We start from the raw sequence: 57,671 nt of genomic DNA, 5'->3' as shown, positions 1-57,671 counted from the left end.
GATCATGGCACATCTATCCCAAGATGCGGGTCTGCTCAAAGCCTTCGCCGAGGGTAAAGACATTCACAGAGCCACCGCTGCCGAAGTATTTGGAACTGACTTTGATGCTGTAACAACAGAACAGCGACGCCGCGCTAAAGCCGTAAACTTCGGCCTTATTTATGGTATGTCAGCCTTTGGTTTAGCTCGTCAACTGGATATTCCTCGTAACGAAGCTCAAACCTATATTGATACTTACTTCGCCCGCTACCCGGGAGTGTTAAGGTATATGGAAGAAACGCGCGCAGGAGCAGCAGAATTAGGATATGTTTCAACACTATTTGGTCGTCGCCTCTACTTGCCCGAAATCCGGGATCGTAATGCAATGCGCCGCCAAGGCGCAGAACGTGCTGCGATTAACGCACCGATGCAAGGCACGGCTGCCGATATCATCAAAAAAGCCATGATCAATATTGCCCAGTGGATCAAGACAGAAACCCAAGGCGAAATCGCCATGATTATGCAAGTCCACGACGAATTAGTATTCGAAGTCGATGCCGATAAAGCAGAGACGCTCAAACAAAAAGTATGTGAACTCATGGCGAAGGCTGCAATCCTCGATGTAGCATTACTCGCAGAAGCTGGCATTGGTGATAATTGGGATGAAGCCCACTAACCCAATCTGAGCGACATCTTTTACAAAAAACTTAAAATCAACACAATGAAAACAAAGATAAATCTGAATCTACTATAGCAATAGCATTCAGATTTATCTTCTTGTTAATCAACACCTTTAAGTGTCGTCATCAAATAATAAGTAAGAATGTGTGCTCATTCTTACTTTTGACTGCTAAAGCCGAGCCAATATTTTAGAGTAAAAACATTAAATTTGATGCTGTGATCGTTTTTGTATAAAAATTTCTATTCATTCATTAAAAACAGCGTGTTAAGTTCTTTAAATGAAATTTTTAGATCAAAACAAGATGTTTTTTCACACATAACTTGAGATCAAACGCACATAATTACCTCTTTTTTGAAAAAACTGTTTTCCATTTAAAGATAAATGCCGTATTATTCTCTGCGTAGGGTACAGAGGTTAAGATGTTCTATCTTTCAGACCTTTATTTCACTTATAGTGATGAGCCAAATTCTGGCGCCTCAGCAACTTGTTTGCTGAGGCTTTTTTTTTGCGTATTTTTTAAAAAATTCATCACAAAATTTAGAGCATTTACTTTAATAAACAGTAAATCCCATGTATGCTGTCTTCATTGAGAACCATTGAAGCTAATTTTTAATGGTGCTTGAGTCTTGTTGAATTTAGCTTCTCCCCAAAAGAGCTAATATTATTTAGGCCGATAACACTGTTATCGGCTATTTTTTTACCTGAAATCTGAAAAGTGGCGGGAAGTACTGCCAGAAGATAGAAAGAAGGCACAAAGCAAACTACACAGCTTAAGTTAGGCTGCGTAGTCTTTGTTAATAAAAAGATTAGTTAGATTGTTCTGCGGTATCTAACTCATCCCTCAACCACTGGGGATGACACCATTCATTTAAGATACTTAAGACTTTAGGCTTACCAGTTCCCTTCAAAGCAGAGAAAGGCTCTACCAGAACCCAATCACCAAAATCTGCCAGAGCTTTACGCACTTCATTCACCGTTTTCATTTTGGCACTTTGAGCTAACTTGTCAGACTTTGTCAGTAGAGCCAGAACAGGGATCTCACTCGCAACTGCCCACTGGATCATCTGCATATCTAAATCTTTTAAAGGATGACGGATATCCATTAACACCACTACGCCACTTAAACAGGCACGCTTTTGCAAATATTCACCCAAGGCTTGCTGCCATTTGTTTTTCATTGCCAGTGGTACTTGTGCAAAACCATAACCAGGCAAATCCACCAAACGTCGCTGAGAATCGAGTTCAAAGACGTTAATTAGCTGAGTCCGTCCAGGTGTTTTACTGGTTCTCGCCAAACTCTTTTGCTCAGTTAAAGCATTGAGTGCGCTAGACTTTCCAGCATTAGAGCGGCCAGCAAAAGCAATCTCAACACCAACATCGCCGGGCAGATATTGATCCAAGTGTGCAATGTCTGGTGCACTAATTAAAAACTTCGCCCTGCGAAAATCTATATGAGATTCAGTCACTATTTACTCCAAAATATTTGCTGCGCAATACCATAATTAATGAAGAATTGCTTACTTTTCCACGTTTTCGTGTAAAATATTACTCCGATCACATTAAATACATTTTACCACGCTTGCGGGTCACCCTAGTAAGCTCAGGATAATAATCTTAACCAGAAGTTGGAACGCCATGAAAAAGTTAGCTCTTGCGCTGTCTGTTGTAGTTGCCGCCATATCTTCACCTGCGATTGCTGAAGGTAATGCTGAAGCGGGAAAAACTAAAATTATCGTTTGCTCAGCCTGCCATGGCATGGACGGTAACAGCATGATCGATATGCACCCTAAGCTTGCTGGCCAACACGGCACTTATCTCCAGAAGCAACTACACGATTTCCGTAGCGCAGCGCAAACTGGTGGTAAAAACGGTCGTATGGATCCTATCATGGGTGGTATGTCTATAGCTCTAAGCGATCAAGATATTCTCGACATTAGCGCATATTTTGCGAGTCAAACAGTTCAAGTTGGTGAAGTAAAAGATATCCCAGAGCTCGGCGCTCAACTCTACAAAGGCGGTGACGTTTCCCGTGGTATTACCGCCTGCATGGCATGTCATGGTCCTGATGCAAAAGGTGCTGAATTAGCAGGTTTTCCAACGCTTGCAGGCCAACATGCAAACTATATCAAAATTCAACTCACCAAATTTCGTGATGCTGGACGCAATAATGACTTGAATGGCATGATGCAAGATGTAGCTAAAAAGTTAAATGATAACGATATTGATGCGTTATCCAAATATCTATCAAATTTAAAATAAGTTCACAGTATTAAAAAGGGTGTTTTGTCACCCTTTTTTTACACCCGAAGTTTACGTTCACGTAAACTGCAAAAGATTCAGGCTTGACATAGATCACGTATTTAGGTTTAATTAGCCCCGTACCGAGATAAACCCATCTGCTTGTACAAATAAATTAATCATAACTTGCAGATTTCGGTATAATTAACATTAAAGATATAAGAATAAAAAGACTCAATAACAATAATATAATTAAGACTACTCTCTAATAATAACAAGAGTCGTGGTTTCGCTTTGAAATCCAAGTCAGTACATTTTTGTAAGGGATGGCCGATAACGCCAATTTGCGCTAAGCAAAACGCCTTACACTCAGGGTAACTTGCCCCATCAGGACACAGTTTGAATGATTCAAATTGTAGCAAAGGAAGCTAATTAGCTTAGGATGCACTGGCTGGAAGCTTGTTATCACTGGAAGGTACTTTAAGCAACATGGATGGTTAACTGAACGTCAATGATGACGCTGCTATACAAGATGTGTCTTGAGACCATCTACAGAAACTGTGGTCAGGATGGCGACAGAAAATGAATTAAGTGTCTGGAAGACCGATAACGAAAATGTTGCAGGGAAAGCAGTAAAAAAAAGAAGGATACCGACCGGGAAAGTCGCATAGCAAGTATGGATACTTGGAATCAGGATAAGGTGCTAAATGCACCCTTTGTAAGGCGGCAGTTAAACTGCCGCCTTTTTTCTTTTGTAACACACCATCAGTGTCTAAAATGTGCACTCAACCAATATAATTGGTACAATCAAAGCCTTAATAACCACTTCAGCAGACTCAATGCCCAGATGCCCTCTTTGTCATAACAGTCAGACACAACTCCTTCATCAAGATAAAAAGCGGAGTTTTTATGTTTGCAAGACATGTGAGTTAACCTTTGCGGATGCGAATAGCCATTTACCCCCCGCGGCAGAGAAGCAAAGATACGGTCGTTCACGCATAGCGTCGAAGCAAAAGCAGTTATCGCAATTTATTTTGCCGCTGTTAGCGCAATTAGAGCAGCAACAAGCTGGCAGTTTATTAGGATTGAATTTTGGTCGCATACTCGATGATGAGAGCCTGACGACCATAGAAAATGCGGGCCACAAATTAAACCAATATGATCCCTTCTTTGCACCAGACCATGAAACACTCAAGCAGGAGTATGATTTTATTTGCTGCTATCGTGTCTTTGAACATTTTAAAAACCCCATAAAAGAATGGAGTCTGCTCTCACGCTTATTACGTTTAAGAGGATGGTTAGCAATTAGTACTCCATTACTAATTGATTTAGATGGTTTTGCTAAGTGGCATCATAAAAATAATCTCACTCATGTAAGCTTTTACCAACGACAGACCTTTGAGTTCCTAGCAAACAATAGCGATTTTGAACTATTATTTGCCGCGAAAGACCTCGTTTTGATGCAAAAAACATCATAATCTGGTATAACACCCGGCCTAATTTAGCACCTTATAGATAGCATTATTTAGTATCTGTAAGGCCACACGTTTTAAATAATTGAGAAAACCATGTCTCGTAGCAAGAAAACACGCAAGGGCGGCGAGAACAGCCCTAAGTTGCAGCCAAGAGTGAAAAAGCAAGACCGTGCTGTAGCAACTGGCAAACGTAAAGAAAGCGGTAATAAGTCAGGTAGTCGTCATAATGAAGGATTGATCCTTGCTCAGGCTCCGCAGCAAACTGCAACGCAAAAGAAAGATCCACGCCATGGCAGTAAAAAGCCCGTGGCTTTAGCCATTCCAGCGGCAACAGAGACAACGCAAACAGCAAAAGCTAAACAACCTAAACTAACTGATGAACAAAAGCTGTTGAAACTGGAAGAAGATCCAAGACTAAACCAATTACTCGATATGCTAGAAGAAGGTCGCAACCTTAATGACGCAGATCAAAAATGGTTAGATCAACAGTTAAATAAGATTGAAGCTCTGATGATCAAACTTGGAATAAGTGATGAACTAGATGAGGATGTGCCTGCCTCAGCTAAAGCGCTCTCCGATGATGAGTTGTTCGATAAATTTGAGTCAGGCGCAGATTTACTTAAAGATTATCAAGATAAATTCTAATTTCTAATAATGCATAAAAGCAAAGGCATAATTTCCTTTGTTTTTATGCCTGTTACATAAGGAATATTTGTGTCTACGGCTCTCATTGTCCTCGGTTTTATCATCATAGTGGCACTCAGTAGCTACGCAACCTTTTTACTCTTAAAACTCAAGCAGCAAAAACAGCGTCAACAGGTAGCACATGCCGAACGAGAAGTTGCTGCAAATGCGAAAAGAGCTCAAATTTTAGGAGATATTCGCTATATAGCGACAGCAATGATTGAAGATCGGTGCGAAATATCTGAAGGCGTGGTGAGAATTGGCCGTTTATTCGAGATTTTATCCCTCAGTGAACGGGTGGCTCCAGAGTTTCCTTCATTATTCCAACACTTTGAGCTAATTAAAGGTCATCCCATAATGGAGGCTCGCCAAGCATTGCCTAAGCAGGAAAGGATGAAGTTAGACTTAATCAGAATGAAGTCAGAAGCTGAACTAGCTGAGGGCATCAATGATGATGCAAAAAAATTATCCGACTACCAACTCAAAGCAACACACTAAAAAGACCCCGAAACCATAAATGGTGACTTTTGAGGTCATCTACATCACATTATTTTGTACCGCCCAAAACATCTTCCCGTGAACCTGTGCACAAAACCTCCAAAAAATGACAGACATTGAAACCTTTTTCATAGATATTGCGTAACTTCTAAAAATGCAGACTTCATTTTTACAACCTAGATCAAGGTTATTTACTATAGAACCTTGCATACTTCGCTTGTTGCTAATTTACCCTCGGAGGACACGCCTTGAAGCAGCCCACTCAGATTAGTTGGGATCAGTCGATGATCGAAAAATATAACTACAGCGGTCCCCGTTATACCTCTTACCCAACGGCATTAGAGTTCGATGATACATTCACCGAACAAAATCTGCTGACGGCCATTGAAAATAGCAAAAGCGATAAACTGTCGCTGTATATTCATATCCCGTTCTGCGCCAAGCTTTGTTATTACTGCGGCTGTAATAAAGTCATCACCCGCCACCAACACAAAGCCGATCAGTACATTGAATATTTAAGCCAAGAAATTATTAAACGTGCCCCCCTGTTCAAACATTACAGTGTGACCCAAATGCATTGGGGCGGCGGTACACCCACTTTCTTAAATCCAGAGCAAATTTTAAAGCTGACATCATTGATTAAAGCCAACTTTAACTTTGCGGATGAAGGTGAGTTTTCAATTGAAGTCGATCCCCGCGAGATTGAGCTTTCAATGCTCGACACGTTGAAAGAAGCGGGTTTTAACCGAATCTCTATCGGCGTACAAGATTTCAATAAAGAAGTGCAAATTGCCGTTAATCGCGAGCAAGACGAGCAATTTATTTTCGACTTAATGGCTAAAGCGAAAGCAATGGGGTTTGTGTCAACCAACATAGATTTAATCTATGGCTTGCCACACCAAACACCAGAAACATTTGCCGCAACAATGCAGCGCGTTTTAGATTTATCGCCTGATCGTTTATCGGTATTTAACTATGCTCACTTACCTGCACGCTTTGCCGCTCAGCGTAAGATCAAAGACGAACATTTACCTTCGCCAAAACAAAAACTCGAAATGCTGCACCAAACTATCGAGACCTTAACTGGCGCGGGCTACCAATATATTGGTATGGACCACTTTGCTAAGCCCGATGACGAGTTAGCCAAGTTACAGCGTGAAGGCAGACTACACCGCAACTTCCAGGGTTATACCACCCAAGAAGAATGCGATTTGTTAGGTCTTGGCGTATCGTCCATCAGTCAGATTGGCGATTGCTATGCACAAAACCAGAAAGATATCCGTCCTTACTATGAAGCCATAGATAAAGACGGCCATGCCCTGTGGAAAGGTTGCAGCCTAAACCGTGACGACGAAATCCGCCGCGTAGTGATTAAACAGCTGATTTGCCACTTCGATTTAGATATGGCCAAAATGGATGAAAAACTGGGGATCCAGTTTGAAGAATACTTCGCCGAAGACTTAAAACTACTGCAAACTTTTATCGACGATAAATTAGTTGAAGTGGTCGACAGAAAAATCACTATCAGCCCAACAGGCCGTTTATTGATCCGCAATATCTGTATGTGCTTCGACCTTTACTACCGTCAAAAAGCGCGTCAGCAACAGTTCTCGCGCGTGATCTAAAGGCTCTTTGCCGTACTCACAAGTGCTGCACAAAAAATCCGACTCTAAGTCGGATTTTTTATTGATGGCAATTTTTATTAACGACTCAGAATCGACTTATACCTTAGCGGCATAGAGTGCTTTGCGCTCACTATCGGATAAAAATGCCATTTCAACCCCGTTGCGTTGCACCTGCGCTAACTCAGCATCGGTTAACTTGAGTTCAGATTTAGCGATACGATACTCATGCTTAATATCGATAGCACTCACACCAGGATCATCGGTATTTAGGCTTATCAACACGCCTGCATCCATAAAGGTTCTGAATGGATGCTCAGCGTAAGAAACCACTGTAGAAGTATGCAAGTTACTGGTCGGGCAAGATTCGATGCCAATACGGTGCTTAGCGAGATATTCCATCAGCCTAGGATCGTGAATCGCGTTCACCCCGTGGCCAATTCGCGTAGCGCCTAGTTCTTGAATCGCTTGCCACATACTTTGTGAGCCCGCAGCTTCACCGGCGTGAGCCGTAATCGCAAGGCCAGCATCACGAACACGTTTAAAGTGATCGTTAAATAACTCACCTGGGAAACCCAATTCATCACCTGCCAAGTCCATCGCCACGAGATGTTGTTTATGGGCAAGTAAGCCTTCAAGTTCTTGAGTACAAGCTGCTTGACCAAATGAACGTGACATAATGCCAATTAAATTGATCTTCACGTTATAGTCTTTTAAACCCGCTTTAACGCCGTCAACTACCGCCTCAACTACGCCTTCAATCGGTAACTTATGGTTCATCGCCATATAGTAAGGACTAAAACGTAACTCAGCGTAATCTAAGCCAGATAACGCCGCATCGGCAACGTTTTCATAGGCGACGCGTTTCACCGCATCCAAATCAGCGAGTACGGCAACCATCCAATCGAGTTTCTTTAAGAAGGCGACTAAGCTAGTTTCTTTCCCCTGAATTTGCACAAAAGGTGCGAGCGTCTCTAAAGAATCGGCAGGTAGCGCAATGCCGTGTTGGTGTCCTAGTTCCCAAATGGTATTTACCCGCACATTACCGTCTAGGTGACGATGCAGATCCACCAATGGAATAGATGTATCAATCATATTTAACCCCTATTTGAACTACCCAGCCAATGCTTTTGTTATTTGGTCGCGGGCGGACACTAAGTTTAACACGCATTTTCAGGGGCATTTATGGACCAGATGCATTTAAATTCACATTTAGTCACAATTCTGCTTAATATCCGTACAAGGAACTGCCGTATTCATCAGGCATAATGACTTCAATAACAACGAAAATATCAGAGATCTAACATGCATAAACTCTTAACCCCCAGTTTATTGATATTCGCATTAGCCGCCTGCAGTGCCACTCAAACCACAAAAAATATTCAAACCCCATCGTCACAGACAATATCAGCAGCACAGTCGCAAGTTGAGCCAATCGCTCCCGCGCTGCAAGCGATTATCGACCAAAGCTGGCAATTACAGCTCAGCGCGAGTCCTGAAATGGCTTACAGCATGGGCGATACCAGTGCCGCAGGAAAATTAGCAGATCTCTCGCCAGCCGCGCTCGCTAAGCTTAATCAAGGTCAAATCGCAGTATTAGCGCAGCTCAAAGCACTCGACCGCAGCAGCTTGAGTAAAGAAGATAAGATTAACGCTCAAATACTGGAAGATCAGATCCAAAACGATGTCGACCTATATCGCTTCAAGGATTATTACCTGCCCATTACGGCGGAAAGTGGCTTTCACGCGTATATCACATCAATTGCACAGGGTAGATTTAACACCTTAGAGGATTACCGCAACTATATTGCCAAACTCAATGCACTCCCGACCTATTTCGCCCAGCAAACCCACTGGCTAAAACAAGGATTAGCCGAGGGAATAACGCCGCCAAAAGTGACACTCTATGGCTTTGAAGACAGTATCAGTGCTTATATTGTCCCTGTTGAAAAGAGCGGTTATTTCAAACCTTTTACGCAATATCCCAGCTATTTCACTGAGGCACAAAAAACTCAGCTGACCCAAGAAGGCCGCACTTTAGTTGAGCAAAAAGTTCTACCTCTGTACCAAAACTTTTATGATTTTATGACTAAAGAGTACATTCCCAATGCACGGGAAAATATCGCAGCGAGTAGCTTACCTAACGGCGCAGAATTTTATGAGAATAGAGTACGTTACTATACGACCTTGAATATGACGTCGATGCAAGTGCATGAACTGGGCTTAAAAGAAGTACAGCGTATCCGCCAAGAAATGGAACAAATCATCGCGTCGGTAGGCTTTAAAGGCAACTTTGCCGACTTCTTACATTTTTTGCGGACCGATCCCAAGTTTTACACCACCAGTGCCGATCAGTTACTCAAAGAAGCGGCATTTATTGCCAAAAAAGCCGATGCCATGCTGCCTAAGTACTTCGGCAAACTCCCCCGTAAACCCTATGGCATTGCACCAGTACCCGCCGAAATTGCACCGAAATACACCACGGGGCGATATTCAGGATCTAACAGCGATGACGAGCCTGGTTACTACTGGGTCAACACTTATGCATTGGATAAGCGCCCACTCTACGAGTTAGAAGCCTTAACCTTGCATGAAGCCGTACCCGGTCATCATCTGCAAATTTCATTGAACTCTGAACTAACTTCACTCCCCGACTTTCGTCGTTATAGCTATATCTCTGCCTTTGGTGAAGGATGGGGCTTGTATAGCGAATACTTAGGCTTAGAGGCCGGTTTCTACCAAGATCCATACAGTAACTTTGGTCGCTTAACCTATGAAATGTGGCGTGCTGCACGTTTAGTTGTAGACACAGGCATGCATGCCCAAGGATGGAGTCGTCAACAAGCCATCGACTTTATGGCTAGCAATACCGCACTATCACTGCACAATGTCACTACTGAAATTGACCGCTATATTTCGTGGCCAGGACAAGCCTTGTCCTACAAGATTGGTGAGTTAACAATCAAACGATTACGTGCCAAAGCAGAACAGGAACTCGGCGACAAATTTGATATTCGTGCCTTCCACGATGCTGTGCTCGAAAATGGCTCAGTGCCTATGTCGATCCTCGAACAGCAAATCAATGATTTTATTGAAGCGAAAAAAGTGACACGCTAAGTTAATCAAGTCCATGGGAGTCGGTATTTTCAGACTCCCATGGTTGTCTGTTACACTCTAGCAAACCATTCAAGCCAAATGATTTGCGACTGAGTATGAGCCAAGCCAAAGCGACATTTTCAACTGAACACGATTTAAATACCTCAGAGCAGCAAGCCTTCTGGCAAACCGTTGTCCAAGATACGCTGGCCACTGCCGACGGCGTCATGCTGGCCTATATGATGGTAAAACATCCCCAAGCGCATACCGCAATTGTTCTCAGCAGTGGTCGAGTCGAGTCCTATTTAAAGTATCAAGAATTGATCTTCGACTTATACCAACAGGGTTACTCTGTTTATGCCATAGATCATCGTGGCCAAGGGCTATCGGATCGAATGACAATCAACCCACATATGGGACACGTGCGAAGATTTAATGATTATATCGATGACTTTGCTCTATTTATGCAGAAGATAGTGTTACCACAAAACGACAAACAACTCATGCTACTCGGCCATTCAATGGGTGGCGCGATTGGCACTTTGTATCTCAAACAGCATCCCGATATTTTTACTGCGGCGGCATTTTCGGCGCCCATGTATGGCATTAAATTACCTATGCCCAAAGGGTTCGTGCGTTGGTTAGCCAGTAAACTCGATACCACACTCAATGGCGGCGAGCCTAATTATGTGCTTGCAGGACAAAACTATAAACCTGTTCCATTCAAAGGGAATGAGCTAACTCACAGCCAAACCCGATACCAAGCCTACCGAGAATTGTATGATGCCGCGCCTAAGTTACAACTCGGTTCACCCACTAACCGTTGGTTGACTGAATCTTTAGATGCCGCAGATACTTGCGTACTGGCAACGGCACAAATTCGCACTCCGATACTGATACTGCAAGCGAGTGAAGATAAGATTGTTGATAATGCGGCCCAGAATCTCGCCGTGAGTACCCATTGCCAATTGAAAGTAATCGCTGGGGCTGCCCATGAGATTTTTATGGAAAAAGACGCCTGCCGAAACCAAGCCTTAAACTATGCACTCGATTTTTTTAAACGCTACGCAACAAAGAATTCGAATGGAAAAGTTGTTTAAAATCAGCAAAATTTAGTGCTCGGCTATAATAATAGCCTTGATAAGCATGGCAACCTAATGCCGTAAATATCTGTTGTTGCTGTGCTGACTCTATACCTTTAGCCACTAAGCATAGGTCGAATGGTAATACTGATTGAATTAATGCTTTTTGCCATATCTGCGTCGAGGTAATAGAAGCGACACAACTCAGATCTAACTTTACTTCGCTTATCGGATACTGATTTAAGCAGCTTAACGCAGCGTGACCTGAACCAAAGTTATCTAGAATGACTGGCACCCCAATCTCCACTAACTGGGTAATACGTTCATTCACAAAAGCATCTTGTAAGAGTAGTGCAGATTCATTTAATTCAATGCCAAGTTGATTAGTACGAATTGAATACGTACGAATCAAAGCAATTAAATGCTCAATAAAATCAATCTGACAAAATGATAACGCGCTAATATTGATCGTTATACGAGGAAGAGATAAACCCTGCTCATCTGCTTGCTGTAATAATATACATATTCGTTTAGCAACGCTTAAATCTAACCCTGCAATCAAACCACAACGTTCAGCAAGAGCAATAAACTCAGAAGGAGGAACAACATCACCATTAGCTAAATACCAACGTGATAACACTTCTGCAGAGAGAATTTCGCCCGCTACATTCACAATCGGTTGAAACATTAATGATAGCTTTTCATGTTCTATCGCTAACTTAAGCTCATGTTGTAACAGCTCATCACGGCTCTGACGTACATCTAACTCCGAATGATAAAAAGCGCAACCGCATTGCCCTAACAGTTTTGCATGTTTTTGGGCTAGCTCGGCGCGGCGTATCACAAGTAGGGGCTCTAATGTTTCTACTGGATCGAGCAGATAAATACCGACATTGGCATTTAATTCAAAGTGATGATCTCTGTAATGAAATGGTCTTGCAATGATTTGCCTCAACTCAGTCGCTAGGGCTAGAGTTCGACGTGCAGCCACTTCTGCATCAATCGACAATTCTTTAGCAAGCAAGGTGAAACGCCCTAACCCCAAATGTCCAACAATAATATTGTCTGTGAAGTAGCTCGAGAGTCTCGCGCCAATCTGTGTAAATAAACGCTCAGCTTCATGTGAAGTTAGCGAGTTCATTACCCCTAAACTCTCAACCTCAATAAAAAATAATCCTCCCCAATGACCAGAATTATCTTCTTGAGTCAGAAATTGGGACAAACGTTCCATGAATACTGCTGGTAACATTCGATGCCCTGCAACTGAATGTTCAACTAACTCTGCAATTGCTGCATGGTTTTTCTCACTTTCAGATACATCAACATGGATACCTATCATCCGCATTGGACGGCCTAAATGATCCCAATCAACAAGCATGCCACGATCGAGCACCCATATATAATGACCATCACGATGCCGCAGTCGATGGACACTCTCAAACTCTTTACTTTTACCGCTAATATATTCCTGCAAACAATCTAAAACAGTCTCTCGGTCTTCCGGATGCAGCCGCGACTCCCAAGTCTTAAAAACACACTCTAATTCATCAGGGGCATAACCAATCATCTCTTTCCAACGATCGGAAAGAAATACTTCACCAGTGCTAATATCCCAATCCCAAATACCATTACGAGATCCCTCAACGGCAAATAGCCAACGCTGCTCACTGTCATTTAGCTGTTTTACTGCACGTCCCAAACGGGCATGTACCTCCTGTAAACTGCTTTGCAGTGACAAAACCTCTGAAGAACTCCAAGGGATCTGAGTTGAAAATTCAGGTGTACCTATATGCTTTGCACTTTCACTTAAAATCCGAAATGGCTTAATTAATAAAAAATATAAAATGAGAGTAAAACCAATCAATAGCAATCCACCCAAGCCCCATACACGGATAAATCGCTGTTGTAACTTAGCAGAGGCTTCTGAAACTAAAGGAGCCAAGTCAGATTCGAGGTAAATTAATTCAACTGCACCAGGGTATTGAGAAATAACAGGATAATAAGCCTGAATCGTTAAACGCTCCATATTGACAGATACTTGCGGGAGAGAGGATTGAGCAACGGTATGATGTCGAACAACATCATAACCATCAATAACTTGAATAGCATTACTATCGCGCCAAACGGTATGATTAGCAAAGCGGATCCGACTATCCATATCCACCAATATATACACCATTGTGTTCATATCCAGTGCAGCCAATGATACCTCTTGTTCTATACGCTCAATATCCTGTAAAACTTGTGCCGATTGTACAACCGCCTGCATTCTCAAAAGCTGTTGTTTTATTTGAGTAACCTGACGTCCAGCGAGCTCACTGCGTATTTGATCACTCTCATACAAATACTCTCCTATGACTAACACCAAATAAAGTATTAGCATACAAAGAGGAATTAGAACTGCGAGTGAAAGTTTTCTAAGCATCTGCGCTAGGCAGCCTTCTACTGAACAATGAATTATTCGTATGCTAACGGGAAATAGGATACTAAGCAAAAGGACTTAACGAAGTTATCGAGATCTTCTGCTAATTAATGGAGTTCAGCGATAATTTAATAATCTAGGAATAAATATTATGCGTCATCAAGCGGGTATAGCTAAAAGTGAAATGCAAAAAAGCCAGCTTATTCAGCTGGCTTGGTTACATCTTTACAAGATAATTAGGCGCTTGGCGATGACCTACTCTCACATGGGGAGACCCCACACTACCATCGGCGCGATTGCGTTTCACTTCTGAGTTCGGGATGGGATCAGGTGGTTCCACAATGCTATTGTCACCAAGCATATTTGGTTTTAAACAAGACTCGAGAGCGCACTGCGTGCTGCTAGATTCTAGGAACTAAAACCTGCTCTTATCTTATTTAATAATTCGGAAAACTGATTGTTTTTTGAGTCCACACTTCATTAAGTGTTTATATTCTGTCTAAGCTCACTTTGCAGTAAAACCCATCTGGGTTGTATGGTTAAGCCTCTCGAGTCATTAGTACATGTTAGCTCAACGCCTCACAACGCTTACACACCATGCCTATCAACGTCCTAGTCTCGAACGGCTCTTTAGTGGACTTATAGTCCAAGGGATGACTCATCTTGGGGCTCGCTTCCCGCTTAGATGCTTTCAGCGGTTATCGATTCCGAACGTAGCTACCGGGCAATGCCATTGGCATGACAACCCGAACACCAGCGGTTCGTTCACTCCGGTCCTCTCGTACTAGGAGCAACTCCCCTCAATCATCCAACGCCCACGGCAGATAGGGACCGAACTGTCTCACGACGTTCTGAACCCAGCTCGCGTACCACTTTAAATGGCGAACAGCCATACCCTTGGGACCGACTTCAGCCCCAGGATGTGATGAGCCGACATCGAGGTGCCAAACACCGCCGTCGATATGAACTCTTGGGCGGTATCAGCCTGTTATCCCCGGAGTACCTTTTATCCGTTGAGCGATGGCCCTTCCATTCAGAACCACCGGATCACTATGACCTACTTTCGTACCTGCTCGACGTGTATGTCTCGCAGTTAAGCTGGCTTATGCCATTGCACTAACCGTACGATGTCCGACCGTACTTAGCCAACCTTCGTGCTCCTCCGTTACTCTTTGGGAGGAGACCGCCCCAGTCAAACTACCCACCAGGCACTGTCCCTAACCCCGATTAGGGGTCTAGGTTAGAACATCAAAACTACAAGGGTGGTATTTCAAGGACGACTCCATCAGGACTAGCGTCCCAACTTCATAGTCTCCCACCTATCCTACACATGTAGGTTCAATGTTCAGTGCCAAGCTATAGTAAAGGTTCACGGGGTCTTTCCGTCTAGCCGCGGGTATACGGCATCTTCACCGCAATTTCAACTTCACTGAGTCTCGGCTGGAGACAGCGTGGCCATCATTACGCCATTCGTGCAGGTCGGAACTTACCCGACAAGGAATTTCGCTACCTTAGGACCGTTATAGTTACGGCCGCCGTTTACCGGGGCTTCGATCATGAGCTTCTCTTGCGATAACCCAATCAATTAACCTTCCGGCACCGGGCAGGCGTCACACCGTATACTTCCTCTTGCGAGTTTGCACAGTGCTGTGTTTTTGATAAACAGTTGCAGCCACCTGGTATCTGCGACTCCCGTCAGCTTAGAGAGCAAGTCTCATCACCAACAGGAGCGTACCTTCTCCCGAAGTTACGGTACCATTTTGCCTAGTTCCTTCAGCCGAGTTCTCTCAAGCGCCTTGGTATTCTCTACCCGACCACCTGTGTCGGTTTGGGGTACGATTCCCGCTAACCTGAAGCTTAGAAGATTTTCCTGGAAGCATGGCATCAACTACTTCAGTCCCTTAGGACCTCGTCATCAGCTCTCAGTGTATAGCAACCCGGATTTGCCTAAGTCACCCACCTACCACCTTAAACGCGGACTACCAACGCCGCGCTAGCCTAGCCTTCTCCGTCTCTCCATCGCAGTTAGCGGAAGTACAGAAATATTAATCTGTTTCCCATCGATTACGCCTTTCGGCCTCACCTTAGGGGTCGACTCACCCTGCCCCGATTAACGTTGGACAGGAACCCTTGGTCTTTCGGCGAGGGGGTTTTTCACCCCCTTTATCGTTACTCATGTCAGCATTCGCACTTCTGATACCTCCAGCGTGGGTTACCCCTTCACCTTCAACGGCTTACAGAACGCTCCTCTACCGCGCAACCCTAATGGGCTGCACCCGTAGCTTCGGTGGTATGTTTAGCCCCGTTACATCTTCCGCGCAGGCCGACTCGACTAGTGAGCTATTACGCTTTCTTTAAATGATGGCTGCTTCTAAGCCAACATCCTAGCTGTCTAAGCCTTCCCACATCGTTTCCCACTTAACATACACTTTGGGACCTTAGCTGACGGTCTGGGTTGTTTCCCTTTTGACGACGGACGTTAGCACCCGCCGTCTGTCTCCCGAGTAGTACTCATTGGTATTCGGAGTTTGCAAAGGGTTGGTAAGTCGGGATGACCCCCTAGCCTTAACAGTGCTCTACCCCCAATGGTATTCGCTCGAGGCGCTACCTAAATAGCTTTCGAGGAGAACCAGATATCTCCCGGTTTGATTGGCCTTTCACCCCCAGCCACAAGTCATCCGCTAATTTTTCAACATTAGTCGGTTCGGTCCTCCAGTTGATGTTACTCAACCTTCAACCTGCCCATGGCTAGATCACCGGGTTTCGGGTCTACACCTTGCAACTAAACGCGCAGTTAACACTCGGTTTCCCTACGGCTCCGCTATTCGCTTAACCTCGCTACAAAATGTAAGTCGCTGACCCATTATACAAAAGGTACGCAGTCACGGTCTCAAGAACCGCTCCCACTGCTTGTACGTATACGGTTTCAGGTTCTATTTCACTCCCCTCACAGGGGTTCTTTTCGCCTTTCCCTCACGGTACTGGTTCACTATCGGTCAGTCAGGAGTATTTAGCCTTGGAGGATGGTCCCCCCATATTCAAACAGGATGTCACGTGTCCCGCCTTACTCGTTTTCATCTACGGTTAGTTTTCGTGTACGGGGCTATCACCCTGTGCCGCTGGACTTTCCAGACCATTCCACTAACACCCCATAGACTTAAGGGCTAATCCCCGTTCGCTCGCCGCTACTAGGGGAATCTCGGTTGATTTCTTTTCCTAAGGGTACTTAGATGTTTCAGTTCCCCTCGTTCGCCTCATGTAGCTATGTATTCACTACATGATGACCGCTTATGCGGCCGGGTTCCCCCATTCGGACATCGTTAGCTCAAATGCTTGTTACTAGCTCGCCAACGCTTTTCGCAAGTTACTACGTCCTTCATCGCCTCTGACTGCCAAGGCATCCACCGTATACGCTTAGTCGCTTAACCATACAACCCAAATGAGTTTCACTTGAATTGTTGCGACCAGCTGGTTTTACTTGTCTCACTTCTGACCAAAGAAGTGGACGCGCCTTAGACTTGAATATTCAAGACACTTAATAAAGTGTTTGAGAACTCAATGTTTAATGCTTTCGCATTAAACTTTTTTCGTATCAACACAACGACAGACATCATTGTGTTTAATACTATCAGCTTTCCAAATTGTTAAAGAACTACATCGACCTGCTAGAGGGATGTTTCGCTCTACCCGTCCTAAGACAGGATAAACAAGCAATCTGTGTGAACACTCAAAAGCATCGAGCTAGTCGTATAGGTAAGGAGGTGATCCAGCCCCAGGTTCCCCTAGGGCTACCTTGTTACGACTTCACCCCAGTCATGAACCACAAAGTGGTGAGCGCCCCCCCGAAGGTTAAGCTACCCACTTCTTTTGCAGCCCACTCCCATGGTGTGACGGGCGGTGTGTACAAGGCCCGGGAACGTATTCACCGTGGCATTCTGATCCACGATTACTAGCGATTCCGACTTCATGGAGTCGAGTTGCAGACTCCAATCCGGACTACGACGAGCTTTGTGAGATTAGCTCCACCTCGCGGCTTTGCAACCCTCTGTACTCGCCATTGTAGCACGTGTGTAGCCCTACTCGTAAGGGCCATGATGACTTGACGTCGTCCCCACCTTCCTCCGGTTTATCACCGGCAGTCTCCCTAGAGTTCCCACCATTACGTGCTGGCAAATAAGGATAGGGGTTGCGCTCGTTGCGGGACTTAACCCAACATTTCACAACACGAGCTGACGACAGCCATGCAGCACCTGTCTCACAGTTCCCGAAGGCACCAATCCATCTCTGGAAAGTTCTGTGGATGTCAAGAGTAGGTAAGGTTCTTCGCGTTGCATCGAATTAAACCACATGCTCCACCGCTTGTGCGGGCCCCCGTCAATTCATTTGAGTTTTAACCTTGCGGCCGTACTCCCCAGGCGGTCTACTTAATGCGTTAGCTTGAGAGCCCAGTGTTCAAGACACCAAACTCCGAGTAGACATCGTTTACGGCGTGGACTACCAGGGTATCTAATCCTGTTTGCTCCCCACGCTTTCGTGCATGAGCGTCAGTCTTTGTCCAGGGGGCCGCCTTCGCCACCGGTATTCCTCCAGATCTCTACGCATTTCACCGCTACACCTGGAATTCTACCCCCCTCTACAAGACTCTAGTTCGCCAGTTCGAAATGCTATTCCTAGGTTGAGCCCAGGGCTTTCACATCTCGCTTAACAAACCGCCTGCGCACGCTTTACGCCCAGTAATTCCGATTAACGCTCGGACCCTCCGTATTACCGCGGCTGCTGGCACGGAGTTAGCCGGTCCTTCTTCTGTAGGTAACGTCACAGATATAGCGTATTAAACTACACCCTTTCCTCCCTACTGAAAGTGCTTTACAACCCGAAGGCCTTCTTCACACACGCGGCATGGCTGCATCAGGGTTTCCCCCATTGTGCAATATTCCCCACTGCTGCCTCCCGTAGGAGTCTGGGCCGTGTCTCAGTCCCAGTGTGGCTGATCATCCTCTCAGAACAGCTAGGGATCGTCGCCTTGGTGAGCCATTACCTCACCAACTAGCTAATCCCACCTAGGTTCATCCAATCGCGGAAGGCCCGAAGGTCCCCTCCTTTCCCCCGTAGGGCGTATGCGGTATTAGCAGTCGTTTCCAACTGTTATCCCCCTCGACTGGGCAGATCCCTAGGCATTACTCACCCGTCCGCCGCTCGCCACCTCAGAAGTAAACTCCCTTGTGCTGCCGCTCGACTTGCATGTGTTAGGCCTGCCGCCAGCGTTCAATCTGAGCCATGATCAAACTCTTCAATTAAAGTTTTGTTGCTTCCGTCTTACGACTTCAGCTGCTCAATGAATTCTGATTTTTTGTTTCTCGCACTCCTTATAAAAGAAGCACTGAAACAAACTGTACATATTGCTATGAACACTCATTGTTACATTGATTTAATTCTTTGACTGCCAACCCTAAAGCTAAGCAGTTTCGATTAACTCAACACCTGTGAGTGTCCACACAGATTTCTTGTTTTATCTTGTTAAAGAGCAACTCAACCTCGTAAGAGAAGTTGAGTACCACACTGAGCATCGAACGCTTCCAGTTGGCTAGGGCTGCGTATTCTACGCATTTCCCGTTTCGCGTCAAGGAGTTTTTTCAACTTCTTGCTGCGCTTGAATTAAGTGCTTAAAAGCGACTCAATTCAACCTAACTCGTCAGCTGGCTTTCGCTGTCTGCCGTGTCAGTGGATGCGCATTATAGGGAGATTGAGAAAGTCCGCAACCCCTATTTTTAAGATAATTGCCATTTTCTCACTGTTCGTTGGATATTTGACCTGACCCGCTAGTTTTTAACCTTTATAATGCTAAAAACCACTCAATCAGGGACTTTTCTATGTCAGGGCCACTCAGAACTTACCAAGGTATTCATCCTCAATTAGGCAATAACGTATATGTAGATGAAGCTTCGGTGCTTGTTGGCGATATTGCGTTAGATACTGATGCCAGTATTTGGCCTATGGTGGCGGCGCGTGGTGATGTTAACCATATTCGTATTGGTAAGCGCTCGAACGTACAAGACGGTAGCATATTGCATGTAACGCGTAAGTCAGCTGCTCGTCCCGAGGGTCATCCACTAATTATTGGTGATGATGTGACTATTGGTCACAAGGCTATGCTTCACGGTTGCAAAGTCGGTAACCGAGTATTAGTGGGCATGGGTGCGATTATTCTCGACGGTGCGATTTTAGAAGATGATGTGATCTTAGGTGCGGGTTCTTTAGTGCCACCGGGCAAGGTATTACAGAGTGGCTATTTATATGTAGGGAGCCCAGTTAAGCAGGCTCGCCCATTAACGCCTGCCGAAATTGCCTTTTTGCCAGAATCTGCCGACAACTATGTCAGACTGAAAAACGAATACTTAGTTGAGTTACAAAACATCTAGTCACTTATAGCTAATCTCTTATAGTTAGTCGCTTATTGTCACTATAGCTATATAAGAAAGGCGGTAGACACTCATTGAGTCTCTACCGCCTTTTGCTATTCGCTGATTCAGAAGCTATCTAAGCTCGATGAGTTTAGCCTAAGTGTACTGCCCCAAACTCATCGAACTCCTCTGCTTCGATTAACTCTTCCGCCATTTCTTCGGCATCAAATCTCACTGCATCAAACAAAGCCAGGATAGCGGCGGCTTCATCGGTACTCGGCTGCTTGGAGAAATCATTCAGCTCGGTTAACTTATTCGCACTGATATAGCACTTGATGTTCATCCCTTGTGACTGCGCGATAAAGCAGACTCGCTTGTGGGCGTCGTCCCAATATTGCAGTTCGGGGAAAAGAATACTTTGATTCATGCTTCCTACTTAGGCTCAGCCTTTAATTTGTCCCGCAAAAGAGTCAACACCACTTGAGTATCTGGCTCAACACCTCGCCATAGGGTAAAGCTTTTAGCGGCTTGTCCGACTAACATACCGAGTCCATCAATAACCTTAGCTGCACCTTGGGATAGCGCCCATTGGTTAAAAGCGGTAACTGAGGCACCATACATCATGTCATAGCAGACAGTTTGAGGGGTAATGATATGCGCTGGCACGGGTGGCAACTCGCCCGCAAGGCTAGCCGAAGTTGAGTTAATAATGATATCGAATTCGCCCACAAGCTCATTCATTTCTACGGCGGTGACTCTATTTGCGAAAGCACCGTTATCCACCGAAGTAAAGATATCGACCAGAAGCTGTGCCTTAGTGTGAGTGCGATTGCTAATCGTTAGCTGCGCAATTCCCGCATTTAATAATGGCAGAATACAACCGCGCGCCGCACCACCAGCACCTATAAGTAACACGCGCTTACCTTGCAGGCTGCCTAAGTTAGCGATGAGATCAGCCACCAGCCCTAAACCATCGGTGTTATCACCGCGAATAGTGCCATCGGCCAATAAACTTAAGGTGTTTACCGCGCCGGCAAGCTTGGCCTCTGGGCTGAGACTGTCACACAGCGCAAAAGCTTGCTCCTTAAAAGGCACTGTCACATTCGCGCCCTTGCCGCCCGCATTGAAAAACGCCGTCAGTGAGGCTTCAAAACCATCGACCGGAGCAAGAATGGCTTCATAGGTTAATAACTCTTGGGTGGGCGCAGCAAATTGTCCATGAATGAACGGCGATTTACTGTGGCTAATTGGATTGCCAAACACTGCGTATTTGTCTGTCATAGCGATATTAAATTTTAGGTTCAATGGCTTTGCAGTCTACCGCGCTTTTGAGCCTAGGCAAGACGAATTATGCTCAACTAAATTTCACGCAGAGTTTCACGCTATAATGCGCCATCGGCTCAATGCTCTCTATTTTAGTGAACTACTATTCCAATGAACTGGCTTAAAAAGATTTTTAGCAAACACACTCCACCGCAGGATGATCGCGATCCGATCCAATCTAACGCTTACGACTTAATCGGCGGCGAAAAAGTGATCCGCGCTATCACCAAATGTTTTTATCAGAAGATGGCAAGCTCAGCAGAAACGACAACACTGCTTGCCATTCATAGAGCGCCAATTGCGAAATCAGAGCAGAAGTTGTTCGAATTTTTAAGTGGTTGGCTCGGCGGGCCACAACTCTACCAGCAAAAATATGGTCACCCCGCATTGCGAGCACGACACATGCATTTCGCCGTCGATGAGGCGATGCGGGATCAATGGCTGTTTTGTATGAAATTTGCGATTGAAGAAAACATTAATAAGCCAGAGCATCGAGCCGCCATCTTTGAGGCGATTTCAACTCTGGCTGATCATATGCGTAATCAATAAAGTGGATGTTGTATCCACTTCATAAGATTACTGGCTAAACCCAGTCGCGGGGTTTGAGGTAGTTATCGTACAAATCTGCCTCTGGGCTTCCCGCCTCTGGTGTATAAGCATATTGCCAACGCACTAATGGCGGCATCGACATTAAGATAGACTCGGTACGGCCGCCTGTCTGCAGGCCAAACAAAGTGCCCCTGTCGTAGACTAAGTTGAACTCAACATAACGACCACGACGGTAGAGTTGGAACTGGCGCTCACGCTCACCGAATTCAGTCTCTTTACGACGCTCGACAATCGGCGCATAGGCCGTTAAGAAGCCATTACCTACAGCTTGCATAAAGCTAAAGCTTTGCTCGAATCCGTCTTGATTCAAGTCATCGAAAAACAATCCACCCACGCCGCGAGTTTCATTACGGTGCGGCAGGAAGAAATACTCATCGCACCATTTCTTATACTTGGGATAAACCTCATCCCCGAAAGGCGCGCAAATATCCTTAGAAGTCTGGTGCCACTCGCGCACATCTTCCTCGAAAGGATAATAAGGCGTTAAATCAAAGCCACCGCCAAACCACCACACGGGATCGGCGCCCTCTTTTTGAGCAATAAAGAAACGCACATTGGCATGAGTCGTTGGGATATAAGGATTATTAGGATGAATAACTAAAGAAACGCCCATAGCTTCAAAACTACGCCCCGCCAATTCTGGGCGATGCGCCGTAGCCGACGCAGGCATAGCAGCGCCAGTCACATGGGAAAAGTTAACCCCAGCTTGCTCGAACACTGCACCTTGAGTTAATACTCGGCTCGTACCACCACCGCCTTCGGCGCGAGTCCATGAATCGGCGGCGAACGTGGCTTGGCCATCCAGCGCCTGTAAACCGGCACAAATTCGGTTTTGTAGATCGATTAAAAACGCTTTTACCACTGCAACATCAGGCACACTCATCTTGTTATCCTTATTATTGGTTTGCTCATTGTCCATTTCGTAAAATCTTACCGCTTCGCGCATCGATAATGGTCGAGGGCTGACGTTGCTCACCAAGTTCACCTAATACGAGTGCATCAATTTTACCTGTAAAATCGGCGAGGATTTCAGCGGCAGTTAATGCGGGATCTTCACCTGCAAGGTTAGCGCTGGTCGACACTAAAGGTTTATTAAGTGCGCGGCACAGGGCTTGTACTCCAGCATGGGCCGACACTCGCACTGCGATAGAGTCAAATTCACCACAGAGGTATTTTGAAACCTGCGCTTTGATTGGCATGACAAAGGTAAAAGGCCCCGGCCACTTGGAAAATGCAAACTCGAGCTGCTCAGCAGTTAATTGCGATTCATCAACATAAGCCAAAAGCTGCTGAAAATCACTGGCGACTAAGATCAGTCCCTTTTGCCATGGGCGCTGTTTTACAGCCAATAACTTTTGGATAGCAGTGTCATTATCTGGGTCGCAACCTAGGCCATAAACGGCCTCGGTTGGATAAGCGATAACACCACCGTTAAGCACAATATCTTTTATGTCAGATGGGTGCAGCTGCAACATCTTAGGATCACCTTTTGAGTATTGTCGATTTCAACAATCAAATTATTGGATAAATTCGAATACTGACCGCCCCATCAGCGGTCAGCCAAGGATTATACGCAAGCCACTTTCATCGGCCAAATATTAAGATGCAGGTCACACAATAAACTAAAGTGGTCTTTTGTATTTACAGCTTTTTTGCGGGCATTCTAAACGCATCCCTGCCGCACCTTTACGCTCGACTAAGATCCCAAAACCACAACTCGGGCAAACTTCAGCAACCGGAGGATAATTCACAATAAATTTGCACTTAGGGTAAGCACTGCAGGCATAAAAACTCTTTCCGAAGCGACTCGTTCTGTGCTCAAGCTTACCCGCTTTGCATTCTGGGCAAGGGATATCTGGTTTATTAGCTCCTTGATCCTGTTTTTCAATATGCGTGCAGCTAGGATATTGAGTACAACCAATAAAGATCCCAAAGCGCCCAGACTTTACCGCCAGTTCGTGACCGCATTCTGGGCATACAGAACCGTCAATCACTTGAGTTTCAATAGATTCGTGCTGCACTAAGGGGCGAGTGTAATTACAGCTAGGGTAATTATTACAGCCAATAAAACCGCCGTGCTTACTATGTTTGACCGATAACTCGCTGCCACATTCAGGGCAAAGTTCGTATTCTTTTTCCAGTGCGTGTTCGTGGGCACTAAATAATTGTTCATCAATCTTAGACATAATCATTCACCACCTGTCGTAGCGCATTAGGATATCAAGCGCGGTGCCATCAAGGAATTTATGGCATCAAAAAAGGAGGTCTTAGCCTCCTTTCTCTCATAATTCATCTTTCACAACAATTAAGAATGCAGTCGGCCTTCGGGCTGTTCGAAGATTAAATCTTCCATTTGCTCATAAGCGGACTCATGGCCAGGAGCATTAAACAGTACCATTAAGATAACCCATTTGAGATCTTCTAAAATCAGGGTTGGTTCATCCAACTCCATCACTCTATCAATCACCATTTCACGGGTTTCGACATTCAGCACTTTAACTTGCTCTAAAAACAACAAGAAACCGCGGGATTCTACATCCAGCTTGTCCATTTCGTCCTTTGTATAGATACGAAACGAATGCTGATCGTGATTACAAAGATAAGGTTTATCCCCTTCTTGTAATTCAGCTAAGCGCTCTAACCAAGTTAACGCTTTTAAAATCTCGGATTGATGAAATCCGGCACGAGTGAGTTCCTTGGTTAACTCGTCTTCATCAACTAGTAGTTCAACTTCACTGTGAACATAGTTTTCAAATAGATACATGAGGATATCAAACATGGCTAGCTCCTCTTTACTCTGACGTAACCACCGGGTACTGCTATTACCCAACCTTGCAACTCAAGTTCAAGCATTTGTTCTAACACCAGATCTATCGTTTTTCCACTATGTTCAACTACAGCATCAATTGTTGTAGTTTCATAACCTACACTAGCTAACAGAGACGAAAATGGCAAATGGCAAATGTCACTCTTCTGTATATGGTGGCATAAGTTTAATTCTTCAAGGTGGAAAGCCGTTAAACTTGCCAACTCTTCCACTATATCGGCAGCGGTTTCCACAAGTTTTGCCCCATCACGTAATAAATCATGACAGCCTTGATGGTAACCCCCTAAGATTGAGCCTGGAACAGCAAATACTTCGCGCCCCTGCTCCATCGCCAACCTCGCTGTGATTAAAGATCCGCTTTTACGACAGGCTTCAACCACAAGTGTACCTAAAGATAGACCGCTAATAATGCGATTTCGTTTCGGAAAATTGCCCGCAAAGGGGCCTATATCGGGCCAAAACTCGCTGAGTATACAACCTTGCTGCTGAATATTCTCATAAAGCTGTCGATGTCTGCGGGGGTACACAATATCAATACCTGTTCCCAGTACAGCAATCGTCCTTTTATTATGGTCAACACAGGCTTTATGCGCAGCACCATCAATGCCCATTGCCATCCCACTACAAATACCAAAACCAAGGGATGACATCTCTGTAGCTAGTTGATAAGCGACCTGTAAGCCTCCAGGCGAAGCATTACGACTTCCGACAATAGCAAGGTAAGGAGGCACCAATGCCTCCAAACACCCCTTAACAAAGAGGATGGAAGGCGGATCGGGTAATTGCTTTAACAACGGTGGATAAAGCGGATCAGAAAAACAAATCAGGTAATGCTCAGAGGAGTGTTGCTGCCATTCTAGGGCTGCATCCACTTTTTGATAATCAATCACAAGGCTATGGAGCAGATGATCAGATAAAGGTAGCGCTTGTCTCTCGTGCTCTAACCTTTGCCTGAGGTCGTCCACTTCCATGTGCATTAATAATTGTTGGGTCCGAGCAGGTCCAAGCCCAGATACAGCACTAACAATTAACCAATCGACCAAGTTTTCAGTAATTTATTGACCTCTAAACGCTAAATAATCGGGCGAAATTAGCTTATCATCAACTCGAACTGGGCGTTCTGTAGAGACAATTAAACCCAGACTCACTTTATCGAATACTTTAAATACCATTAGTTTACCATGATAAACGTCCGGCATTTTAATCGAACGCTCCGATGAAACGGACGCTATGATGTTATCATAGGCGGTGCGTTCTAGCGCAGGAACCGGTGAACCATCATGGTTAATGACAATTTCTTCACCATCACGGTAAATTGAGAACACATTACCAGGCTCAACACCGTCTTGGGTTCCTTTATCTAAATAGACTACATTCAGCTTACCCGCTTCACGCATTGCAGATTCTGTTGCTAAAACTGAAGCATGGTTTACTAACTGTGCAGGCTTGGGGGTAAAGTACGCAGACATCAGGGAATCATCCTCCATTGGTAGCACCTTAAAACCCGCTTTAGTCTCTCGAAAACTACTCAGTAATTTTATCTTTGAAACATTTCCAGACTCAATAACTTGACCAGTAGATACCAAGATAGCCTCTTGCCCCAACGCCTCACCGGACTCTTTATTAAAAAATGCTCGACCACTTTCGTAAACACCATACTTTTGGTGTAAAGGTAATATGTTATTGATATAAACCACGTCACCAATAATATGGTGACGTGAAGGACTTTCACCCGCCAATATCATTGGCTGCTCAGAAAACCAGTTAGAATCGACAACTCGATTTTGCACAAGATAGTTTTTGATAAGTGCAAGATCGATGGCAGGAACAGCATTACTCTTAGCGATAATGCGCCCTTCAGGGCTCTTTTTTACAAAAGGTTTTCCCGCACTCGAACTATCACGTACAAGCCGAGGTTGACCATCAATAAAGATTAATGTCAGTTGATCACCGGGATAAATAAGATGAGGGTTCGCAATCTGTGGGTTAACATCCCAAAGACGAGGCCATTTCCACGGATCATTTAAGAAAGTCGTAGCGATATCCCATAAGGTATCACCTTTTTTCACCACATATGACTCGGGATACCCCGCTTTAAGCGTAAGAGTATCAGCGGAAACAAACGTGCAACTAAATGTCATTAACACGAGTAAAATTAACCGTTTCATGGTGTGGTCCATGTTGTTTTGGCTCGAAATAGAGCTTTTACTATTATTGATAGACACTAAAGACTAAAATTAGCCCATTAGCATTAGTCAGTATAACTAACTGACCAAAATTTGACAGACTTGTTAAGAGTTTAAGTATGGCACTATTAAATGTTTTACGCTTTCCTGATGAAAGACTAAGGATCCAAGCCAAACCTATCACTGAGTTTGACGCAGAACTACAGACTCAAATCGATAACATGTTTGAAACAATGTACCAAGAAAAGGGTATAGGACTTGCTGCAACGCAAGTCGATTATCATAAACAACTTATCGTCATGGACTTACAAGACGAAATCGAGCGCCCAAAGGTGTTTATCAATCCTGAAATTATCTCGAGTAGTGGCGACTTTTGTAATGAAGAGGGTTGTCTATCTGTTCCAGGTATCTATGCCAAAGTGGATCGTGCCGAATTTGTCACGGTAAAAGCATTGGATAGGAATGGTTGCGAATTTATTGTTGAAGCCGATGAGTTATTTGCCATTTGTATTCAACATGAAATGGACCACCTCAAAGGCAAATTGTTTGTCGATTATTTGTCGCCGCTAAAACGTCAGCGGATCAAACAAAAACTTGAAAAAGCGGCCAGATTGGACGCCAAAGAAGCATAGGATTTGGATTTGAAATCACTCAACATCATTTTTGCCGGAACACCGGATTTCGCTGCTCGCCATTTGCAAGCTTTGCTCAACTCACAACACAATGTGATTGGTGTTTACACTCAACCTGATAGACCCGCAGGGCGCGGCAAAAAACTCACCGCCAGCCCAGTAAAAGAACTCGCTGTCGCCAACAATATTCCTGTATATCAACCGGGATCATTACGTAAAGAACCTGCACAACAAGCACTTGCCGCTCTCAATGCCGATATTATGGTGGTGGTTGCCTATGGCCTGATTTTACCCAAGGTTGTACTAGATACGCCGCGCTTAGGTTGTATTAATGTTCATGGTTCTATTTTACCTCGCTGGCGCGGTGCCGCACCCATTCAGCGTGCCCTATGGGCGGGCGACAAAGAAACGGGGGTGACCGTCATGCAAATGGATGTCGGTCTAGATACGGGCGACATGCTGCTTAAAACTTATTTGCCGATTGAAGATAGCGACACTTCAGCAAGCCTTTACGAGAAACTGGCTGAACAAGGTCCCGTTGCCCTATTGCAAGCCCTTAAAGGTTTGGCAAATGGCACCTTAGCCGCTGAAAAACAAGATGAAGCCTTAGCGAACTACGCAGAAAAACTCAGTAAAGAAGAAGCCAGACTCGACTGGAATAAGTCTGCCAAACAATTGTGGCAAGAAGTCCGTGCCTTTAATCCTTGGCCTGTAAGTTATTTTGAGCACCAAGGAAACACGATTAAAGTGTGGCAAGCACACGTTAGCGAAACCATCAGCACAGCCGCTCCAGGTACTATTATCAGCGCCAGCAAAAGAGGCATAGAAGTGGCCACCGCCGATGGCGTGTTAACACTGTTGAGTATGCAGCTTCCGGGGAAAAAGCCACTCAATGTTGCCGATATTCTTAATGCCCGCGGTGAATGGTTTAGTCCGAATACTCGTCTCGCAAACGAGGCCGAATAATCATGAACTTGCGCGCGCTAGCTGCGAAAGCCATCTTCGAAGTATTAGAAAAAGGCGTGTCACTGTCAGTGGCATTGCCTGATCAACAAAAGCATCTTGCCAGCGGCAAAGATAAAGCCCTACTTGCCGAGATCTGCTATGGCGTGATGCGCACTCTGCCGCAAATAGAAAAACGCATCAGTGAATGCCTAGAGAAACCACTTAAAGGCAAACAAAGGATTATCCACCAGCTCCTGATCGTAGGTTGCTACCAACTGTACTTTACCCGTATTCCAAGCCATGCCGCAATTTCAGAAACCGCCGAAGCCTGTCGCCAACTAAAATTTGAAGGCATGGTCAAAGTGGTTAATGGTGTACTGCGCAACATTCAGCGCCAGCTTTCGCCACTGAGCACTGAATCAGACACCTTAAGCTACAACACACCAGCTTGGTTGATTAAGCGCTTAAAAGAAGCCTATCCCGAGCAGTGGCAAGACATCATTCAACAAAGCCATGAACGCCCACCGATGTGGCTGCGTAACAATCGCTTATCCCAGAGCCGTACCGAATACCTTGCAGCCTTAGCCGAACTCGACATTGAAGCGAGCGAAGGCAGTAGTGCTGATGCCATTCTCTTAGCCCATCCAAAGGATGTGGCGACACTGCCACGCTTCCATGAAGGTGCGGCATCAGTGCAAGATGGCGCAGCGCAATGGGCGGCGACACTGCTCGCGCCACAAGTGAATGAGTTAATACTCGATGCCTGCGCAGCCCCCGGTGGTAAAAGCTGCCATCTACTCGAACTTGAACCGAGCATCAAATTAGTCGCTGTTGATTTTGATGCCAAACGCCTTGAGCGGGTGCAACAGAATCTTGATCGCCTATCATTAAAAGCGGAGCTTATCCATGGCGATGCGGCCAATATTGGCTCATGGTGGCAAGGTGGACTATTTGATCGTATCTTACTGGATGCCCCCTGTTCAGCCACAGGGGTGATCCGCCGTCATCCCGATATTAAATGGTTGCGAAAAAACCATGACATCGAAGAATTGGCTGAACTTCAACAGCAAATTCTCGATCATTGCTGGAAGTGGCTAAAACCAGGAGGCACGCTTCTTTATGCCACATGTTCGATTTTACCGCAGGAAAACCGCGACCAGATCAGTGCGTTTTTAGATAGAACGGTAGATGCTAAGCTAGACATACTCGCCCAGCAAAATTCGCCACAGGATATAGGTTGGCAAATCACGCCAGGACAAGACAATATGGATGGGTTTTATTACGCCCGTTTATTGAAAGCGACCCACAAGTAGGAAGTAAGCAAGGCCATGAAGATTATCATATTAGGTGCGGGTCAGGTTGGGGGAACTTTGGCCGAGAATTTGGTGGGTGAAAATAATGACATCACCATAGTCGATAGCGACAGATCAAAATTACGTGCCCTACAGGATAAATATGACCTTCGCGTTGTGGCAGGCCATGGCGCTCATCCAGATGTGCTAAAAGAAGCCGGTGCCGAAGATGCTGATATGCTAATTGCGGTCACTAATAGCGATGAATGTAATATGGCCGCCTGCCAAATTGCCTACAGCCTATTTGGCACACCAACAAAAATCGCCCGTATCCGCTCAGAACCCTATCTGGCTATGCGTGATAAACTCTTTATTGATAGCGAAACCAAGAACAGTGACGGCCGTCCACGTGGTGGCTTTGTAATTGACGAACTCATTGCTCCTGAACAGTTAGTGACCGCTTACATCCAGCGCCTTGTTGAATATCCAGGTGCATTGCAAGTGCTCGAGTTTGCCGAAGGCAAGTTAAGCTTAGTCGCAGTGCGCGCCTATTACGGTGGTCCATTAGTGGGTAATGCACTAGCGGCGCTACGCGAACATATGCCCAATATCGATACCCGAGTCGCAGCAATTTTTCGCCAAGGTAGACCCATTATGCCGCGCGGAACGACAATTATTGAAGCCGATGATGAGGTATTTTTCGTCGCCGACAGTCGCCATATTCGCGCCGTTATGAGCGAAATGCAAAAGCTCGATAATACCTACCGCAATATTATGATCGCTGGCGGCGGTAACATAGGATTAGGATTAGCAAAACGCCTAGAACGTACCCACTCGGTAAAACTTATCGAACACAAATTTGAGCGAGCAGAATCGCTTTCGGAACAACTCGAAAATACAACTGTATTTTGTGGTGATGCTTCGGATCAAGAATTACTACTCGAAGAACATATTGACCAAACAGATGTGTTTATTGCCGTCACTAATGATGATGAAGCCAACATTATGTCGGCTCTTTTAGCAAAGCGTATGGGCGCAAAAAAGGTCATGGTGCTTATTCAGCGAGAAGCCTATGTGGATATAGTGCAAGAAGCCAATATCGATATCGCGATTTCTCCGCAACAGGCAACCATTTCAGCCCTACTCACCCATATTCGTCAAGGTGATATTTGTAACGTCTACTCCTTACGCCGCGGCGCCGCCGAGGCGATTGAAGCCATAGCACATGGCGATTCAAACACCTCCAAGGTAGTAGGTAAAGCCATTGGTGATATTAAATTGCCACCGGGAACGACCATAGGTGCAATTGTCCGCAATGATGAAGTGCTGATGGCCCATGATAAAACCGTGATAGAACAAGGAGATCATGTCATCTTGTTCCTTGTGAATAAAAAGTTTGTCGGTGAAGTCGAAAAACTTTTCCAACCTAGTGCTTTCTTTTTTTAGGTCATTAAAGTCACTACTTTATGCTGAATTTCAGACCACTACTGTTTATTTTAGGGCTGTTTCTTTCCATGTTGACAGCCTTTATGTTTATCCCCCTGCTTCTGGCCGCTTTCAGTGGTGAAGAAACTGTGGGCTCTTTTATGGTATCCGCACTAGCAACAGGGATCTGCGCTAGCCTTTGTTTACATAATGGCCAAAGTAAAACTATTCACCTCAATATCCGCGATATGTTTCTGCTGACGAGCCTAACGTGGTTAATCGTCAGCCTATTTGCGGCCATGCCCTTTACCCTGTATCACGGTATTGGCTATACGGATGCATTTTTTGAAACCATGTCCGGTATTACCACGACGGGTTCCACCGTCCTTTCAGGCTTGGATACCATGGACCATAGCATTCTAATCTGGCGATCATTACTACAATGGCTTGGAGGTATTGGTTTTATTGTTATGGCCGTTGCAATTTTGCCTTTCTTAAACGTCGGAGGTATGCGGCTATTTCGTACTGAATCTTCTGATTGGAGTGATAAAGCCGTACCCAGAACACAAAATATGGCTAAGCATTTATTTTTTATCTATATTTTATTAACTATTGTTTGTTGTGTTGCCTACCACTTGGCTGGTATGACTTGGTTTCAAGCAATTAACCATGCGATGACCACAATATCCACTGGTGGTTATTCCACTTCAGATAGCTCAATGGCAGCTTTTTCAAACTCAGCACACTGGGTAGGTATTGTATTTATGGCGGCTGGTGGCTTGCCACTATTACTGTTCGTACATACGATTCAACAACGGAATCTTCATATTTGGAATGATGCACAAGTTAGAGGATTTTTATTCTTTCTGACCTTTGTCTCCTGCTCCATTGGATTTTGGCTCTGGCAAACCCGTGACATTGCGTTATTAGATGCCCTACGCTTATCCAGTTTTAATGTGGTTTCTGTTGTCACAACAACAGGATATGGCTTAACTGATTACGGATCTTGGGGGGCTTTTGCTAATATCGCTTTTTTATTTTTAATGTTTGTGGGCGGTTGTTCAGGCTCAACATCGGGGGGAATTAAGATCTTCCGCTTTCAAATCGCAGGTGCCATTATGCGCGAGCAATTAAAGCAACAGTGTCATCCAAACGGTCTATTTCGAGAGCGCTATAATAATCGCATTATCAGTGAAGATATTGTCCGCTCGCTCATTACCTTCGTCTTACTGTTTATGCTCGTCATTGTTGGATTATCAGTAATTTTAGTACTTACAGGGCTCGACCCTATGACTAGCTTTACCGGTGCCATCACTGCCGTCACCAATGTAGGACCAGGTTTAGGCCCTATTATTGGCCCTGCGGGCAATTTCTCAACCTTGCCCGATGTCGCCAAATGGGCATTAGCACTCGGTATGTTACTTGGCCGCTTGGAAATCTTAACCGTGGCAGTATTATTCCACCCAAGTTTCTGGAAATACTAACGGCAGTCATAAAAATGCGCTAATAACATGCATTTTCCATTACGTTGTTGCTGTAACCTCTGTCAGATCTAACAGATGATCGGCATAAATTTTCACATCTTCCCAGTCGGTATAATCGATCACTGATTTAGGATCGGTTGGACCTTTAGTCATCTTCATAATCAACTGAATCGCCAATCTGTCGTACCAAGGCCATGAAGGATAATCCACTTTACCTGCAATGATCTTCAGATCTGCGGGAGTCCATGGTGATAATGCAATAAACTTTTGCAGGTATTTATTATTTTCTGGGATACGTTTTTCAGGATTTCTGGCGACCACATTGACACAGAAGAAACTGTTCGGTAAAGCGCTTAATGCTTGATTATGCTGTTCTATAAACTGGAATACTGTTTTATCGTAGGTACCGTAGAGAACACAAGCCCCCAGAGCAACAACCTGATAATCCGGCCAATTAATCCGAGTGGCTGCGGCACTATTGATATCAACTAAGTCAACCTGCGCACCACGGTTTTTTAATTGATCAGCAATTGCACTAGCAATCTTGGCTGTATGTCCACCACGGGTAAAATAAAGTACGAGGACGCGTATCATTGGAAGTTCTCAATTCGCTGAAGTAATGTCACCATTGTGGCGTTATTCCGCTAAATAATCCTCTGATAGGATCACAAATCAGCGGTATCTCATATTCTGTTATGCAAAAATTGAGATCTGTATTGTCGAGCAGTATGATTGCGTTTACAGGTATGTACAATTAGAATTATCTAATAAAATAAGCGATAAAGTGAGTGACCTTATGCAAAATGATATAGATGTAGATGCAATGGTAACTAATGCGGAAAGTGCAGCTAAATGGCTTAAAGCCATCGCGAATCCTTATCGCCTAATGATTTTATGCCTATTGCTAGATAAAGAGTTAAGCGTAACTGAACTCAATGCCACGGTGCCATTAAGCCAATCCGCACTATCCCAGCATTTAGCTGTGTTACGCGCAGAAGATTTAGTGGATACCCGTAAGAGTTCGCAAATTGTTTATTATAAGCTTAAGAATGAGCAAGTTACCCAAGTCATTTCTATTCTACACAATCGCTACTGCGCGGGGTAATGCTAAATTTAAGCCCCTCTCTATTTTAAGATTTGGGGCTTAAATTTTTTTTACTGGTGACTAAAGTCAGTGCCAAAAGCATCAACCTTAGCCCAATCGGTAAACTCAAAGGTTCCGTTAATATCGGTCGGCCCTTTAGTCATCCACATAATAAAACGTATCATAGTGCGATCAAAGAAACTGTACTTTGGATAATCAATCTTACCTGCAAATACCGCCAAGTGCTGAGGTTGCCATAGGGAAAGTTTTAAAAACTTTTGCATGTATGGATTGGTTTCGGGGGTATTTTTTAAGGGCTTGCGTGCCACAACATTAACGGAAAAAAATCCGTTAATTTTGGTATCTAATACGGCATGGTGACGATTAACAAATTGATATAACTCGGGCCTATATTTTCCATAGCGAATACTGGCACCGATCAACACTTTATCAAAATCAGCCAAACTCAATGCTTCTGCCTGCTCTAACGTGACTAGCGAAACATTTTCTCCCGCCTGCTCTGCAAACAGTTTTATTTTTTGGCAGATTGCCAATGTTTGGCCATCAATGGTTGAGTAGATTATTAACGTCTGCATCTTTAATTTTTCCAAAAGGTTGGCGTGAATAAAATCAGTAAGGTAAAGACTTCGAGGCGTCCAAACAACATCGCGACCACCAGCACCCACTTTGCTCCATCACCGATACTGGCGTAATTACTCGCCACCTCACCTAAACCTGGGCCAAGGTTGTTTAAGCAAGCCGCGGTAGCACTAAAAGCGGTAATATCATCTAAACCCATCGCCATCAGTGCAAGCATACAAATCACAAACACTAGCGCATAGGCAGAAAAGAATCCCCATACAGCATCGACAACACGGTCAGGTAAAGCCTTAGAACCAATCCTAATTGAAAACATCGCCTTCGGGTGAACGAGTCGTTTCAATTCGCGCGACCCCTGTAACAGCAGCAAAATCACCCGGATAACTTTAATCCCCCCCGCAGTTGAACCGCCACAACCACCAATAAAGCTCGAGAATATTAATAACATCGGTAAAAATAGCGGCCACATATGAAAGCTATCCGTACCGAATCCAGCCGTTGTCGCCACAGAAACTGCTTGAAACAGCGCCTGATCTAAGGTTTCTTCGGGTGATTCATAAATACCAGAATGATAAAGCGTCAGAAAACAAATCGCGGTAAGAATAAGTTGAATCGCCACCAGCATTTTAAATTCAGTATCTTTAAAATACACTTTAACGTTAATACCTCGCCGCGAAAATGCCGCAAAATGCACGCTAAAGTTAACCGCAGAGACAATTAGAAAGAACACACAAATCAGATTGATCACAGGACTATCGAAATAGCCCATACTGGCATCATGGGTCGAAAAGCCACCAATGGCTATGGTTGAAAAAGAATGACAAATTGCATCAAAAATACTCATTCCTGCCAACCAATAGGCGCCAGCACAGGAGATCGTTAACAGTAAATAGATATACCACAGTGCTTTAGCTGTTTCAGCTATCCTAGGTGTCATCTTACTGTCTTTCACAGGCCCTGGGATTTCAGCACGATAAAGCTGCATCCCCCCAACACCAAGTACAGGTAAAATAGCCACAGCAAGCACAATGATCCCCATACCACCGAGCCATTGCAGCATGTGCCGATAAAACAGAATAGCTTTGGGCAAGGAGTCAAGACCAACAATCACTGTCGCCCCAGTCGTGGTCAGCGCCGAAAAAGATTCAAAAAAACTATCTGTCCAACTCAGATCTGGCTGATTAGAGAAAATAAATGGAAGGGAACCTATAGAACCCAGTACTGTCCAAAATAATACAACAATCAAAAAACCCTCTCGGGTACGTAACTCTTCTTTGCAGCGGCGATTGGGATACCAAAGCCAAAAACCAATAAATAGACTCACAAAAAAGGCTTGGATAAATGCAGTACCGCCACCATCGTTATACCAAATAGCGATCAGTGCTGGTGGCAGCATAGTGATGGAAAATAAGCCGATTAATAGACCTATTATTCTTATTATGGTTTTATATTGCATTAAGCGAGTTCAATTATTCCATTGGCTGTAAAGGTATTTTCAGCATTTTGGCTATTTTGGCATAATTTGCGCGGGCATCACAGTTCAAACTCGGCACTTAAGCTGCCTTGGCTCAAGGTCATCAATAATTCACTGAACCTTTCTTGTTGTTGCTTTCCTATTTCAAACTCAATATAGACAACTTCAGCAAACTGCTTATTGATCATAACGGCATCAACTTGCTGTAATGAATATTCTACATCCCTTAGTTGCGAGTAGTCACACTGTAGCCTTGCAGGATAACGCAGCTGCTTTGTTTGCATTGATAGCTTGGTCAATCCAAGTCTTAAACCAGAAGTATAGGCTCGAACTAAGCCTCCCACACCAAGTTTAGTACCGCCATAATAGCGCACAACCACAGCAGCAACTTCACCAATATTTGCACCTTGTAAAACAGCGAGCATAGGGCGGCCAGCACTGCCAGCGGGTTCACCGTCATCACTTGAGCCAATCAATACGGTGTCGATTGGTGCGCCAGCGATAAAAGCATAGCAGTAGTGGCTTGCGCCGGGATAATCACGCTTTATGTCAGTGAGCACTAACTTTAATTTATCAATACTATCGCAATGAAAGATAAAAGAGATAAAGCGGCTATGCTTTATCTCTTCTTCAATCTGAATATTTTCACTCGGGATAAGGTAACTTTCGAGCACAAGATCGTCCTAAACTTGCCCTATGATCAATCGGCTAAACCCAGCTCGCGGGTCATATTCTCGTTTCTATCTTGGTGCACTATGACGTTATCTTCGATACGAATACCGCCAAAAGGCCTTAACTCATCAACGGTTTGCCAGTTGATCTGCAGGCCACGACTATCTTGTTTAAGCTCATTAAGCAAAGTATCTATGATGTATAACCCAGGTTCCATAGTCAGTACTTGGTTTGGCGCTAAAATGCGGGTGCAGCGCAAAAATGGGTGGGCATCGGGCGCCGCGATATGGGTACCGCGCTCATCGTGGGAGAAGCCACCCACATCATGCACTTGTAAACCTAACATGTGGCCTAAACCATGGGGGAAGAAAGCACTGGTAATGCCTTGATCAACCAAACCTTGGGCATCCCCCGTGGCTAAATCAAAATCCAATAGCATTTGCGCGACTTTAGCGTGAGTCGCTAAGTGTAAATCAGGATAACGCACGCCGGGGCGCATCATGCCGATAAGCTCCAGCTGCGCCTTATTCATCGCAGCGATCAACTCATCGAAACGATTCTTCTCGAAGGCATAGGTTCTAGTAATATCAGACGCATAGCCAAAGTAACTCGCGCCCGCATCAATAAGAAAAGACAAACGTTTCGCGGGGCCTTGATGCTCAAGCGCAGTGTAATGCAAAATCGCCGCATTTTGATTAAGAGCGATAATATTGCCGTAGGGCACTTCATTTTCGCTCTGGCCCACGGCAGATAAATAATGCTATTGGATTTCGAACTCACTCGCACCGTTATAAAACGCATTTTTAGCCGCCAAATGTCCCTGCACCGCAATTTGGTTGGCGCGGCGCATACATTCCAATTCATATTCAGTTTTAGTGGTTCTGTGGTAATGCAAATAGCTCATCACAGCATCGGGATTGCGACTGGTAAAACCCAGCACTTCGGCTACATCTAAATGCTCGCCCAAATAAGCCCAATTAACTGTGTCTTTGGGTAACAGTTCAGCGACCTTATCGGCCTTAGTTAACAGCTTAATATCAAAATGCTCGGTCCAGAACATATCCGGCACATCGGATACTTTGTGCCAAAAATCCACAGGACGATAAAAAATCAGCTGCGGCTTATCGCGACCATTGACGACTAACCAGCAATTCGGATTATCCAACACTGGCAACCATGCCTTGAAGTGCGGGTTTGCTTTAAAGGGATAATTGATATCATCCAAAAACATCCGATGCGGCTGACCCGAATGGATCACTAAACCAGACAAGGCTTCTCGAGACAAAATCTCTGCGACTCGGCGGTTTAACTCGGCAATATGGGCACGATAGTGATGAGCCAACTGATCCATTTGTCATCTCCTGCAATGAATAAAAGTTAATATTATGAGCCAAATTTGCCCACATAATCTTAATCTGATCATGAACAACAGATTCAATCAAAACGTTAAACTGTCACTCAATCTAAAATACATGGCTGCTGAATAAAGAACATTAAAGCGATAACATCATGATTATTTTTAATAATTCTATTCAACCCTAGCATGGCTACAGCGTTTAAACGTCTAAGGAAAACAGCCATAAAGACCTATTTATCCGCAAAGTGATTTAACGCATTCTAGGTGTTCTACACTCTGTGCAGTGTATCACAAAGGTGAAAAATCACTCTAGCCGACAAGAAATTAAACAGTCGTTTAAATTGGGTGTTGTAATTTATCGAATTTCGAAGCACACTGGCACACAACTGGTCAAATGATGGCCGAAGCTGCTGTGAGATAGAGAGTCGTACTAGCACCAACACATAATGGTGGGTATCACTTTTAAGCCAAAAGGAAGCAAGCAATGATCTACCAAAGTCCTACAATTCAAGTTGAGTTACTCGAGGATAATATTGCCAAGCTGTGCTTTAACGCACCTGGTTCGGTGAACAAATTCGACAGAGAAACCCTCGCCTCGCTCGATGCGGCATTAGACAGCATCAAGCAAAATTCCAATATCAAAGCATTAGTACTGACCTCAAGTAAAGATACCTTTATTGTGGGTGCCGACATTACCGAATTTTTAGGCCTATTTGCACAAGATGACGCCGTACTGCTCTCTTGGGTTGAACAAGCCAACGCTGTCTTCAACAAACTCGAAGACTTACCTTTCCCAACCGCATCTGCAATCAAAGGCTTTGCCTTAGGTGGCGGCTGTGAAACCATTCTGGCAACGGATTTCCGTATCGCAGATACCACAGCCAAAATCGGTTTACCTGAAACTAAACTCGGCATCATCCCAGGCTTTGGCGGCACGGTTCGCCTGCCTCGTGTAATTGGTGCAGATAACGCACTCGAGTGGATCACCACAGGTAAAGACCAACGCGCTGAAGATGCACTGAAAGTCGGTGCTGTGGATGCCGTGGTTGCGCCAGAAGCGTTAGAAGCGGCTGCGATTCAAATGCTCAAAGACGCTGTTACTGAAAAGCTGGATTGGCAAGCACGTCGTAACCGCAAACTGTCTGCGCTAACGCTGCCAAAACTTGAAGCTATGATGTCATTCACCACAGCTAAAGGCATGGTGTTTGCTGTTGCGGGTAAACACTACCCAGCACCAATGGCCGCAGTAAGCGTGATTGAGCAAGCATCGACTAAAGGCCGCACCGAAGCACTCCAAATCGAGCATCAAGCCTTTATCAAACTGGCTAAAACTGACGTTGCTAAAGCGCTTATCGGTATCTTCCTTAATGATCAACTCGTTAAAGGCAAAGCGAAAAAAGCGGGTAAGTTAGCCAAAGAAGTGAAAAACGCTGCCGTATTAGGTGCTGGCATTATGGGCGGCGGCATCGCCTACCAAAGCGCCAGCAAAGGCACACCTATTGTCATGAAAGACATTGCCCAGCCAGCATTAGATTTAGGCCTCAATGAAGTCGCCAAACTGCTATCGGCGCAAGTTGCTCGTGGCCGTTCAACGCCAGAAAAAATGGCCAAAGTGCTGAACAACATCACGCCTTCATTAGATTATGCTGCGCTCAAACACAGTGATGTCGTCGTTGAAGCCGTTGTTGAACATCCAAAAATTAAAGCACAGGTTTTAGCCGAAGTTGAAGGTTATGTGAGTGAAGATGCGATTATCGCGTCAAACACCTCAACGATTTCAATCAACTTGCTCGCTAAGAGCATGAAGAAACCTGGGCGTTTCTGCGGTATGCATTTCTTCAACCCAGTGCACAAAATGCCGTTGGTAGAAGTTATCCGTGGCGAGCACAGCTCTGAAGAAACCATAGCCTCTGTTGTGGCTTACGCCAGCAAAATGGGCAAAACCCCAATCGTGGTTAATGATTGCCCAGGCTTCTTCGTTAACCGCGTACTCTTCCCTTACTTTGCAGGCTTTAACGGCCTACTTGCCGAAGGTGGCGACTTTGCTGCAATCGACAAAGTTATGGAAAAACAATTTGGTTGGCCAATGGGCCCAGCTTACCTACTCGACGTAGTGGGTTTAGACACAGGTCACCATGCCCAAGCAGTAATGGCTGAAGGTTTCCCTGATCGTATGGGTAAATCTGGTACCGACGCGATTGATGTGATGTTTGAGAACAAGCGCCTTGGCCAGAAAAATGGCAAAGGTTTCTATGTCTATTCAGTTGATAGCCGTGGCAAACCGAAGAAAGATGTCGATCCTACGAGCTACGGCCTATTGAAAGATGCCTTTGGCGAGTTAAAAACCTTTGAAGCCGATGACATTATTGCCCGTACTATGATCCCTATGATCATCGAAACCGTGCGCTGTTTAGAAGAAGGCATTGTCGCATCACCTGCCGAAGCGGATATGGGCCTGGTTTATGGCTTAGGTTTCCCGCCATTCAGAGGCGGCGTGTTCCGTTACTTGGATACCATGGGTGTCGCAAGCTTTGTGGCCTTAGCAGACAAATATGCTCACTTGGGCGGTCTGTATCAAGTCACAGATGCGATGCGTACAAAAGCCACCAATAACGGTAGCTACTACCAAGCCTAATTAGCGGGAAAGGAATTTAATCATGAAACAAGCTGTTATCGTAGACTGCATCCGTACTCCGATGGGCCGCTCAAAGGCTGGCGTATTTCGTAATGTACGTGCAGAAACTCTGTCTGCCGAATTGATGAAAGGTCTGTTGCTGCGTAATCCGCAACTCGACCCAAACCTAATTGAAGACGTGATTTGGGGCTGTGTGCAACAAACCCTAGAGCAAGGCTTCAACATCGCCCGTAATGCTTCGCTATTAGCCGGCATTCCAAAGACCGCTGGCGCTGTGACGGTTAACCGCCTATGTGGTTCGTCAATGGATGCTATCCATCAAGCGGCGCGTGCGATTATGACTGGCATGGGCGACACCTTTATTATCGGTGGCGTAGAACATATGGGCCATGTACCTATGAGCCATGGTGTCGACTTCCACCCAGGTCTTGCTAACAACGTGGCAAAAGCCTCTGGCATGATGGGGTTAACTGCTGAAATGCTGGGTAAACTGCACGGTATTACCCGTGAACAGCAAGATGCTTTTGCAGTACGTTCTCATCAACGTGCTTATGCCGCGACGATTGAAGGCCGCTTTGCTAAGGAAATCTATGGCATTGAAGGTCACGATGCTAACGGTGCCTTAATTAAAGTACTGCAAGACGAAGTGATCCGCCCAGAAACCACAATGGAATCTCTAGCAGCACTGCGTCCAGTATTTGATCCAGTCAACGGTACTGTGACTGCAGGTACTTCTTCTGCACTGTCTGATGGCGCTTCAGCCATGCTGATCATGGAAGAATCTAAAGCGCGCGCACTTGGCTTACCGATTCGTGCACGTATTCGCTCGATGGCGGTTGCGGGTTGTGATGCGGCGATCATGGGTTACGGCCCTGTTCCTGCCACGCAAAAAGCGCTGGCTCGTGCCGGTATCACAGTTGCCGATTTAGATGTGATTGAACTGAACGAAGCATTTGCAGCTCAGTCTTTACCTTGTGTAAAAGATTTAGGCTTAGCGGATGTGGTTGACGACAAAATCAACCTCAACGGCGGTGCGATTGCACTAGGTCACCCACTGGGCTGTTCAGGCGCACGTATCTCTACTACGCTGATCAACTTGATGGAAGACAAAGACGCGACCTTAGGTTTAGCGACCATGTGTATTGGTTTAGGCCAAGGTATCGCCACTGTTTTCGAACGCGTTTAATCATCCTGCGATTTATTACATTGGTAGATAAAGAATGCCGGAATTAATTTCCGGCATTTTTATATCAATAGCTCTGACATATATGCAGATGTTCCACGTGAAACATCAATCAAACAATATCAAAATATAAGCACCTTAATACCTATCACAAATTCAAATAGCCAGCTTGGTTTATCATGATCGCTAGAGTAACATTAGCCAATTCTGTTTGACCGTTCTGTAGAGGTAATATGAACGACGCTTTCTCAAACGCACAGCATAAACTCGATGCCCTAGGTTTACGCTGCCCAGAGCCTGTAATGATGGTGCGTAAAACAGTAAGACAAATGGCTGCTGGTGAGACACTGCTCATCATTGCCGATGATCCAGCAACAACTCGCGATATTCCCAGCTTTTGTGAGTTTATGGACCACACCCTTATCGCCAGCGAAACGGCTCAAACGCCATACCAATATTTGATCAAAAAAGGACTTTAGGTCGTATACCTGTCATTAAACAGTAAACAGAGGATATGATGCTATGCCAAAGCTGCTGGGGATTGCCTATAAAACTGTAAAGAATGGCTTAATGAATGAAGTTCTGTACGCCAATGTCACCCAACTCAGCGGTGTCGAAAAAGATATATTTGGCCGCCCTGGCAAACGCCAAGTCACAGTACTATCCAAACAGCAATGGCTGATTGCATGCCAAAGTATCAATGTAGATTTACCTTGGACGACTCGCAGAGCAAATCTATTCGTTGATGGTCTGGTATTTAGCAGTGCTGATGTTGGTAAACATTTGCAGATTGGTGAGTTACTACTTGAAATCACGGGTGAGACAGATCCCTGTAAAAAAATGGAAGTGGCCCATATTGGTTTAGAGGCTGCACTTTCTCCCGATTGGCGCGGTGGTGTAACTTGCCGAGTCATCGTGGGCGCGATGATCCATCAGGGCGATACAGTCACGTTAGTCACTGAATCACTCTCATAAATGGGTATATTCTGCACAAGACTCAAACTACAGCCAAGTCTCTAACTTGGCTTACTATATAGCCTCCTATCCGCTCGTATTTTTCTCTGATCACTAATTGAAACAGTATTTACGTTTTCCTTCCTACCTATTTATGCGATAACTACACCAAGTATTAACAAAACTTTATCTTGTGATTAATACGGATCATGTAATCCATAAAAACGATAACAGGAAGTGACATGTTGAACGCTAAACTTACCCCGCTTTATATTGCCCTCACTCTTGGGATGAATACCTTCGCAGTTAACGCCACAGAAACGAAAGAATCGACTTGGCATGTTAACGCTCCAGCGAATGCTCCCTTAGAGCAAGTCAAAGTTGATGTTAATGAAGGTACTTGGATGAACTTGAGTGTCAGTCCAGATGGTAAGCATATCGTCTTCGACTTACTTGGTGACATCTACCAAATTCCAGTAACAGGCGGTGAAGCTAAGCCATTGGCCCAAGGCATAGCTTGGCAGATGCAGCCCGTCTATAGCCCAGATGGCAAGCACATTGCTTTTACGTCCGATGGCGATGGTGGTGATAACATTTGGATTATGGATGCCGATGGTAAAAATCCAAGAACCGTTACCCAAGAAACCTTTAGGCTGCTAAACAGTCCAGCTTGGAGCCCAGACTCCCAGTATCTGGTTGCCCGTAAGCACTTTACCGCCAGCCGCAGTTTAGGTGCGGGCGAAGTGTGGCTATACCACGTTGCGGGGGGCGAAGGCGTCAAACTGACCGAACGTCCAAATGATGAGAAAGATTTAGGTGAACCCGCATATTCACCCGATGGGCGCTATATCTACTTTAGCCAAGATGACACGCCGGGTAAAACCTTCCATTACTCAAAGGATTCAGTCAACGGTATCTACAAAATCAAACGTTACGATACTCAAACTGGTGAGATTGAGATCTTGATTGAAGGCACAGGTGGTGCCATTCGGCCAACGCCAAGCCCAGACGGCACTAAGCTCGCCTATATTAAGCGCGATGATTTTCAGTCATCACTCTACCTACTCGACCTTAAGTCGGGAGAGACGACTAAGCTGTTTGGCGAACTTGACCGTGATATGCAAGAGACTTGGGCGATTCATGGCGTCTATCCAACAATGGCATGGACACAAGATAACAAGGATATTTTCTTCTGGGCTAAGGGAAAAATTAATCGCCTGAATGTTGCCAATAAGACACTCACAGATATTCCCTTCAGTGTAAAAACCGAGTTAGCAGTACAGCCCTCGGTACGCTTTAAGCAAGATATAGATAAAGACGTTTTTGATGTAAAAATGCTACGTATGGCGCAGGTCTCTCCTGATGGCAGCAAAGTCGCCTTCGAAGCTCTTGGCAAAATTTGGTTAAAATCCTTACCCGACGGCAAGATGTCACGCTTAACAGAACTGGATAAAAATATCGCAGAGCTTTATCCACAATGGTCGCGCGATGGTAAAAATATTGTTTTCACTACTTGGAATGACCAAGACCAAGGCACTGTACAAGTGATTAGCGCCAAAGGCGGCAAACCTAAGCAGCTAACATCTGAGCCAGGAAAGTATGTCGAACCCACATTTTCACCCGATGGTGAACTCGTAGTGTATCGTAAAACTCAAGGCGGTAACCTCACCCCAAAAACTTGGTCACAGGAACCCGGCCTGTACAAAGCCGATTTAAAAACCAAACAAAATAAGAAGATCAGTTCAGATGGCTATCAAGCCCAATTCGGTGCCAATGCCGATCGCGTCTTTTTTATGAATAGCAGCGAAGATGAAACGCCGCAGTTATCATCCATCAACTTAGACGGCTTCGATAAACGGGTTCATTACAGCAGCAAACATGCAACTGAATTTAGGGTTTCACCCGATGGTGAACAACTCGCCTTTGCCGAACGTTTTAAGGTTTGGGTAACGCCTTTTGCTAAACACGGTGAGACAGTTGAGATTGGTCCCAATGCCAGCAATCTACCCGTAAGCCAATTGAGTGCCCGTGCGGGCGAAAGTATCAGTTGGAACAGTAAAAGCGACCAACTATATTGGACGCTTGGCCCCGAACTTTATCAAGCCAAGGTTGACACTCAATATCGCAACAAAGATGAAAAGGCACAACCAAGCATTATCGATTTAGGCTTTACCGAAAAGGCCGATGTTCCACGTGGAACAATCGCGTTTATAGGTGGTAAAGTGATTACCATGGAAAATGACCAGGTAATTGATAATGGTGTGGTCATAGTTAAAGACAATCATATTGTCGCCGTAGGCGATGCCAATGTTGCGATTCCTAAGGATGCGCAGATCATCGACATCAAAGGCAAATCCATTATGCCAGGACTATTCGATGCCCACGCCCATGGACCGCAAGCGGATGATGAAATCGTGCCACAACAGAACTGGGCGCTCTACTCTGGATTATCTTTAGGCGTGACTACGATTCACGATCCATCGAATGACACCACAGAAATCTTTGCCGCGTCCGAACAACAGAAAGCAGGCAATATCGTTGGCCCACGCATATTCTCCACCGGCACCATACTTTATGGAGCCAATGCACCGGGTTACACGTCACATATCGACTCGCTGGATGATGCCAAATTCCATCTTGAACGCCTTAAAAAAGTCGGGGCATTTAGTGTAAAAAGTTATAACCAACCACGCCGTAATCAAAGGCAACAAGTCATAGCCGCTGCGCGTGAACTTGAAATGATGGTTGTCCCAGAAGGTGGCAGTTTGCTGCAACATAATTTAAGCATGATCGCCGATGGCCATACCACGGTTGAGCACTCGCTCCCCGTTGGTTCAATCTATAACGATATCAAACAGTTTTGGAGCCAGACTCAAGTTGGTTACACGCCAACCTTAGTGGTCGCCTATGGTGGTATTTCTGGTGAAAACTACTGGTACGATAAAACCGATGTATGGGCGCATCCACGCCTATCCATGTATGTCCCCGCCGATATTTTACAAGCCAGATCAATGCGACGCCCGCATGCGCCCGATAGTCACTATAATCATTTCAATGTTGCCAACGTAGCTAATGAGCTCAATAAGTTAGGGGTTCATCCTAATATTGGCGCTCACGGCCAACGAGAGGGTTTAGCGGCACACTGGGAAATGTGGATGTTTGCCCAAGGCGGCATGAGCAATATGGAGGTATTAAAAACGGCCACCATTAATCCGGCGACAACCTTTGGCTTGGAGCATCAGCTTGGCTCAATCAAAGAAGGTAAGCTCGCAGACTTGATCGTTATAGATGGTGATCCATTAGCCGACATTAGGGTCACCGACAAAGTCACTTATACTATGGTGAATGGTAAATTATTCAATGCAGAGACTATGAATAAGCTTAATGGGGATAAAGAACAGCGTAAGCCGTTTTTCTTTGAGAAAATCTAATCTCAGCAAATAGAAATAACCAAAAGCATGTTCCACGTGGAACATGCTTTTTTTATCTCTAGGCTTCTAATACCACGACAAGTTCTAAACCCTACTTCAACATCGGCAATCTCTCGATTAATGTTGCTCGTGATTATGCAGTCCGGCACAAGAATCGACACAGGCTTGATAAGCAATACACTCTACAAGATGATCGTTCACCATTCCCACCGCCTGCATAAAGGCATAACAAATGGTTGGGCCGACAAAATTGAATCCGAGCTTCTTCAACGCTTTTGACATGGCTTCAGATTCTGGTGTTTGTGCCTGAACCTGCGACATTGCCCTAATCTGATTAACTATGGGTTTACCGCCCACAAAGCTCCATAAAAATGCAGAGAAATCCTTCCCATCGGCAGTATAGGCTAAATAACCTTTAGCATTCTTGATGATAGAGTTCACCTTCAAGCGGTTGCGCACTATACCGGGATCCAACATAAGCTCCTCCACTTTCGCCTCATCGAAGGTGGCAATTATCTCAGGTTCAAAATTAGCAAAGGCCTGTTCATAGTTTTGTTGCTTCTTCAGGATAGTTATCCAAGATAATCCGGCCTGTTGACCATCTAAACACAACTTAGCAAACAGCTCCTTTGGATCATAAACAGGTCGCCCCCACACTTTGTCGTGATACTCACGATATAAGGGATCATCACTTACCCAGCCACAGCGGATCTCTTCCATGGTATATAACCTTATTGTTTTAATTAAGAAGGTAAAAAATAACCTACATAAGCAGATATCTACAAGGTATAATCGAACCCATTTTCTATTCAGGCTGACGGCAGTAGACAAGTAGACATGACGACAAAACACGACGTAAAAACATTTCAGGGTTTTATTCTCACCCTGCAGGAATATTGGGCGCAGCAAGGCTGTGCAATCGTTCAACCTCTAGATATGGAAGTCGGTGCGGGAACTTTCCACCCACAAACCTTCTTACGCTCTCTAGGGCCAGAACCTATGAGCAGTGCCTATGTGCAGCCATCGCGCCGCCCAACAGATGGCCGTTACGGTGAAAACCCTAACCGTCTACAGCACTACTACCAATTCCAAGTCGTGTTGAAGCCTTCACCAGATAATATCCAAGAACTCTATTTAGGTTCACTGCAAGCACTCGGTATCGATACTCAAATCCACGATATCCGCTTTGTTGAGGATAACTGGGAATCACCAACACTCGGTGCTTGGGGTCTAGGCTGGGAAGTCTGGCTTAACGGCATGGAAGTGACTCAGTTTACCTACTTCCAACAGGTCGGCGGCTTAGAATGCAGCCCTGTCACGGGTGAAATCACCTATGGCCTAGAGCGTCTGGCGATGTATATCCAAGGTGTTGATAGCGTTTATGATCTCGTTTGGACCGATGGCCCAATGGGCCGCATCACCTATGGCGATGTATTCCACCAAAACGAAGTCGAACAATCGACCTATAACTTTGAACACGCCGATGTAGACTTTATGTTTGCTCTGTTCGATCAGTGCGAAAAAATGTGTCAGCATTTATTGTCGCTGGAAAAACCTTTACCTCTACCCGCCTATGAGCAAGTGATGAAAGCCTCACACGCCTTCAACCTGCTCGATGCCCGCCACGCCATTTCAGTTACCGAGCGCCAACGCTACATCTTACGCGTTCGCACTATGGCTAAGGCTGTTGCTGAATCCTATTATCAGGCACGCGAAGCGCTTGGCTTCCCAATGTGTAAGTAGAGGTAAAAACATGAATTTTGAAAACTTACTCATAGAGTTAGGCACGGAAGAGTTACCACCCAAGTCACTGCGTAAACTGGCTGAATCCTTTTTAGCTAACTTTACTGAAGAACTCACCAAAGCCGATTTAGCGTTCAGCTCAGCCGTTTGGTACGCAGCGCCACGTCGTCTGGCAATTAACGTCACTGAACTTGCCCTTGCGCAAGCCGACAAAGTCGTTGAAAAACGCGGCCCAGCAGTGAGTTCAGCATTCGATGCTGAAGGCAAACCGACTAAAGCCGCCGAAGGTTGGGCACGTGGTAATGGTATTACTGTTGAACAAGCCGAACGTTTAGTTACAGATAAAGGCGAATGGTTAGTCCATAACGCCAAAGTTGAAGGCGTCGAAACAAAAAGTTTAATCGCTGCTATGGCGCAACGTGCACTCGATAAATTGCCCATTCCTAAGCCAATGCGTTGGGGCAATAATAAAACCCAATTTATTCGCCCTGTTCATACTGCCACTATCTTGTTAGGCAGTGAGTTGATTGAAGGTGAATTGCTGGGTATCAAATCGGCACGCACTGTTCGCGGTCACCGCTTTATGGGCCTAAAGCAGTTTGAATTAGCCCATGCAGATCACTACCTTGCCGACCTAAAAGAAAAAGGCAAAGTCATCGCCGATTACGAAAGCCGTAAAGCATTAATCAAAGCCGATGCCGAAAAAGCCGCCGCTAAGATTGGTGGCACAGCCGATATCGAAGATAGCCTACTTGAAGAAGTCGCCTCTTTGGTTGAATGGCCAGTGGTATTGACCGCTAGCTTCGAAGAAAAATTCTTAAGTGTGCCGTCTGAAGCTTTGGTCTATACCATGAAGGGCGATCAAAAATACTTCCCTGTCTTTGATGATGCAGGCAAGTTACTGCCAAACTTTATCTTTGTGGCAAATATCGAATCAAAAGATCCCGCGCAAATTATCTCTGGTAACGAGAAAGTGGTTCGCCCACGTCTTGCCGACGCCGAGTTCTTTTTTAATACCGATAAAAAGCACACGCTGGAATCGCGTTTACCTAGCCTTGAAACAGTCCTGTTCCAACAGCAGCTCGGTACCTTAAAAGACAAAGTGAATCGTATTTCTGCCCTAGCCGCCTTTATTGCCGAGCAAACTGGCGCGAATGCGGTTGATGCAGCCCGTGCAGGTTTGTTATCTAAAACCGATTTGATGACCAATATGGTGATGGAGTTTACCGACACTCAAGGCACTATGGGCATGCACTACGCCCGCCTCGATGGTGAAACCGAAGCCGTTGCGGTTGCGATGGAAGAGCAATACAAGCCTAAGTTCTCTGGCGATACAGTGCCTAGTGCAGGCGTATCTTGTGCAGTCGCATTAGCAGATAAGCTCGACACTTTAGTCGGTATCTTTGGTATTGGCCAAGCACCAAAAGGCGCAGCCGATCCCTTTGCCCTACGCCGTGCCGCCATCGGTGTGCTGCGTATTATAGTTGAGAACAAACTGCCACTGGATTTAGTAACACTGATTGCTAAAGCTCAGGAGCTCCACGGCACTCACTTAAGCAACGCCAATGCAAGCGACGAAGTGTTAGAGTTCTTAATGGCTCGCTTCCGCGCTTGGTATCAAGATAAAGGTATTGGTGTTGATGTGATCTTAGCGGTACTAGCACGTCGCCCAACACGCCCAGCTGATTTTGATAGCCGTATCAATGCGGTTTCACACTTTAGAAGCCTAGAAGCTTCTGGCGCACTTGCAGCAGCGAACAAACGTGTATCCAACATTCTGGCTAAGGTTGAAGGCGCTTTACCAACTACTATCGATGCGAGTTTGTTAACCGAAGCCGCAGAGCAAGCATTGGCGGCCAAGTTGAATGAGCTGCAACCACAGTTGGCACCTTTATTTGCCAATGCCGATTACCAACAAGCCTTAACTTTGTTAGCTGGCCTGCGTGAAAGCGTCGATCAGTTCTTTGAAGATGTGATGGTTATGGCAGATGATGAAGCATTGAAAAACAATCGCTTAGCATTGTTGAATAATCTACGCGAGCAGTTCCTGCACGTAGCGGATATCTCATTACTGCAATAATGTGCCGCTAAGCACCAATAAAAAACGCGCTTAAAAGCGCGTTTTTTATTGGCCTGATTTCTTATACCAAACGTATTAAATTACCCAATCAGAACTGCAGCAGCTTTTGATGTAAGCCATCAAATTGGGTCTGTTCCAAGTTAACTTGCTGCAGTAAATTCGCCAGTATCTCAGGGGATAATTGCCCTGCTTGATGCAGCATAGAAATCTCGCTGATCACATTCGCCCGCCATACCACTGCAGCAAGCCCCGCTTGAGGACGCGAGTTCACACTGGCGAGCCTGTCTAATTCTGTTTCAAAGGTATTAGGTAACTGCCAATGCTTAGCAAGCAATGAACTCAAGGTTAACGATTTGGTCGTCATAACTTGTCTAAATAACCCAGAATTAGGCTGTTCTCCTGGCTCTGCCTGTACAAATGCATCGAGGAGCATTTTAAAAATAGCCAACTTGCCGACATCGTGTAATAGGCCCAATAAAAAAGCTGTATCTTGATCTTCATCGCTTAACTCACTGGCAAGAAAAGCGACCTGCATCGAATGGCGCCAAATTTCAGCCCCAAAACGACGGAAATAAATTGGTTTGATATCTAACATTTCACGCACTAAACAAGTGGTGACAAACTTTCTCAACTGTTCGCGGCCAAGCTGTACCAAAGCCTGTTGTAAACTGGTGATATCCCTATCGCTACGTTTAAACGCAGGGGAATTGCACAGCTTAAGCACCTCCACACTCAGTAAAGGATCACGCTCGATAAGTGCTAATAGAGCCTTAATATCAAACTGTGGGTCAGCCAGCTTACGATCTAACTCCAATACCTTTGACGGCAGTTTTAACACTTTTTCGGCGATCACTTGTGGCGATGCTAAGGCATGCTCTATCTCCGCCATTACCCGACGTTCAAGATTGTTGGCAATTCCACCGGCATCATTCACTCGAGCGGGAAATAACAAACTATAAAAAAGTGCAGATAAATCAACGTAAACAACGTTAGCAGAAATACTTTCCTGCTGAGTGATATTTTTTGGAGAAATTGCTAGTGGCTTTCCCAAATCGGTGGCACTAAAGCTCTTAGGACGCTCAATTGGGTTATCTTCACGAAGATTAAATAATTTATTAAAAATGGACTTTATCAAGCAATATAACTCCCAGAATTAACAAATAAAAAGAGTTCAATATCAAGCAATGCAAGTCCATTGTAGTCAATGCTCAATAAAAGGTATTTGTCACTAACTTAATAACAACATAATAGCTGCTTTTATGGGATAAGTATTAATAATCCAAACAAAAAGGGAAAGCCTCAGCTTTCCCTTAATTCAATCAATCATTACAACACATTACACGTCTAAGTTAGCCACGTTCAATGCGTTCGCTTCGATAAACTCACGGCGTGGTTCCACTTGGTCACCCATCAAACAAGTGAACAACTGATCGGCACCCACGGCATCATCAATTGTGACTTGCAACATACGGCGTGATTCAGGATCCATTGTCGTTTCCCACAATTGCTCAGGGTTCATCTCACCCAATCCTTTATAACGCTGGATATACAAGCCACGTTTCGCTTCCGAAATCGTCCAATCTAGCGCTTCGAGGAAACTGCCGACTTCTTTAACCCGTTCACCACGTTGTACATAGCCGCCTTCTTCAATCATGCCATCTAACGCCGCACCTAACTTGCCGATACGTTGATAATCGCTTGATTGGAAGAAATCATAAGTAAACAGATAGTTAGTATCGATACCGTGTTTACGAATAGTGATCTTAGGCAGATACACTTTACGCTCAGGATCGAGAATTGGCTCAGCCGAATACAATACACCGCTACTTTCCATTTCCACCAGCTCGTGGATAAAGGCATCGATCCACTCTTTCATCTTACCTTCATCAGCCAACATCTCGTTGGTGATCATTGGGTGATAAAGCATACGGTTAGTAATGTGCGTTGGATAACGCTGCTCTAAACGGGCAACAATCGCCTCTACTTCACGGTACTGAGTCACTAAACGCTCTAACGGCTCACCCGACATACCAGGTGCACCTTGCGTTGGATACACTACGGTGCCATCCAATGCTTGAGTCGTGAGGTATTGAGTCAGTGCTGGTTCGTCTTTCAAATACTGTTCTTGCTTACCCTTTTTCACTTTAAACAAAGGCGGCTGAGCAATATACACATAACCACGTTCAATCAATTCAGGCATTTGACGGAAGAAGAAGGTCAACAGCAAGGTACGAATGTGCGAGCCGTCGACGTCAGCATCCGTCATGATGATGATGTTGTGATAACGGGTTTTATCTGGGTTATATTCATCACGACCAATACCACAGCCAAGTGCCGTGATAAGCGTCGCTACTTCTTGAGAAGACAACATCTTATCGAAGCGGGCCTTCTCAACGTTTAGAATTTTACCTTTCAGTGGCAGAATCGCTTGGTTCTTACGGTTACGTCCCTGCTTAGCGCTACCGCCAGCAGAGTCCCCTTCCACTATGTAAATTTCGGAAAGACCAGGATCTTTTTCTTGGCAATCGGCCAGCTTACCAGGCAAACCACCTAAATCGAGAGCACCTTTACGGCGAGTCATTTCACGGGCTTTACGCGCCGCTTCGCGGGCACGGGCCGCATCGACAATCTTACCGACGATCAACTTCGCATCGGCTGGGTTTTCCAGCAGATAATCGTTCAACTTCTCACCCATGGTTTGTTCAACCGCGGTTTTCACTTCACTAGAAACCAGTTTGTCTTTCGTTTGCGAACTGAATTTAGGATCTGGCACTTTAACAGAGATAACGGCAGTTAAACCTTCACGGGCATCATCGCCGGTCGCGTTCGTCTTACCTTTCTTGTTATAGCCTTCGTTTTCCATGTAGTTGTTGAGGTTACGCGTCAACGCACTACGGAAACCAACTAAGTGAGTACCACCATCACGTTGCGGAATGTTGTTGGTAAAACAGAAAATATTTTCTTGATAACCATCGTTCCACTGCATAGCCACTTCAACGGTAATACCGTCGTCACGCTCTTGCATAAAGTGGAACACCTCTTTATTGACAGGTGTTTTATTACGGTTCAAATAATCGACGAATGCACTAATACCGCCTTCATATTTGAAAAATTCATTTTTATTGTCACGTTCATCAATCAGGCGAATACCGACACCAGAGTTAAGGAATGACAATTCACGCACCCGTTTTGCCAGAATTTCAAAGTGAAATTCAACATCACTAAAGGTATCTTCACTCGGCCAAAAACGGATTTCAGTCCCTGTTTTGGTTGCATCACCAATCTCTTTGATTGGCGCATCAGGCACACCATGGGTATAAAATTGTTCGTACACTTTGCCAGCACGACGAATAGTCATTTGCAGCTTTCGAGATAAAGCGTTTACAACCGAAACACCCACGCCGTGGAGACCACCAGACACTTTATAGGAGTTATCATCGAACTTACCGCCGGCATGTAATACCGTCATAATAACTTCTGCTGCCGATACGCCTTCTTCCTCATGGATAGCGACCGGAATACCACGTCCATCATCTTTTACAGAAACAGAACCATCTACATGGATAGTAATGGTAATATCGCTACAATGGCCGGCTAACGCTTCATCGATAGAGTTATCGACTACTTCGAACACCATATGATGTAGACCCGTACCGTCGTCGGTGTCACCAATATACATCCCAGGTCTCTTACGTACTGCATCAAGGCCCTTAAGGACCTTAATACTCGAAGAATCGTAACTATTCTCTGACATATTATTCTCTCAATGGTTATTCAACTACCGTTACACGTCCCTGTTCCACATGAAACATCCTATTGGGAGGCGTGTGTAACGAATCGACTATTGCAGCAGGATCGATGGCGGTCACAAATACTTGTGCTCCGGTATCCGTTAACTGCTTAAGCAATAGCTGCCTATGCTGTGCATCCAACTCGGATGGAAGATCATCCACAAGATAAATACTGTGTTTATCTATTTGTTGTTTGAGCAACTTTCCCTGTGCAATACGCAGTGCACAGACTAATAATTTCAATTGACCACGGGACAGGGCATCCTGCGCCGGCAAATTGCCTACACGAAGTCTAAGGTCAGCTTTATGGGGACCGCTGACGGTATGACCTGTGGCCAAATCTCTGGAATATTGGTTTTCGAGTAGTTCTGCAAAATCCGTCTTACTATCCCAGCCGCGAGTAAATGAAACCTTCACATCTACACTCGGTAAAAACTCCCCGATTATACCCTTAAGTAGCCCATTTAACGAGTCTACATAATGGTTTCGTATTTCGGTGACCTGCTCGGCATAACGCACAAATTCTTGGTCCCAAAATTGAATATGAGTGTAAACAGCACCATTCCTAAGCAATTGATTTCTTTGCTTAAGAACACGGCGAACATTCGTCCAAGCACCATAAAACTGCGGATCGGCATGAAATGCGCCCCAATCGATAAATTGTCGACGGGATTTTGGGCCTTCAAACAGTAACGAAAAGCTTTCTGGTGTGATCACTTGAATAGGCAAGGTTTCGGCTAAGGTCGATAGCCGTTTGACCTTTTCGCCATCAATTTTAACTTCAGTCTCACCGCTACGAAATCGGCGCAAACCGATTTTACTGTCACCGCGCGCTAAGTTTAACGTCGCAAATAGAGTCAACTTATCGTTGTCGTTATTAATCACCCGCTGCGATAAATGGCTGCGAAACGAACGCCCCATACCGAGGAAATAAATGGCTTCTAAAATACTGGTTTTTCCGCTGCCATTTTGGCCATAAATCACGTTAATCCCTGGCGCAGGGATTAACTGTGCAAACTGAATATTGCGAAAAGCTTCAATATTAAGACGGGTTAAACTCATGCATTACCCATAGAGCCGAGCAATCGGCACAGTACAGAAATTCATAATAGCTATCATACCGCACAGACCTTAGTGAAGCCGCACCATACCAATGATGGATGGTTTAACAGGAGTATTTTGAGGAAATCTACGCCACGAACACGCAGCGTAGATAGCAAAGATAAACGGGTAAACATGGACAAGTATGTGACGTGAACTACAAACGCATCGGCATAACCACATACATGGAATCTTCTTCCAAATGGTTTTCAATTAAAGCGCTAGAGTTACCATCAATCAGCGTGATACGCACATCATCGGACTTAAGGTTATTGAGCACGTCCAGTAAATAACTGACGTTAAAACCAATTTCAAGTGATTGATTGTTATAGTCAACATCGATGATCTCTTCCGCTTCTTCCTGTTCAGGATTGTTAGCGGTAATCTTGAGCAAACCATTTTCGAGTTGAATACGCACACCACGGAATTTTTCGTTGGATAAAATCGATGCCCGAGTCAGTGCTTGTTTCAAATGATTGCGACTCGCGATCACAATTTTATCACCGCCCTTTGGTAATACACGGCGATAATCAGGGAAGCGACCATCCACTAATTTACTGGTAAAGACGGTGTTAGCGGTAGTCGCACGAATCGCATTATCACCGATAGCAATCGCAATATCTAAATCGTCCGACTCCAATAAACGCGCCATTTCCATCACGCCCTTACGTGGAACAATAACTTGTTTTTCAGGTAATTGGGCATCGATAACACGATGACTTAAGGCTAAACGATGACCATCGGTCGCAATAGCGCGCAACATATTACCTTCAGTTTCAAAGAGTAATCCGTTGAGGTAATAACGCACATCTTGGTTCGCCATCGAAAACTGCGTCGAATCGATAATCGACTTCAATACGCCTTGCTTTAAACTAAATTCAATTTCAGCTTGGAAAGCTTCAACATTGGGATATTCTTCGGCGGGCAAAGTCGCTAAGGAAAAACGGCTACGGCCTGAACGCAGCAACCACTTATTATCCTGTTGCTCAACCTTTAATTCGCTTTGTTCTGGCAATGACTTTACGATATCTAACAGCTTCTTAGCAGGAACTGTAGTACGACCTTCTTCGATATCACCGTGAACCACAGCTTGACCAACAAGTTCAACTTCTAAATCTGTCCCCGTCAGTTTAAGAGAGTGACCACTAACTTCTACAAGGAGATTAGACAAAATGGGCAAATTATGGCGTCTTTCTACCGCACCACAGACTAATTGAAGCGGCTTTAACAGGGCATCCCTATCAATTGAGAATTTCATAGTGTCCAAATTCCTTGTTTTTAAGAAGATAGCGTTCTAATCAAATTAGCATAATCTTCTTTTATGTCGTGGCTCTCTTCCCGTAGCTGAGCAATTTTACGACAGGCATGCAACACTGTGGTGTGATCGCGACCACCAAAAGCATCACCAATTTCCGGCAAGCTCTGGTTAGTTAATTCTTTGGATAACGCCATGGCAACTTGTCTTGGACGCGCGACACTACGTGAACGGCGCTTAGACAACATATCAGCCATCTTGATCTTGTAGTATTCAGCTACGGTTTTCTGAATATTGTCTATAGTGACTAATTTTTCTTGAAGTGCCAAGAGGTCACGCAGTGCTTCACGAACAAAATCAATGGTGATTGGTCGACCAGTAAAGTTAGCGTTCGCAATAACGCGGTTTAACGCACCTTCTAGCTCACGCACGTTTGAACGTAAGCGCTTAGCAATAAAGAAGGCCACTTCATCGGGCAAGTTAATACCACTCTCTTGGGCTTTACGCATCAAAATCGCCACACGGGTTTCTAACTCGGGTGGCTCAATCGCCACGGTTAACCCCCAACCAAAACGCGATTTCAATCTGTCTTCAACACCATCGATCTCTTTTGGATAACGATCTGAAGTCAAAATAATTTGGTGGTTGCCTTCAAGCAAGGCATTGAAGGTATGGAAGAATTCTTCTTGAGATCTGTCTTTATTGGCAAAGAATTGAATGTCATCGATAAACAGTGCATCGACACTACGGTAGTAACGTTTAAATTCTTCGATGGCATTATTTTGCAGCGCTTTAACCATATCTTGGACAAAACGCTCAGAATGCATATAAACCACTTTGGCATTAGGATTATTTTTGATGATCCCGTTCCCGACAGCATGCAACAAGTGAGTCTTACCTAAACCTGTTCCACCATATAAGAATAATGGGTTATAGGCACCACCAGGATTTTCAGCCACTTGCAACGCTGCAGCTTTACCTAATTGGTTTGATTTACCTTCGACGAAGTTATCAAACTGATAGGTTGGATTGATATTGCTACGATGATTAGCATTAGCAATAGGCTCAGCTTGGGTATTAAAATAAGTACCGACAGTCGCTTTAGTTTGAGTATTAGGTGCACGCACAGTCGCTACTGGGGCGGGCTCAAACTTTTTAGCCGATGGACGACTACCAATATCGAAGCGTAATTTGGGTGCGTCGCTACCCATTTGCTCAGTAAAAAACTGATTAATGATATTAATGTACTTTTCTCTGACCCAATCGAGCACGAAGCGGTTGGGCGCATAGAGCACCAATGTATCACCATCCATTTCAGCTTGTAACGGTCTGATCCACATACTAAACTGCTGAGCAGGAAGCTCATCTTGCAGTCGTCCGATACATTGTTGCCAAAGTGAAACCGCCAC

The 57,671-nt window shown here is 44.9% G+C and carries 44 protein-coding genes, 3 rRNA genes and 1 pseudogene (1 of these 48 running past the window's edge); 23 read left to right on the top strand and 25 right to left on the bottom strand.

Features of this window, described 5'->3' with window-relative positions; all coding sequences use genetic code 11:
* A protein-coding gene (gene polA, locus JEZ96_RS00240; protein ID WP_011787466.1) for a DNA polymerase I crosses the window boundary here: on the top strand, window positions 1–655 show its final stretch. The gene continues 2,114 nt to the left of window position 1, outside the view; only the last 655 of its 2,769 coding nucleotides appear in the window; its start codon lies beyond the left edge, outside the window; its stop codon occupies window positions 653–655.
* An 812-nt stretch (window positions 656–1,467) separates the two neighbouring features.
* Here the strand turns inward: polA and yihA are convergent.
* Window positions 1,468–2,127: a ribosome biogenesis GTP-binding protein YihA/YsxC gene (gene yihA, locus JEZ96_RS00235; protein ID WP_011787465.1), complete on the bottom strand. Its 660-nt coding sequence runs from the start codon at window positions 2,125–2,127 to the stop codon at window positions 1,468–1,470.
* Between the two features lie 169 nt (window positions 2,128–2,296).
* Between yihA and JEZ96_RS00230 the strand changes: the two genes are divergently transcribed.
* The 5 genes from JEZ96_RS00230 to hemN all read left to right on the top strand — a co-directional run bounded on the left by JEZ96_RS00230 (window position 2,297) and on the right by hemN (window position 7,181).
* Window positions 2,297–2,920 (top strand): c-type cytochrome, encoded by a 624-nt coding sequence (locus JEZ96_RS00230; RefSeq protein ID WP_128090208.1) that lies wholly within the window; start codon window positions 2,297–2,299, stop codon window positions 2,918–2,920.
* 818 nt (window positions 2,921–3,738) lie between these two features.
* Window positions 3,739–4,377, top strand: coding sequence for a methyltransferase domain-containing protein (locus JEZ96_RS00225; protein WP_011787463.1), 639 nt, complete (start codon window positions 3,739–3,741; stop codon window positions 4,375–4,377).
* A gap of 90 nt (window positions 4,378–4,467) precedes the next feature.
* The gene (yihI, locus tag JEZ96_RS00220; RefSeq protein WP_011787462.1) at window positions 4,468–5,019 is read left to right on the top strand and encodes a Der GTPase-activating protein YihI; all 552 of its coding nucleotides are present in this window, start codon (window positions 4,468–4,470) and stop codon (window positions 5,017–5,019) included.
* A 69-nt stretch (window positions 5,020–5,088) separates the two neighbouring features.
* Window positions 5,089–5,556, top strand: coding sequence for a DUF2489 domain-containing protein (locus JEZ96_RS00215; RefSeq protein ID WP_011787461.1), 468 nt, complete (start codon window positions 5,089–5,091; stop codon window positions 5,554–5,556).
* Window positions 5,557–5,804: 248 nt separating this feature from the next.
* The gene (hemN, locus tag JEZ96_RS00210; protein WP_082785939.1) at window positions 5,805–7,181 is read left to right on the top strand and encodes an oxygen-independent coproporphyrinogen III oxidase; all 1,377 of its coding nucleotides are present in this window, start codon (window positions 5,805–5,807) and stop codon (window positions 7,179–7,181) included.
* 96 nt (window positions 7,182–7,277) lie between these two features.
* Here the strand turns inward: hemN and add are convergent, their stop codons facing one another.
* Complete coding sequence (gene add, locus JEZ96_RS00205; protein ID WP_011787459.1) at window positions 7,278–8,273, bottom strand: adenosine deaminase; 996 nt, start codon at window positions 8,271–8,273, stop codon at window positions 7,278–7,280.
* Window positions 8,274–8,483: 210 nt separating this feature from the next.
* Between add and JEZ96_RS00200 the strand changes: the two genes are divergently transcribed.
* Window positions 8,484–10,295: a DUF885 domain-containing protein gene (locus JEZ96_RS00200; protein ID WP_011787458.1), complete on the top strand. Its 1,812-nt coding sequence runs from the start codon at window positions 8,484–8,486 to the stop codon at window positions 10,293–10,295.
* Between the two features lie 95 nt (window positions 10,296–10,390).
* Window positions 10,391–11,374 carry an alpha/beta fold hydrolase gene (locus tag JEZ96_RS00195; protein WP_011787457.1) on the top strand — a complete coding sequence of 328 codons (984 nt, stop codon included), beginning with the start codon at window positions 10,391–10,393 and terminating at the stop codon, window positions 11,372–11,374.
* Here JEZ96_RS00195 and JEZ96_RS00190 read toward each other — a convergent pair.
* The 4 genes from JEZ96_RS00190 to JEZ96_RS00175 form a co-directional block, all read right to left on the bottom strand.
* Complete coding sequence (locus JEZ96_RS00190; protein WP_011787456.1) at window positions 11,331–13,781, bottom strand: EAL domain-containing protein; 2,451 nt, start codon at window positions 13,779–13,781, stop codon at window positions 11,331–11,333. The two genes, JEZ96_RS00195 and JEZ96_RS00190, sit on opposite strands and share 44 nt — an antisense overlap.
* Before the next feature lie 239 nt (window positions 13,782–14,020).
* Window positions 14,021–14,136, bottom strand: a 5S ribosomal RNA gene (gene rrf / locus JEZ96_RS00185).
* 177 nt (window positions 14,137–14,313) lie between these two features.
* Window positions 14,314–17,206: ribosomal RNA gene (locus JEZ96_RS00180) — 23S ribosomal RNA — on the bottom strand.
* Between the two features lie 326 nt (window positions 17,207–17,532).
* Window positions 17,533–19,075: ribosomal RNA gene (locus JEZ96_RS00175) — 16S ribosomal RNA — on the bottom strand.
* Together the 16S, 23S and 5S rRNA genes form the textbook arrangement of a ribosomal RNA operon.
* A gap of 573 nt (window positions 19,076–19,648) precedes the next feature.
* Here JEZ96_RS00175 and JEZ96_RS00170 point away from each other — a divergent pair.
* Window positions 19,649–20,197, top strand: a complete 549-nt coding sequence (locus tag JEZ96_RS00170; protein WP_011787455.1) for a gamma carbonic anhydrase family protein — start codon at window positions 19,649–19,651, stop codon at window positions 20,195–20,197.
* A gap of 133 nt (window positions 20,198–20,330) precedes the next feature.
* On the opposite strand, the gene JEZ96_RS00165 is transcribed toward JEZ96_RS00170, so the two are convergent.
* Entirely contained in the window at window positions 20,331–20,606 is a 276-nt protein-coding gene (locus JEZ96_RS00165) for a DUF1488 family protein (protein ID WP_011787454.1), read from the bottom strand.
* Between the two features lie 5 nt (window positions 20,607–20,611).
* Window positions 20,612–21,460, bottom strand: a complete 849-nt coding sequence (gene aroE, locus JEZ96_RS00160; protein WP_011787453.1) for a shikimate dehydrogenase — start codon at window positions 21,458–21,460, stop codon at window positions 20,612–20,614.
* Window positions 21,461–21,613: 153 nt separating this feature from the next.
* Here aroE and JEZ96_RS00155 point away from each other — a divergent pair, with 153 nt between their 5' ends.
* Complete coding sequence (locus JEZ96_RS00155) at window positions 21,614–22,051, top strand: group II truncated hemoglobin (protein ID WP_198779832.1); 438 nt, start codon at window positions 21,614–21,616, stop codon at window positions 22,049–22,051.
* Window positions 22,052–22,085: 34 nt separating this feature from the next.
* Here JEZ96_RS00155 and hemF read toward each other — a convergent pair whose 3' ends face one another.
* The 6 genes from hemF to JEZ96_RS00125 all read right to left on the bottom strand — a co-directional run bounded on the left by hemF (window position 22,086) and on the right by JEZ96_RS00125 (window position 27,118).
* Window positions 22,086–22,994 (bottom strand): oxygen-dependent coproporphyrinogen oxidase, encoded by a 909-nt coding sequence (hemF, locus tag JEZ96_RS00150; protein WP_011787451.1) that lies wholly within the window; start codon window positions 22,992–22,994, stop codon window positions 22,086–22,088.
* A gap of 25 nt (window positions 22,995–23,019) precedes the next feature.
* Window positions 23,020–23,586 (bottom strand): L-threonylcarbamoyladenylate synthase, encoded by a 567-nt coding sequence (locus JEZ96_RS00145; protein WP_011787450.1) that lies wholly within the window; start codon window positions 23,584–23,586, stop codon window positions 23,020–23,022.
* A 147-nt stretch (window positions 23,587–23,733) separates the two neighbouring features.
* Entirely contained in the window at window positions 23,734–24,297 is a 564-nt protein-coding gene (locus JEZ96_RS00140; RefSeq protein WP_025008554.1) for a DNA topoisomerase family protein, read from the bottom strand.
* 119 nt (window positions 24,298–24,416) lie between these two features.
* On the bottom strand, window positions 24,417–24,890 hold the full coding sequence (locus JEZ96_RS00135; RefSeq protein WP_006083793.1) for a DUF494 family protein: 474 nt from the start codon (window positions 24,888–24,890) through the stop codon (window positions 24,417–24,419).
* A 2-nt stretch (window positions 24,891–24,892) separates the two neighbouring features.
* The gene (dprA, locus tag JEZ96_RS00130) at window positions 24,893–25,909 is read right to left on the bottom strand and encodes a DNA-processing protein DprA (protein ID WP_025008553.1); all 1,017 of its coding nucleotides are present in this window, start codon (window positions 25,907–25,909) and stop codon (window positions 24,893–24,895) included.
* Window positions 25,910–25,993: 84 nt separating this feature from the next.
* Window positions 25,994–27,118: a LysM peptidoglycan-binding domain-containing protein gene (locus JEZ96_RS00125; protein WP_011787447.1), complete on the bottom strand. Its 1,125-nt coding sequence runs from the start codon at window positions 27,116–27,118 to the stop codon at window positions 25,994–25,996.
* Window positions 27,119–27,243: 125 nt separating this feature from the next.
* Here JEZ96_RS00125 and def point away from each other — a divergent pair, with 125 nt between their 5' ends.
* From def to JEZ96_RS00100, 5 genes are read left to right on the top strand one after another with little or no spacing between them, the layout of a single operon-like run.
* Window positions 27,244–27,756 (top strand): peptide deformylase, encoded by a 513-nt coding sequence (gene def / locus JEZ96_RS00120; protein ID WP_011787446.1) that lies wholly within the window; start codon window positions 27,244–27,246, stop codon window positions 27,754–27,756.
* A 9-nt stretch (window positions 27,757–27,765) separates the two neighbouring features.
* Window positions 27,766–28,722 carry a methionyl-tRNA formyltransferase gene (gene fmt, locus JEZ96_RS00115; protein ID WP_011787445.1) on the top strand — a complete coding sequence of 319 codons (957 nt, stop codon included), beginning with the start codon at window positions 27,766–27,768 and terminating at the stop codon, window positions 28,720–28,722.
* A gap of 2 nt (window positions 28,723–28,724) precedes the next feature.
* A complete protein-coding gene (gene rsmB, locus JEZ96_RS00110; RefSeq protein WP_011787444.1) occupies window positions 28,725–30,014 on the top strand; it encodes a 16S rRNA (cytosine(967)-C(5))-methyltransferase RsmB in 1,290 nt (429 codons plus the stop codon).
* 15 nt (window positions 30,015–30,029) lie between these two features.
* On the top strand, window positions 30,030–31,439 hold the full coding sequence (trkA, locus tag JEZ96_RS00105) for a Trk system potassium transporter TrkA (RefSeq protein ID WP_011787443.1): 1,410 nt from the start codon (window positions 30,030–30,032) through the stop codon (window positions 31,437–31,439).
* A gap of 20 nt (window positions 31,440–31,459) precedes the next feature.
* The gene (locus JEZ96_RS00100) at window positions 31,460–32,902 is read left to right on the top strand and encodes a TrkH family potassium uptake protein (RefSeq protein ID WP_011787442.1); all 1,443 of its coding nucleotides are present in this window, start codon (window positions 31,460–31,462) and stop codon (window positions 32,900–32,902) included.
* 39 nt (window positions 32,903–32,941) lie between these two features.
* On the opposite strand, the gene hemG (JEZ96_RS00095) is transcribed toward JEZ96_RS00100, so the two are convergent.
* Complete coding sequence (hemG, locus tag JEZ96_RS00095; protein WP_011787441.1) at window positions 32,942–33,496, bottom strand: menaquinone-dependent protoporphyrinogen IX dehydrogenase; 555 nt, start codon at window positions 33,494–33,496, stop codon at window positions 32,942–32,944.
* A gap of 202 nt (window positions 33,497–33,698) precedes the next feature.
* On the opposite strand from hemG (JEZ96_RS00095), the gene JEZ96_RS00090 reads away from it, so the two are divergent.
* Window positions 33,699–34,007 carry an ArsR/SmtB family transcription factor gene (locus JEZ96_RS00090; RefSeq protein ID WP_011787440.1) on the top strand — a complete coding sequence of 103 codons (309 nt, stop codon included), beginning with the start codon at window positions 33,699–33,701 and terminating at the stop codon, window positions 34,005–34,007.
* A 50-nt stretch (window positions 34,008–34,057) separates the two neighbouring features.
* Here the strand turns inward: JEZ96_RS00090 and hemG (JEZ96_RS00085) are convergent, their stop codons facing one another.
* From hemG (JEZ96_RS00085) to pepQ, 4 genes and pseudogenes are all read right to left on the bottom strand, one after another.
* On the bottom strand, window positions 34,058–34,582 hold the full coding sequence (gene hemG, locus JEZ96_RS00085; RefSeq protein ID WP_011787439.1) for a menaquinone-dependent protoporphyrinogen IX dehydrogenase: 525 nt from the start codon (window positions 34,580–34,582) through the stop codon (window positions 34,058–34,060).
* A 2-nt stretch (window positions 34,583–34,584) separates the two neighbouring features.
* On the bottom strand, window positions 34,585–36,042 hold the full coding sequence (locus JEZ96_RS00080) for a TrkH family potassium uptake protein (RefSeq protein WP_011787438.1): 1,458 nt from the start codon (window positions 36,040–36,042) through the stop codon (window positions 34,585–34,587).
* A 77-nt stretch (window positions 36,043–36,119) separates the two neighbouring features.
* A complete protein-coding gene (locus JEZ96_RS00075; RefSeq protein ID WP_025008551.1) occupies window positions 36,120–36,734 on the bottom strand; it encodes a YigZ family protein in 615 nt (204 codons plus the stop codon).
* Between the two features lie 26 nt (window positions 36,735–36,760).
* Window positions 36,761–38,083 (bottom strand): annotated as a pseudogene (pepQ, locus tag JEZ96_RS00070) (Xaa-Pro dipeptidase).
* Between the two features lie 490 nt (window positions 38,084–38,573).
* On the opposite strand from pepQ, the gene fadB reads away from it, so the two are divergent.
* The 5 genes from fadB to JEZ96_RS00045 all read left to right on the top strand — a co-directional run bounded on the left by fadB (window position 38,574) and on the right by JEZ96_RS00045 (window position 46,292).
* On the top strand, window positions 38,574–40,724 hold the full coding sequence (gene fadB / locus JEZ96_RS00065) for a fatty acid oxidation complex subunit alpha FadB (protein ID WP_128090209.1): 2,151 nt from the start codon (window positions 38,574–38,576) through the stop codon (window positions 40,722–40,724).
* A gap of 22 nt (window positions 40,725–40,746) precedes the next feature.
* Window positions 40,747–41,910 carry an acetyl-CoA C-acyltransferase FadA gene (gene fadA, locus JEZ96_RS00060; RefSeq protein WP_014609502.1) on the top strand — a complete coding sequence of 388 codons (1,164 nt, stop codon included), beginning with the start codon at window positions 40,747–40,749 and terminating at the stop codon, window positions 41,908–41,910.
* A 230-nt stretch (window positions 41,911–42,140) separates the two neighbouring features.
* Window positions 42,141–42,386, top strand: coding sequence for a sulfurtransferase TusA (gene tusA, locus JEZ96_RS00055; RefSeq protein ID WP_011787433.1), 246 nt, complete (start codon window positions 42,141–42,143; stop codon window positions 42,384–42,386).
* 43 nt (window positions 42,387–42,429) lie between these two features.
* Complete coding sequence (locus JEZ96_RS00050; RefSeq protein ID WP_011918267.1) at window positions 42,430–42,882, top strand: MOSC domain-containing protein; 453 nt, start codon at window positions 42,430–42,432, stop codon at window positions 42,880–42,882.
* Between the two features lie 221 nt (window positions 42,883–43,103).
* Window positions 43,104–46,292 (top strand): amidohydrolase family protein, encoded by a 3,189-nt coding sequence (locus JEZ96_RS00045; protein WP_061783433.1) that lies wholly within the window; start codon window positions 43,104–43,106, stop codon window positions 46,290–46,292.
* Window positions 46,293–46,409: 117 nt separating this feature from the next.
* Here the strand turns inward: JEZ96_RS00045 and JEZ96_RS00040 are convergent, their stop codons facing one another.
* Window positions 46,410–47,012, bottom strand: coding sequence for a DNA-3-methyladenine glycosylase I (locus JEZ96_RS00040; RefSeq protein WP_025008548.1), 603 nt, complete (start codon window positions 47,010–47,012; stop codon window positions 46,410–46,412).
* Between the two features lie 117 nt (window positions 47,013–47,129).
* Between JEZ96_RS00040 and glyQ the strand changes: the two genes are divergently transcribed.
* Both glyQ and glyS read left to right on the top strand, forming a co-directional pair.
* Window positions 47,130–48,035: a glycine--tRNA ligase subunit alpha gene (gene glyQ / locus JEZ96_RS00035; protein ID WP_011070431.1), complete on the top strand. Its 906-nt coding sequence runs from the start codon at window positions 47,130–47,132 to the stop codon at window positions 48,033–48,035.
* Window positions 48,036–48,045: 10 nt separating this feature from the next.
* Window positions 48,046–50,115, top strand: a complete 2,070-nt coding sequence (gene glyS / locus JEZ96_RS00030) for a glycine--tRNA ligase subunit beta (RefSeq protein ID WP_014609498.1) — start codon at window positions 48,046–48,048, stop codon at window positions 50,113–50,115.
* Window positions 50,116–50,203: 88 nt separating this feature from the next.
* Here glyS and JEZ96_RS00025 read toward each other — a convergent pair whose 3' ends face one another.
* The 5 genes from JEZ96_RS00025 to dnaA all read right to left on the bottom strand — a co-directional run bounded on the left by JEZ96_RS00025 (window position 50,204) and on the right by dnaA (window position 57,671).
* Window positions 50,204–51,250, bottom strand: a complete 1,047-nt coding sequence (locus JEZ96_RS00025; protein ID WP_061783435.1) for an HDOD domain-containing protein — start codon at window positions 51,248–51,250, stop codon at window positions 50,204–50,206.
* 201 nt (window positions 51,251–51,451) lie between these two features.
* Complete coding sequence (gene gyrB, locus JEZ96_RS00020; RefSeq protein WP_011787427.1) at window positions 51,452–53,869, bottom strand: DNA topoisomerase (ATP-hydrolyzing) subunit B; 2,418 nt, start codon at window positions 53,867–53,869, stop codon at window positions 51,452–51,454.
* 16 nt (window positions 53,870–53,885) lie between these two features.
* Window positions 53,886–54,968 carry a DNA replication/repair protein RecF gene (gene recF, locus JEZ96_RS00015; protein ID WP_011787426.1) on the bottom strand — a complete coding sequence of 361 codons (1,083 nt, stop codon included), beginning with the start codon at window positions 54,966–54,968 and terminating at the stop codon, window positions 53,886–53,888.
* A 196-nt stretch (window positions 54,969–55,164) separates the two neighbouring features.
* Window positions 55,165–56,265, bottom strand: coding sequence for a DNA polymerase III subunit beta (dnaN, locus tag JEZ96_RS00010; protein WP_011787425.1), 1,101 nt, complete (start codon window positions 56,263–56,265; stop codon window positions 55,165–55,167).
* Between the two features lie 20 nt (window positions 56,266–56,285).
* A complete protein-coding gene (dnaA, locus tag JEZ96_RS00005; RefSeq protein ID WP_011787424.1) occupies window positions 56,286–57,671 on the bottom strand; it encodes a chromosomal replication initiator protein DnaA in 1,386 nt (461 codons plus the stop codon).

Origin of the sequence: Shewanella putrefaciens (assembly GCF_016406325.1) — a bacterium.
Classification (GTDB): domain Bacteria; phylum Pseudomonadota; class Gammaproteobacteria; order Enterobacterales; family Shewanellaceae; genus Shewanella; species Shewanella putrefaciens.
This window is presented reverse-complemented; position numbering and strand designations above follow the sequence as displayed.

Bases quoted from the DNA above. Each gene is read 5' to 3' on its own strand.
- JEZ96_RS00140 (WP_025008554.1), bottom strand. From the start codon at position 24,297: ATGTCTAAGATTGATGAACAATTATTTAGTGCCCACGAACACGCACTG.
- JEZ96_RS00155 (WP_198779832.1), top strand. From the start codon at position 21,614: ATGAACTGGCTTAAAAAGATTTTTAGCAAACACACTCCACCGCAGGAT.
- glyQ (WP_011070431.1), top strand. From the start codon at position 47,130: ATGACGACAAAACACGACGTAAAAACATTTCAGGGTTTTATTCTCACC.
- fadB (WP_128090209.1), top strand. From the start codon at position 38,574: ATGATCTACCAAAGTCCTACAATTCAAGTTGAGTTACTCGAGGATAAT.
- hemG (WP_011787439.1), bottom strand. From the start codon at position 34,582: ATGCAGACGTTAATAATCTACTCAACCATTGATGGCCAAACATTGGCA.
- JEZ96_RS00170 (WP_011787455.1), top strand. From the start codon at position 19,649: ATGTCAGGGCCACTCAGAACTTACCAAGGTATTCATCCTCAATTAGGC.
- tusA (WP_011787433.1), top strand. From the start codon at position 42,141: ATGAACGACGCTTTCTCAAACGCACAGCATAAACTCGATGCCCTAGGT.
- JEZ96_RS00230 (WP_128090208.1), top strand. From the start codon at position 2,297: ATGAAAAAGTTAGCTCTTGCGCTGTCTGTTGTAGTTGCCGCCATATCT.
- JEZ96_RS00195 (WP_011787457.1), top strand. From the start codon at position 10,391: ATGAGCCAAGCCAAAGCGACATTTTCAACTGAACACGATTTAAATACC.
- aroE (WP_011787453.1), bottom strand. From the start codon at position 21,460: ATGACAGACAAATACGCAGTGTTTGGCAATCCAATTAGCCACAGTAAA.
- JEZ96_RS00145 (WP_011787450.1), bottom strand. From the start codon at position 23,586: ATGTTGCAGCTGCACCCATCTGACATAAAAGATATTGTGCTTAACGGT.
- JEZ96_RS00080 (WP_011787438.1), bottom strand. From the start codon at position 36,042: ATGCAATATAAAACCATAATAAGAATAATAGGTCTATTAATCGGCTTA.
- JEZ96_RS00165 (WP_011787454.1), bottom strand. From the start codon at position 20,606: ATGAATCAAAGTATTCTTTTCCCCGAACTGCAATATTGGGACGACGCC.
- rsmB (WP_011787444.1), top strand. From the start codon at position 28,725: ATGAACTTGCGCGCGCTAGCTGCGAAAGCCATCTTCGAAGTATTAGAA.
- def (WP_011787446.1), top strand. From the start codon at position 27,244: ATGGCACTATTAAATGTTTTACGCTTTCCTGATGAAAGACTAAGGATC.
- JEZ96_RS00050 (WP_011918267.1), top strand. From the start codon at position 42,430: ATGCCAAAGCTGCTGGGGATTGCCTATAAAACTGTAAAGAATGGCTTA.
- hemF (WP_011787451.1), bottom strand. From the start codon at position 22,994: ATGAGTGTGCCTGATGTTGCAGTGGTAAAAGCGTTTTTAATCGATCTA.
- JEZ96_RS00045 (WP_061783433.1), top strand. From the start codon at position 43,104: ATGTTGAACGCTAAACTTACCCCGCTTTATATTGCCCTCACTCTTGGG.
- add (WP_011787459.1), bottom strand. From the start codon at position 8,273: ATGATTGATACATCTATTCCATTGGTGGATCTGCATCGTCACCTAGAC.
- hemG (WP_011787441.1), bottom strand. From the start codon at position 33,496: ATGATACGCGTCCTCGTACTTTATTTTACCCGTGGTGGACATACAGCC.
- JEZ96_RS00225 (WP_011787463.1), top strand. From the start codon at position 3,739: ATGCCCAGATGCCCTCTTTGTCATAACAGTCAGACACAACTCCTTCAT.
- JEZ96_RS00125 (WP_011787447.1), bottom strand. From the start codon at position 27,118: ATGGACCACACCATGAAACGGTTAATTTTACTCGTGTTAATGACATTT.
- fadA (WP_014609502.1), top strand. From the start codon at position 40,747: ATGAAACAAGCTGTTATCGTAGACTGCATCCGTACTCCGATGGGCCGC.
- JEZ96_RS00200 (WP_011787458.1), top strand. From the start codon at position 8,484: ATGCATAAACTCTTAACCCCCAGTTTATTGATATTCGCATTAGCCGCC.
- dnaN (WP_011787425.1), bottom strand. From the start codon at position 56,265: ATGAAATTCTCAATTGATAGGGATGCCCTGTTAAAGCCGCTTCAATTA.
- JEZ96_RS00190 (WP_011787456.1), bottom strand. From the start codon at position 13,781: ATGCTTAGAAAACTTTCACTCGCAGTTCTAATTCCTCTTTGTATGCTA.
- glyS (WP_014609498.1), top strand. From the start codon at position 48,046: ATGAATTTTGAAAACTTACTCATAGAGTTAGGCACGGAAGAGTTACCA.
- yihI (WP_011787462.1), top strand. From the start codon at position 4,468: ATGTCTCGTAGCAAGAAAACACGCAAGGGCGGCGAGAACAGCCCTAAG.
- JEZ96_RS00135 (WP_006083793.1), bottom strand. From the start codon at position 24,890: ATGTTTGATATCCTCATGTATCTATTTGAAAACTATGTTCACAGTGAA.
- dprA (WP_025008553.1), bottom strand. From the start codon at position 25,909: ATGGAAGTGGACGACCTCAGGCAAAGGTTAGAGCACGAGAGACAAGCG.
- gyrB (WP_011787427.1), bottom strand. From the start codon at position 53,869: ATGTCAGAGAATAGTTACGATTCTTCGAGTATTAAGGTCCTTAAGGGC.
- JEZ96_RS00100 (WP_011787442.1), top strand. From the start codon at position 31,460: ATGCTGAATTTCAGACCACTACTGTTTATTTTAGGGCTGTTTCTTTCC.
- JEZ96_RS00040 (WP_025008548.1), bottom strand. From the start codon at position 47,012: ATGGAAGAGATCCGCTGTGGCTGGGTAAGTGATGATCCCTTATATCGT.
- recF (WP_011787426.1), bottom strand. From the start codon at position 54,968: ATGAGTTTAACCCGTCTTAATATTGAAGCTTTTCGCAATATTCAGTTT.
- trkA (WP_011787443.1), top strand. From the start codon at position 30,030: ATGAAGATTATCATATTAGGTGCGGGTCAGGTTGGGGGAACTTTGGCC.
- JEZ96_RS00090 (WP_011787440.1), top strand. From the start codon at position 33,699: ATGCAAAATGATATAGATGTAGATGCAATGGTAACTAATGCGGAAAGT.